General features: G+C 69.7%; 57 protein-coding genes (2 of these 57 cut by a window edge). 30 read left to right on the forward strand and 27 right to left on the reverse strand.

Features of this window, described 5'->3' with window-relative positions; translation table 11 throughout:
* Positions 1-294 carry the 3' portion of a lysophospholipid acyltransferase family protein gene (locus A5691_RS24915; RefSeq protein WP_068016414.1) on the forward strand. It extends 642 nt beyond the left edge of the window, so 294 of the gene's 936 nt are visible here — the last part of the coding sequence; its start codon lies beyond the left edge, outside the window; it ends in the stop codon at positions 292-294.
* 27 nt (positions 295-321) lie between these two features.
* Here A5691_RS24915 and A5691_RS24920 read toward each other — a convergent pair whose 3' ends face one another.
* Together A5691_RS24920 and A5691_RS24925 are read right to left on the reverse strand one after the other, a co-directional pair.
* The gene (locus tag A5691_RS24920) at positions 322-1,044 is read right to left on the reverse strand and encodes a response regulator transcription factor (RefSeq protein WP_067784618.1); all 723 of its coding nucleotides are present in this window, start codon (positions 1,042-1,044) and stop codon (positions 322-324) included.
* Positions 1,045-1,260: 216 nt separating this feature from the next.
* The gene (locus A5691_RS24925) at positions 1,261-1,497 is read right to left on the reverse strand and encodes a CsbD family protein (RefSeq protein ID WP_067212426.1); all 237 of its coding nucleotides are present in this window, start codon (positions 1,495-1,497) and stop codon (positions 1,261-1,263) included.
* 355 nt (positions 1,498-1,852) lie between these two features.
* Between A5691_RS24925 and pyrH the strand changes: the two genes are divergently transcribed.
* From pyrH to A5691_RS24955, 6 genes are all read left to right on the forward strand, one after another.
* Positions 1,853-2,623: a UMP kinase gene (gene pyrH / locus A5691_RS24930; RefSeq protein ID WP_067748738.1), complete on the forward strand. Its 771-nt coding sequence runs from the start codon at positions 1,853-1,855 to the stop codon at positions 2,621-2,623.
* A gap of 91 nt (positions 2,624-2,714) precedes the next feature.
* On the forward strand, positions 2,715-3,272 hold the full coding sequence (frr, locus tag A5691_RS24935) for a ribosome recycling factor (RefSeq protein WP_067784615.1): 558 nt from the start codon (positions 2,715-2,717) through the stop codon (positions 3,270-3,272).
* A gap of 32 nt (positions 3,273-3,304) precedes the next feature.
* Positions 3,305-4,225 carry a phosphatidate cytidylyltransferase gene (locus tag A5691_RS24940; protein WP_067748732.1) on the forward strand — a complete coding sequence of 307 codons (921 nt, stop codon included), beginning with the start codon at positions 3,305-3,307 and terminating at the stop codon, positions 4,223-4,225.
* Positions 4,226-4,248: 23 nt separating this feature from the next.
* Entirely contained in the window at positions 4,249-5,343 is a 1,095-nt protein-coding gene (gene rlmN, locus A5691_RS24945; RefSeq protein ID WP_067748729.1) for a 23S rRNA (adenine(2503)-C(2))-methyltransferase RlmN, read from the forward strand.
* Between the two features lie 169 nt (positions 5,344-5,512).
* Complete coding sequence (locus tag A5691_RS24950; protein WP_068016411.1) at positions 5,513-6,022, forward strand: protein disulfide oxidoreductase; 510 nt, start codon at positions 5,513-5,515, stop codon at positions 6,020-6,022.
* Entirely contained in the window at positions 6,022-6,867 is an 846-nt protein-coding gene (locus A5691_RS24955) for a cytochrome c biogenesis CcdA family protein (RefSeq protein ID WP_067748723.1), read from the forward strand. The genes A5691_RS24950 and A5691_RS24955 overlap by 1 nt, the downstream gene beginning before the upstream one ends.
* 8 nt (positions 6,868-6,875) lie before the next feature.
* On the opposite strand, the gene A5691_RS24960 is transcribed toward A5691_RS24955, so the two are convergent.
* Complete coding sequence (locus tag A5691_RS24960) at positions 6,876-7,130, reverse strand: DUF2631 domain-containing protein (RefSeq protein WP_067748720.1); 255 nt, start codon at positions 7,128-7,130, stop codon at positions 6,876-6,878.
* A gap of 77 nt (positions 7,131-7,207) precedes the next feature.
* Here A5691_RS24960 and dxr point away from each other — a divergent pair, with 77 nt between their 5' ends.
* The 10 genes from dxr to A5691_RS25010 all read left to right on the forward strand — a co-directional run bounded on the left by dxr (position 7,208) and on the right by A5691_RS25010 (position 18,539).
* On the forward strand, positions 7,208-8,404 hold the full coding sequence (gene dxr / locus A5691_RS24965; RefSeq protein ID WP_067891797.1) for a 1-deoxy-D-xylulose-5-phosphate reductoisomerase: 1,197 nt from the start codon (positions 7,208-7,210) through the stop codon (positions 8,402-8,404).
* A gap of 19 nt (positions 8,405-8,423) precedes the next feature.
* Positions 8,424-9,647 (forward strand): RIP metalloprotease, encoded by a 1,224-nt coding sequence (locus tag A5691_RS24970; protein WP_067748714.1) that lies wholly within the window; start codon positions 8,424-8,426, stop codon positions 9,645-9,647.
* 17 nt (positions 9,648-9,664) lie between these two features.
* Complete coding sequence (gene ispG / locus A5691_RS24975; RefSeq protein ID WP_067748711.1) at positions 9,665-10,831, forward strand: flavodoxin-dependent (E)-4-hydroxy-3-methylbut-2-enyl-diphosphate synthase; 1,167 nt, start codon at positions 9,665-9,667, stop codon at positions 10,829-10,831.
* Between the two features lie 50 nt (positions 10,832-10,881).
* The gene (locus tag A5691_RS24980; protein WP_068016408.1) at positions 10,882-11,736 is read left to right on the forward strand and encodes a GNAT family N-acetyltransferase; all 855 of its coding nucleotides are present in this window, start codon (positions 10,882-10,884) and stop codon (positions 11,734-11,736) included.
* Between the two features lie 188 nt (positions 11,737-11,924).
* On the forward strand, positions 11,925-13,739 hold the full coding sequence (locus A5691_RS24985; RefSeq protein ID WP_068016405.1) for a penicillin-binding transpeptidase domain-containing protein: 1,815 nt from the start codon (positions 11,925-11,927) through the stop codon (positions 13,737-13,739).
* Positions 13,740-13,853: 114 nt separating this feature from the next.
* Positions 13,854-14,453 (forward strand): DUF1707 domain-containing protein, encoded by a 600-nt coding sequence (locus tag A5691_RS24990; protein WP_067748699.1) that lies wholly within the window; start codon positions 13,854-13,856, stop codon positions 14,451-14,453.
* A gap of 125 nt (positions 14,454-14,578) precedes the next feature.
* Positions 14,579-15,436 carry a type I methionyl aminopeptidase gene (gene map / locus A5691_RS24995; RefSeq protein ID WP_067748696.1) on the forward strand — a complete coding sequence of 286 codons (858 nt, stop codon included), beginning with the start codon at positions 14,579-14,581 and terminating at the stop codon, positions 15,434-15,436.
* 15 nt (positions 15,437-15,451) lie between these two features.
* Positions 15,452-16,963: a cobyric acid synthase gene (locus A5691_RS25000; RefSeq protein WP_068016402.1), complete on the forward strand. Its 1,512-nt coding sequence runs from the start codon at positions 15,452-15,454 to the stop codon at positions 16,961-16,963.
* Between the two features lie 120 nt (positions 16,964-17,083).
* Entirely contained in the window at positions 17,084-17,644 is a 561-nt protein-coding gene (locus A5691_RS25005) for an alpha/beta hydrolase (protein ID WP_197499190.1), read from the forward strand.
* Positions 17,645-17,777: 133 nt separating this feature from the next.
* Entirely contained in the window at positions 17,778-18,539 is a 762-nt protein-coding gene (locus A5691_RS25010) for a gamma-glutamyl-gamma-aminobutyrate hydrolase family protein (protein ID WP_067784591.1), read from the forward strand.
* 6 nt (positions 18,540-18,545) lie between these two features.
* Here the strand turns inward: A5691_RS25010 and A5691_RS25015 are convergent, their stop codons facing one another.
* The 20 genes from A5691_RS25015 to A5691_RS25110 all read right to left on the reverse strand — a co-directional run bounded on the left by A5691_RS25015 (position 18,546) and on the right by A5691_RS25110 (position 38,330).
* Positions 18,546-19,436 (reverse strand): PPE family protein, encoded by an 891-nt coding sequence (locus A5691_RS25015; protein WP_068016399.1) that lies wholly within the window; start codon positions 19,434-19,436, stop codon positions 18,546-18,548.
* A 761-nt stretch (positions 19,437-20,197) separates the two neighbouring features.
* The gene (locus tag A5691_RS25020) at positions 20,198-21,337 is read right to left on the reverse strand and encodes an alkaline phosphatase family protein (protein WP_067784584.1); all 1,140 of its coding nucleotides are present in this window, start codon (positions 21,335-21,337) and stop codon (positions 20,198-20,200) included.
* A 20-nt stretch (positions 21,338-21,357) separates the two neighbouring features.
* A complete protein-coding gene (locus A5691_RS25025) occupies positions 21,358-22,107 on the reverse strand; it encodes a DUF6390 family protein (RefSeq protein WP_255392550.1) in 750 nt (249 codons plus the stop codon).
* Positions 22,104-23,234, reverse strand: a complete 1,131-nt coding sequence (hypD, locus tag A5691_RS25030) for a hydrogenase formation protein HypD (protein ID WP_067748675.1) — start codon at positions 23,232-23,234, stop codon at positions 22,104-22,106. Before hypD ends, A5691_RS25025 begins: the two co-directional genes overlap by 4 nt.
* Positions 23,235-23,249: 15 nt before the next feature.
* Entirely contained in the window at positions 23,250-23,522 is a 273-nt protein-coding gene (locus A5691_RS25035) for a HypC/HybG/HupF family hydrogenase formation chaperone (RefSeq protein ID WP_067748673.1), read from the reverse strand.
* A 67-nt stretch (positions 23,523-23,589) separates the two neighbouring features.
* The gene (gene hypE / locus A5691_RS25040; protein WP_067748671.1) at positions 23,590-24,702 is read right to left on the reverse strand and encodes a hydrogenase expression/formation protein HypE; all 1,113 of its coding nucleotides are present in this window, start codon (positions 24,700-24,702) and stop codon (positions 23,590-23,592) included.
* Positions 24,699-25,373 (reverse strand): SIS domain-containing protein, encoded by a 675-nt coding sequence (locus A5691_RS25045; RefSeq protein WP_067748668.1) that lies wholly within the window; start codon positions 25,371-25,373, stop codon positions 24,699-24,701. The genes hypE and A5691_RS25045 overlap by 4 nt, the downstream gene beginning before the upstream one ends.
* Positions 25,370-26,089: a HypC/HybG/HupF family hydrogenase formation chaperone gene (locus A5691_RS25050; protein WP_067748665.1), complete on the reverse strand. Its 720-nt coding sequence runs from the start codon at positions 26,087-26,089 to the stop codon at positions 25,370-25,372. The genes A5691_RS25045 and A5691_RS25050 overlap by 4 nt, the downstream gene beginning before the upstream one ends.
* Before the next feature lie 3 nt (positions 26,090-26,092).
* Positions 26,093-28,426 (reverse strand): carbamoyltransferase HypF, encoded by a 2,334-nt coding sequence (gene hypF / locus A5691_RS25055; protein ID WP_067748663.1) that lies wholly within the window; start codon positions 28,424-28,426, stop codon positions 26,093-26,095.
* A 1-nt stretch (position 28,427) separates the two neighbouring features.
* Positions 28,428-28,694 (reverse strand): HypC/HybG/HupF family hydrogenase formation chaperone, encoded by a 267-nt coding sequence (locus A5691_RS25060; protein WP_067748661.1) that lies wholly within the window; start codon positions 28,692-28,694, stop codon positions 28,428-28,430.
* Positions 28,695-28,697: 3 nt separating this feature from the next.
* On the reverse strand, positions 28,698-29,195 hold the full coding sequence (locus A5691_RS25065) for a hydrogenase maturation protease (RefSeq protein WP_067748658.1): 498 nt from the start codon (positions 29,193-29,195) through the stop codon (positions 28,698-28,700).
* 145 nt (positions 29,196-29,340) lie between these two features.
* The gene (locus A5691_RS25070; protein ID WP_067748655.1) at positions 29,341-30,660 is read right to left on the reverse strand and encodes a hypothetical protein; all 1,320 of its coding nucleotides are present in this window, start codon (positions 30,658-30,660) and stop codon (positions 29,341-29,343) included.
* Positions 30,657-31,295: a DUF6084 family protein gene (locus tag A5691_RS25075; RefSeq protein ID WP_068016396.1), complete on the reverse strand. Its 639-nt coding sequence runs from the start codon at positions 31,293-31,295 to the stop codon at positions 30,657-30,659. The genes A5691_RS25070 and A5691_RS25075 overlap by 4 nt, the downstream gene beginning before the upstream one ends.
* The gene (locus tag A5691_RS25080) at positions 31,292-31,942 is read right to left on the reverse strand and encodes a DUF5947 family protein (protein ID WP_068016393.1); all 651 of its coding nucleotides are present in this window, start codon (positions 31,940-31,942) and stop codon (positions 31,292-31,294) included. Before A5691_RS25080 ends, A5691_RS25075 begins: the two co-directional genes overlap by 4 nt.
* Complete coding sequence (locus A5691_RS25085; RefSeq protein WP_067779301.1) at positions 31,939-32,841, reverse strand: NifU family protein; 903 nt, start codon at positions 32,839-32,841, stop codon at positions 31,939-31,941. The genes A5691_RS25080 and A5691_RS25085 overlap by 4 nt, the downstream gene beginning before the upstream one ends.
* Before the next feature lie 6 nt (positions 32,842-32,847).
* Positions 32,848-34,647 (reverse strand): nickel-dependent hydrogenase large subunit, encoded by a 1,800-nt coding sequence (locus A5691_RS25090; protein WP_067779299.1) that lies wholly within the window; start codon positions 34,645-34,647, stop codon positions 32,848-32,850.
* 73 nt (positions 34,648-34,720) lie between these two features.
* Positions 34,721-35,776: a hydrogenase expression protein HypE gene (locus tag A5691_RS25095; RefSeq protein ID WP_067749089.1), complete on the reverse strand. Its 1,056-nt coding sequence runs from the start codon at positions 35,774-35,776 to the stop codon at positions 34,721-34,723.
* 228 nt (positions 35,777-36,004) lie between these two features.
* Entirely contained in the window at positions 36,005-36,775 is a 771-nt protein-coding gene (hypB, locus tag A5691_RS25100; protein ID WP_067749093.1) for a hydrogenase nickel incorporation protein HypB, read from the reverse strand.
* 28 nt (positions 36,776-36,803) lie between these two features.
* Positions 36,804-37,139, reverse strand: coding sequence for a hydrogenase maturation nickel metallochaperone HypA (locus A5691_RS25105; RefSeq protein WP_067749096.1), 336 nt, complete (start codon positions 37,137-37,139; stop codon positions 36,804-36,806).
* 72 nt (positions 37,140-37,211) lie between these two features.
* Positions 37,212-38,330, reverse strand: coding sequence for a HoxN/HupN/NixA family nickel/cobalt transporter (locus tag A5691_RS25110; protein WP_067749099.1), 1,119 nt, complete (start codon positions 38,328-38,330; stop codon positions 37,212-37,214).
* A 153-nt stretch (positions 38,331-38,483) separates the two neighbouring features.
* Between A5691_RS25110 and A5691_RS25115 the strand changes: the two genes are divergently transcribed.
* Positions 38,484-38,975, forward strand: a complete 492-nt coding sequence (locus tag A5691_RS25115; protein WP_067749102.1) for a Fur family transcriptional regulator — start codon at positions 38,484-38,486, stop codon at positions 38,973-38,975.
* A gap of 169 nt (positions 38,976-39,144) precedes the next feature.
* Here the strand turns inward: A5691_RS25115 and mtr are convergent, their stop codons facing one another.
* Both mtr and A5691_RS25125 read right to left on the reverse strand, forming a co-directional pair.
* On the reverse strand, positions 39,145-40,524 hold the full coding sequence (gene mtr / locus A5691_RS25120; protein ID WP_067779291.1) for a mycothione reductase: 1,380 nt from the start codon (positions 40,522-40,524) through the stop codon (positions 39,145-39,147).
* Positions 40,525-40,528: 4 nt separating this feature from the next.
* Positions 40,529-41,539, reverse strand: coding sequence for an alpha/beta hydrolase (locus A5691_RS25125; RefSeq protein ID WP_067749108.1), 1,011 nt, complete (start codon positions 41,537-41,539; stop codon positions 40,529-40,531).
* 110 nt (positions 41,540-41,649) lie between these two features.
* On the opposite strand from A5691_RS25125, the gene mqo reads away from it, so the two are divergent.
* From mqo to A5691_RS25165, 8 genes are all read left to right on the forward strand, one after another.
* Complete coding sequence (gene mqo, locus A5691_RS25130; RefSeq protein WP_082950488.1) at positions 41,650-43,152, forward strand: malate dehydrogenase (quinone); 1,503 nt, start codon at positions 41,650-41,652, stop codon at positions 43,150-43,152.
* Positions 43,149-43,676 carry a GNAT family N-acetyltransferase gene (locus A5691_RS25135; protein ID WP_067749111.1) on the forward strand — a complete coding sequence of 176 codons (528 nt, stop codon included), beginning with the start codon at positions 43,149-43,151 and terminating at the stop codon, positions 43,674-43,676. The genes mqo and A5691_RS25135 overlap by 4 nt, the downstream gene beginning before the upstream one ends.
* A complete protein-coding gene (locus A5691_RS25140; protein WP_068016390.1) occupies positions 43,673-45,508 on the forward strand; it encodes a magnesium chelatase subunit D family protein in 1,836 nt (611 codons plus the stop codon). Before A5691_RS25135 ends, A5691_RS25140 begins: the two co-directional genes overlap by 4 nt.
* Before the next feature lie 15 nt (positions 45,509-45,523).
* Complete coding sequence (gene cobO / locus A5691_RS25145; RefSeq protein WP_067749117.1) at positions 45,524-46,138, forward strand: cob(I)yrinic acid a,c-diamide adenosyltransferase; 615 nt, start codon at positions 45,524-45,526, stop codon at positions 46,136-46,138.
* Complete coding sequence (locus A5691_RS25150) at positions 46,132-47,520, forward strand: cobyrinate a,c-diamide synthase (protein ID WP_082950489.1); 1,389 nt, start codon at positions 46,132-46,134, stop codon at positions 47,518-47,520. Before cobO ends, A5691_RS25150 begins: the two co-directional genes overlap by 7 nt.
* A 9-nt stretch (positions 47,521-47,529) precedes the next feature.
* Positions 47,530-48,735: a uroporphyrinogen-III C-methyltransferase gene (gene cobA, locus A5691_RS25155; RefSeq protein WP_067779285.1), complete on the forward strand. Its 1,206-nt coding sequence runs from the start codon at positions 47,530-47,532 to the stop codon at positions 48,733-48,735.
* A gap of 33 nt (positions 48,736-48,768) precedes the next feature.
* The gene (locus A5691_RS25160) at positions 48,769-50,361 is read left to right on the forward strand and encodes an MFS transporter (RefSeq protein ID WP_067749134.1); all 1,593 of its coding nucleotides are present in this window, start codon (positions 48,769-48,771) and stop codon (positions 50,359-50,361) included.
* A 138-nt stretch (positions 50,362-50,499) separates the two neighbouring features.
* Positions 50,500-52,248 carry a proline--tRNA ligase gene (locus A5691_RS25165; RefSeq protein ID WP_068016382.1) on the forward strand — a complete coding sequence of 583 codons (1,749 nt, stop codon included), beginning with the start codon at positions 50,500-50,502 and terminating at the stop codon, positions 52,246-52,248.
* 21 nt (positions 52,249-52,269) lie between these two features.
* On the opposite strand, the gene A5691_RS25170 is transcribed toward A5691_RS25165, so the two are convergent.
* Both A5691_RS25170 and A5691_RS25175 read right to left on the reverse strand, forming a co-directional pair.
* Positions 52,270-52,716: a ferritin-like domain-containing protein gene (locus tag A5691_RS25170; RefSeq protein ID WP_067749147.1), complete on the reverse strand. Its 447-nt coding sequence runs from the start codon at positions 52,714-52,716 to the stop codon at positions 52,270-52,272.
* Positions 52,713-53,249: a hypothetical protein gene (locus A5691_RS25175; RefSeq protein ID WP_067749150.1), complete on the reverse strand. Its 537-nt coding sequence runs from the start codon at positions 53,247-53,249 to the stop codon at positions 52,713-52,715. The genes A5691_RS25170 and A5691_RS25175 overlap by 4 nt, the downstream gene beginning before the upstream one ends.
* 202 nt (positions 53,250-53,451) lie before the next feature.
* Here A5691_RS25175 and rimP point away from each other — a divergent pair, with 202 nt between their 5' ends.
* The 4 genes from rimP to infB form a co-directional block, all read left to right on the forward strand.
* Entirely contained in the window at positions 53,452-53,976 is a 525-nt protein-coding gene (gene rimP, locus A5691_RS25180; RefSeq protein WP_067759954.1) for a ribosome maturation factor RimP, read from the forward strand.
* On the forward strand, positions 53,976-55,031 hold the full coding sequence (nusA, locus tag A5691_RS25185) for a transcription termination factor NusA (RefSeq protein WP_067759949.1): 1,056 nt from the start codon (positions 53,976-53,978) through the stop codon (positions 55,029-55,031). The genes rimP and nusA overlap by 1 nt, the downstream gene beginning before the upstream one ends.
* 208 nt (positions 55,032-55,239) lie before the next feature.
* Positions 55,240-55,500, forward strand: coding sequence for a YlxR family protein (locus tag A5691_RS27660; RefSeq protein ID WP_369830460.1), 261 nt, complete (start codon positions 55,240-55,242; stop codon positions 55,498-55,500).
* A gap of 64 nt (positions 55,501-55,564) precedes the next feature.
* Positions 55,565-57,229: the 5' portion of a translation initiation factor IF-2 gene (gene infB / locus A5691_RS25190; RefSeq protein WP_068266834.1), read on the forward strand. 1,098 nt of this gene lie beyond the right edge of the window; the window shows 1,665 of its 2,763 coding nt (coding positions 1-1,665); it begins with the start codon at positions 55,565-55,567; its stop codon lies off the right edge, out of view.

A 57,229-nucleotide genomic window follows, 5' to 3' on the forward strand; every position in this document is an offset into this window, starting at 1 on the left:
CTGATCCGCGGCGACAAGCTGTCCAAGGCGTTACAGCTGGACCGCCTGCTGCGCCTCAAGGTGTTCCCGCTGGCGATCTCACTGCCGTGGGGGATCGCGCCGGCGGCGCTGCCGCAGCTGCCGCTGCCGGCCAAGATCAGGACCCGGTTCATGCCGGCCGTGGAACTCGACCACGACCCCGAGCGTGCCGAAGACGACGCCTATGTCGAGCGCAAGTACGGCGAGGTCCAGGACGCCATCCAGGAAGGGATGGACGCACTCGCGCGCAAGCGCGCGTTTCCGCTCTTCGGCTGACGCGAACCGCCTCGGGCGCAGGGGTTTTCACTGCGCCGGTGTGGCCTCCGTCAGCGTCGTCGGCTCGTCGCTGATGATCCATTCCGGGTGCGGGGGAGTCGTCGCCATGTACCCCACGCCGCGGACCGTGTCGACCATCGATTGATGCCGGGACCCAAGCTTGGCGCGCAGGCGCCGGATATGGACATCGACCGAACGGACTCGGCCGTTGCAGTCGTAGCCCCACGCCTCGTGCATCAGCCGCGTGCGGGTAAACGGCCGACCGGCATGCTGCACAAGGAAACTCAGCAATTTGAACTCGGTCAGCGTCAAACCCAGGTCCTTGCCTTCCAGCGACCCGGCGAGGCTGGTCGGGTGCAATAGCAGGGCACCGAACTTCAGGCTGCCGTTGATTGCGCTGCGCCGGTGAGCGATCGCCCGTCCCAGCCGTTCCTGTAGTTCACCGGCGTCAGTACCGGGTGGCATGACGTCGTCAACGTTCCACTCGCCGTCGACCGTCACCTCGTCTGCTCGCGACACCACTGCCACCACCGCGGTGGCGGGAGTGTCCGTCGTCAGGCGGCGGCAGGCGGTCTGGGCCGCCGCAAGGTCGCCACGAGCATCGACAATGGCGACGTCGCCGGAATGGCGAGGGCTGTGGCCGTCACCGGTGAGGGGCGCTCGCCGCATGATTCGCGCAAACGAATTCAGCGGCGGCAGAGCGCGATCGAAGTCATCCGCGTCGGTCAGCACTAGTACGTCCAAGGACATCTCCCCCAAACTTCGTGTGGGTTCCCCGGCCCGTAGGCACCTCAGGGAGATGTCTGCAAGCGCAGCGGTGATTACCCGCTCGCCGCGAAATTATGCAAAGTGTGTTGAATTAGCCGGCGACCACACCGGCCTGGCTAACCGGATCCGCCCGTCCCATCCCGAAAAAGCCGATGGGCCCGGTCCGTTTTCACAGACCGGACCCATCCTCCCAGCAAGCTACTGATTGGCCTTCTGGCGCTGCTCAGCGGCCTCGGCGCCGCCGCGGGCCGCCTCGGCCTCGGCTTCCTTCTTCGCCGCGTCGCGCTGGGCTTCAGCCTTGTCCTGCTGGGCCTGGCCCTCGCGGGTGAGGTCGTCTTGACCCGTCACCGCGCCAACGGCCTCCTTAGCCTTGCCCTTGACGTCCTCAACGACGCCCTTGACGGCTTCAGCAGGTCCCGAGTTGTTGTCCGCCATGGATCAGTTCCTCCTCGTAGGCGTACCTGAGCGTTCCGCGCTCACTGCCGATCGCCAAGGCGACCGGCCCGGTCATGCGATGAGGCTGGCCCTTGCTTCTCAAGACCGTGAAATCCCCACCGCGATGGTGCGGATTCCCCCTGCCGGGTACCGCTCAAACATTCGCGGCCCGGCGGTGGTGAAGCCGCCGGATCGGGCGGCCTCACCTGGGCCGACAGCCGCGAAAAGCCGTCGCAATCGCCAACTCTGCGCATAACGCACCCCGCCGACGCCGCGTTGTGCTGCGATGAGGCAGGATGTGAAATGCCGTTCCGGAGACGTCACCCCGGGATGGCACTCTCATGCGAGGAGCCTGATGACGGAGTCCGGGGAGCCCACGGCGACGGAGAATGGATCAGCTGCCGGGCAGCCGCGACCCCGGCCCAAATACTCCCGAGTCCTGCTCAAACTCGGCGGCGAAATGTTCGGCGGCGGCCAGGTCGGCCTCGACCCCGACGTCGTGGCGCGGGTGGCCCGCCAGATCGCCGAGGTGGTGCGCGACGGTGTCCAGGTCGCCGTCGTCATCGGCGGCGGCAACTTCTTCCGGGGCGCGCAACTGCAGCAGCGCGGCATGGAACGCACGCGCTCGGACTACATGGGCATGCTCGGCACGGTCATGAACAGCCTCGCGCTGCAGGACTTCCTGGAAAAGGAGGGCATCGTCACCCGTGTCCAAACCGCGATCACCATGGGGCAGGTCGCCGAGCCCTACCTGCCGCTGCGCGCCGTCCGCCACCTGGAGAAGGGTCGTGTGGTGATCTTCGGGGCCGGCATGGGGCTGCCGTACTTCTCCACCGACACCACGGCCGCGCAGCGCGCGCTGGAGATCCGCGCGGACGTCGTCCTGATGGCCAAGGCGGTCGACGGGGTGTTCACCGAGGACCCGCGGGTGAACCCCGAAGCCGAGCTGATCGCCGCGATCAGTCACCGCGAGGTCATCGACCGGGGGCTGCGGGTGGCCGATGCCACCGCGTTCAGCCTGTGCATGGACAATGGCATGCCGATCCTGGTGTTCAACCTGCTGACCAATGGGAATATCGCCCGCGCGGTCGCCGGTGAGAAAATCGGGACACTGGTCACCACCTGAGGGGAAGCGCGAACGATGATTCGCCCTGGCGACGATGGAGAACGCAGTGATGTGGGGGCACCTCCCGCTTGCGGGGGAAAGGAGCGGCGCAATGATTGACGAGGCTCTATTCGACGCGGAAGAGAAAATGGAGAAGGCCGTAGCGGTCGCCCGTGACGACTTGTCAACCATTCGAACCGGCCGCGCCAATCCGGGCATGTTCTCCCGGATCGCCATCGATTACTACGGCGCCACCACCCCCATCACGCAGCTGGCCAGCATCAACGTCCCGGAGGCCCGGCTGGTCGTGATCAAGCCCTACGAAGCCGGTCAGCTGGGCGCGATCGAGACCGCGATCCGCAACTCCGATCTGGGCGTCAATCCCACCAACGACGGCACCCTGATCCGGGTGGCGGTGCCCCAGCTCACCGAGGAGCGTCGCCGCGAGCTGGTCAAGCAGGCCAAGGGCAAGGGCGAGGACGCCAAGGTGTCGGTGCGCAACATCCGCCGCAAGGCGATGGAGGAGTTGCACCGCATCCGCAAGGACGGCGAGGCCGGCGAGGACGAGGTCGGTCGCGCCGAGAAGGACCTGGACAAGACGACGCACCAGTACATCACCCAGATCGAAGACCTGGTCAAGCACAAAGAAGGCGAGCTGCTGGAGGTCTAGCGGCCGCTCAGCAGCTAAGTTCACCCGGGTCCGTGGCAACCACCGGCGCAGCCAGCACGCCCGACGAGCCGGCGCGTGAGGGCAAGAAGACCGCGCAGCCGGCCAAGACGACCTCGCGCGCGGGACGCGACCTGCGCGCGGCCATCGCGGTCGGCGCCGGGATCGGTGGCGTGCTCATCGTGACGCTGGTCTTCGCCCCCCGCTTCTGGGTCGCGATCGTCGCGATCGCCATCCCCGTCGCCACCCATGAGGTGGTGCGACGGCTGCGCGAGGCCGGATACGTCATCCCGCTGATCCCGTTGCTGATCGGCGGTCAGGCCACCGTCTGGCTGACGTGGCCGTTCCACGCCGCCGGCGCCCTGGCCGGCTTCGGCGGCACGGTGGTGGTGTGCAACGTCTGGCGCCTGTTCATGCAGGACAACAGCAAGCGACCCGAGCCGTTCGCCGGGTCCCCGTCGGCCAACTACCTGCGCGACGCCTCCGCGACGGTGTTCCTGGCCGCGTGGGTGCCGCTGTTCGCCTCCTTCGGCGCCATGCTCGTCTACCCCAAGGACGGCGCCGGCCGGGTGTTCTGCCTGATGGTCACCGTCGTCGCCTCCGACGTGGGCGGCTACGCCGTCGGGGTCCTGTTCGGCAAGCACCCGATGGTGCCCGCGATCAGCCCGAAGAAATCGTGGGAGGGTTTCGCCGGTTCGCTCGTCTTCGGAATCACCGCGGCGATCCTGACCGCGACCTTCCTGGCGCGCAAGCCGCTGTGGATCGGGGCGGTGCTGGGCGTGATCCTGGTGCTGACCTGCACGCTTGGCGATCTGGTCGAGTCGCAGATCAAGCGCGACCTGGGCATCAAGGACATGGGCCGACTACTGCCCGGCCACGGCGGCCTGATGGACCGGCTGGACGGCGTGCTCCCGTCGGCGGTCGCCGCGTGGACGGTGCTGACACTCGTGCCCTGAGAAGGGCCGATACTGGACTGGACATGGTCCAACAACTGGTCTTCACCGAACCCCGCCCCAGCAAGCCGCCGCGGCACCTGGCCGACCTCGACGCGGACGGGCGCGCCTCGGCCGTGGCCGAACTCGGACTGCCGGCGTTCCGCGCCAAGCAGCTCGCGCATCAGTACTACGGCCGCCTGATCGCCGACCCGCGCGAGATGACCGACCTGCCCGCGGCCGTGCGGAACCGGATCGCCGATGCGATGTTCCCGCACCTGCTCACCTCGGCCGCCGAGGTCACCTGCGATGCCGGGCAGACCCGAAAGACGTTGTGGCGCGGCACCGACGGGACCACGTTCGAGTCGGTGCTGATGCGCTACCCGCAGCGCAACACCGTGTGCATCTCCTCACAGGCCGGCTGCGGCATGGCCTGCCCGTTCTGCGCGACGGGGCAGGGGGGGCTGACCCGCAACCTGTCCACCGCGGAGATCCTGGAGCAGGTCCGCTCCGCCGCGGTGGCCCTGCGGGACGATTTCGGCGACCGGCTCTCCAACGTCGTGTTCATGGGCATGGGGGAGCCGCTGGCCAACTACGCGCGGGTGGTGGCCGCGGTGCGTCGCATCACCGAAGCGCCGCCGCACGGCTTCGGCATCTCGGCCCGCTCGGTCACGGTATCCACCGTCGGCCTGGCCCCGGCCATCCGCAAACTCGCCGACGAGCGGCTCGGGGTGACGCTGGCGCTGTCGTTGCACGCGCCCGACGACGAATTACGCGACACGCTGGTGCCGGTCAACAACCGGTGGAAGATAGCCGAGGCGCTCGACGCCGCCCGCTATTACGCCGACGTCACCGGCCGCCGGGTGTCGGTGGAGTATGCGCTGATCCGCGACGTCAACGACCAGCCGTGGCGCGCCGACCTGCTGGGCAAACGCCTGCATCGGGTGCTCGGCCCGCTGGTGCATGTGAACCTGATCCCACTCAACCCGACCCCCGGCAGCGAGTGGGACGCCAGCCCCAAGGCGGCGGAGCGGGAGTTCGTCCGCCGGGTCCGGGCGCACGGGGTGTCGTGCACGGTGCGGGACACCCGCGGCCGCGAGATCAGCGCCGCCTGCGGACAGCTGGCCGCCGAAGGCGGGTAGCTGGAGCGCGGGCGGTTTGGCCGGGGCCTGCGGACAGCTGGCCGCCGAAGGCGGGTAGCTGGAGCGCGGCGGTTTGGCCGGGGCCTGCGGACAGCTGGCCGCCGAAGGGTGAACCCGGGCGGCGCGCCTCACGTCTATCAGGCATAACACCAGCAAACGAGGTGACGCCATGATTGTTCGGTTCTTGACCCCGCTCAGGCTGTTGGCCGCGGCCCTTTTCGGCTCCGCTCTGATATTCGGACTCACCGACGCACCGCGCTCGGCGGCCGCCGACGACCGCCTGCAATTCACCGGGACGACCCTGAGCGGTGCGCCGTTCAACGGCGCCAGCCTGCAGGGCAGGCCCGCGGTGCTGTGGTTCTGGACGCCGTGGTGCCCGTTCTGCAACGCCGAGGCCCCGGGCGTGAGCCAGGTCGCGGCCGCCAACCCCGGCGTCACCTTCGTAGGCGTCGCGGCCCACTCGGACGTCGCGGCGATGCAGAACTTCGTCGCCAAGTACAACCTGAACTTCACCAACCTCAACGACACCGATGGCGCGATCTGGGCTCGCTACAACGTCCCTTGGCAGCCTGCCTACGTGTTCTACCGCGCGGACGGCAGCTCGACGTTCGTGAACAACCCGACTTCGGCGATGCCACAGCAGGAGTTGTCTGACCGGGTTGCCGCGCTGAGGTCCTGATGGATCAGGGTCTCGTCGGCCTGGCCTTCGCCGCCGGGCTGGTGGCGGCCCTGAACCCGTGTGGGTTTGCCATGCTGCCCGCGTACCTCCTGCTGGTGGTGCGGGGCCAGCGGAAGGGGTTGGCCGCGGCCGGACGGGCGCTGGCGGCCACCGCAGGCATGGCGCTCGGCTTCCTGACGGTGTTCGGCTCGTTCGGCGTGCTGACGGTGTCGGCCGCGAGCACCGTGCAGCGGTACGTGCCGTACGCCACGGTGATCGTCGGCGTGATTCTCGTAGCGCTCGGCGGTTGGCTGCTGTCCGGCCGGGGGCTGTCGGCGCTCACCCCGCGGCCGGTGGGCCCGCGGTGGGCGCCCACGGTTCGGCTCGGCTCCATGTACTCCTACGGCGTCAGCTACGCGATCGCCTCGCTCTCCTGCACCGTCGGACCGTTTCTGGCGGTCACCGCGGCGGGCCTGCGGGGCGGATCGATCGTCACGGCCGTAGCGATCTACCTCGCCTACATCGGCGGCCTGACGCTGGTCGTCGGCGTCCTCGCGGTGGCCGCGGCCACCGCGAGCTCGGCGATGGTCGACCACCTGCGGCGCATCCTGCCGATCGTCGACCGAATCAGCGGCGCGCTGCTGGTGCTGGTCGGTGTGTACGTCTGCTACTACGGCGCTTACGAGGTGCGCCTGTTGGGCGCCAACGCGGACCCGCGGGATGCGGTTATCACGGCCGCCGGGCGCGTTCAGGGGGCGTTGGCCGGCTGGGTGCATCAACACGGGGTTTGGCCGTGGGCGGTGGCCGCGCTCGCGCTGACGGCCCTCGTGGTCGGCGGCGCCCGGTATCGCCGGGCGAAACGTTAGGGCGGCGACTACCTGATCCAGCCGCGCCGGCGGCCCCACAGGTCGCGGACGAGGACGACGAGCACCAACGCGGCGAAGCCGATCAGGAACCAGTTCTCGACGTGGCCCACGTGGTTGCCGCGCAGCATCGCCAGCAGGAACCCGAAGATGACCAGGCCGGTGATGTGCCAGGTGCGGTGATTGATCCGGCTCCAGCCCCACGCCGCCGAAGGCACCTCAACGGTGTCGACGCCGGTGAACTGTTCCACCTCGGTACTGGCCACGGTGAGTCCCTTTCGTGATCGGCTGGTAGGGAGATTCTGGCACACCCGTCGCTGGACCGAGCAGGCACAATGAGTGGGTGACAATCGCGACGCCCGAGGGCCGCCTGCGCGTGCTGGTGCTGGGCAGCACCGGCTCGATCGGCACCCAGGCGCTGGAGGTGATGGCGGCCAATCCGGACCGCTTCGAGGTGGTCGGCCTGGCCGCGGGCGGCGCGAATCTGGACATTCTGCAGCGGCAGCGCGCCGAAACCGGCGTCACCAACGTCGCCGTCGCCGACGAACGCGCGGCGCAGATCGCCGACGTTCCCTACCGCGGCCCTGAGGCGGTGACCCGCCTGATCCAGGACACCGAGGCCGACGTCGTGCTCAACGCGCTGGTGGGCGCGCTGGGCCTGCGGCCGACGCTGGCGGCGCTGGAATCGGGCGCCCGGCTGGCGCTGGCCAACAAGGAATCCCTGGTGGCAGGTGGGCCGCTGGTCCTCGAGGCGGCGCGTCCGGGTCAGATCGTGCCCGTCGACTCCGAACACTCCGCGCTGGCGCAGTGCCTGCGCGGCGGCGCCCCCGAGGAGGTCGCGAAGCTGGTGCTGACGGCCTCCGGCGGGCCGTTCCGCGGCTGGACCGCCGCCCAGCTCGAGGGCGTCACCCCGGAGCAGGCCGGAGCGCACCCGACGTGGTCGATGGGCCCGATGAACACCCTGAACTCGGCGTCGCTGGTCAACAAAGGCCTCGAACTCATCGAAACGCACCTGCTGTTCGGCATCGCCTACGACCGCATCGAGGTCGTCGTGCACCCCCAATCGATTGTTCATTCGATGGTCACCTTCGTGGACGGGTCGACCATCGCCCAGGCCAGCCCCCCGGACATGAAGCTGCCCATCTCGCTGGCCCTGGGCTGGCCGGCCCGGGTTCCGGGGGCGGCGGCCGCCTGCGACTTCCGCACCGCCTCTAGCTGGGAATTCGAGCCGTTGGACAGCGAAGTTTTCCCCGCCGTCGAGCTGGCCCGGTACGCCGGCCAGACGGGCGGCTGCATGACCGCCGTGTACAACGCGGCCAACGAGGAAGCCGCCGAGGCGTTCCTGCAAGGCCGCATCGGGTTCCCCGCCATCGTCAAAACCATCGCGGACGTGCTGCACGCCGCGGACCAATGGGCGGTTTCACCCGCTAACGTGGATGAGGTACTAGACGCGCAGCGCTGGGCGCGGGAGCGGGCGCAACGCGCCGTCGCACACGCACGGCCCACCGAGGCGTCCGTCAACGCCTCCGGAATGGTGTGAGAAAGGTCCTGCAGCGAAGATGATGTTCGTTATCGGCATTGTGCTGTTCGCCCTCGCCATCCTGATCTCGGTGGCCCTGCACGAGTGCGGCCACATGTGGGTCGCCCGCGCCACCGGCATGAAGGTGCGCCGCTATTTCGTCGGGTTCGGCCCCACGCTGTGGTCGACGCGGCGCGGCGAGACCGAGTACGGCCTCAAGGCCGTGCCGCTGGGCGGCTTCTGCGACATCGCCGGGATGACCTCGGTCGAGGAGCTGGCGCCCGACGAAACCGACCGCGCGATGTTCAAGCAGGACACGTGGAAGCGCGTCGCGGTGCTGTTCGCCGGGCCGGGCATGAACTTCGTCATCTGCCTGGTGCTGATCTACGGCATCGCCCTGATCTGGGGCTTGCCGAACCTGCATCCGCCGACCAGGGCGGTCGTCGGCGAAACCGCTTGTGTCGCACCGGAAGTGGCCCCCGGCAAGATCGCGGACTGCACCGGCCCCGGTCCGGCCGCGCTGGCCGGGATCCGCGCGGGCGACGTCGTGGTCAAGGTCGGCGACACCCAGGTGTCCACCTTCGAGGACATGGCCGCCGCGATCCGCAAGATGCACGGCACCGTCCCGGTCGTCGTCGAGCGTGGCGGCAACACGATCACCACCTACGTCGACGTCACGCCCACCCAGCGCTTCTTGACGAACGGGCCCACCGGGCAGGGCGGTCAGGCGGCGCCGTCGACGGTCGGCGCCATCGGCGTCGCCGCCGTCAAGCTCGCACCCACGCACTACGGGGTGTTCTCCGCCGTGCCGGCGACGTTCGCGTTCACCTGGGACCTGACCGGCGAGGTGGGCAAGGCGCTCGTCACCATCCCCACCAAGGTGGGCGCCCTGGTGCACGCCATCGGCGGTGGACAGCGCGACCCGCAGACCCCGATGAGCGTGGTCGGCGCCAGCATCATCGGCGGCGACACCGTCGACCATGGGCTCTGGGTGGCGTTCTGGTTCTTCCTGGCCCAGCTGAACCTCATCCTGGGCGCGATCAACCTGGTGCCGTTGCTGCCGTTCGACGGCGGCCACATCGCCATCGCGACGTTCGAAAAGATCCGCAACCTCGTCCGGTCGGCGCGCGGCATGGTCGCGGCCGCACCGGTGAACTACCTCAAGCTGATGCCCGCCACCTACGTGGTGCTGGTGTTCGTGGTCGGGTACATGTTGCTGACCGTGACCGCTGATCTGGTCAACCCGATCAGGCTCTTCCAGTAACGAGAGAAGGAAAACAAGTGTCCGTTGGCCTGGGCATGCCGGACGCCCCGGCGCCCACGCTCGCCCCCCGCCGCAAGACGCGCCAACTCATGGTGCGCGATGTCGGCGTCGGCAGCGACCATCCGATTTCGGTGCAGTCCATGTGCACCACCAAGACCCACGACGTCAACACGACGCTGCAGCAGATCGCCGAGCTGACCGCCGCCGGCTGCGACATCGTGCGGGTGGCCTGCCCGCGTCAGGAGGACGCCGACGCGCTCGCCGAGATCGCGCGGCACAGCCAGATCCCGGTGATCGCCGACATCCACTTCCAGCCGAAGTACATCTTCGCCGCCATCGACGCCGGCTGCGCCGCGGTGCGGGTTAACCCCGGCAACATCAAGGAATTCGACGGCCGGGTCGGCGAGGTCGCCAAGGCGGCGGCCGCGGCCGGCATCCCGATCCGCATCGGCGTCAACGCCGGCTCGCTGGACAAGCGGTTCATGGAGAAGTACGGCAAGGCCACCCCCGAGGCGCTGGTCGAATCCGCGCTGTGGGAGGCCTCGCTGTTCGAGGAGCACGGCTTCGGTGACATCAAGATCAGCGTCAAGCACAACGACCCGGTCGTGATGGTCGCCGCCTACGAGCAGCTGGCCGCGCAGTGCGACTACCCGCTGCACCTGGGCGTGACCGAGGCCGGTCCGGCGTTCCAGGGCACCATCAAGTCCGCGGTCGCCTTCGGTGCGCTGCTGTCGCGGGGGATCGGCGACACCATTCGCGTGTCGCTCTCCGCGCCGCCGGTCGAAGAGGTCAAGGTCGGCATCCAGATCCTCGAGTCGCTGAACCTGCGGCCGCGCGGTCTGGAGATCGTGTCCTGCCCGTCCTGCGGGCGCGCCCAGGTCGACGTCTACACCCTGGCCAACGCGGTCACCGCCGGGCTGGACGGCCTCGACGTCCCGCTGCGGGTCGCCGTGATGGGCTGCGTGGTGAACGGCCCCGGCGAGGCGCGCGAGGCCGACCTGGGCGTCGCGTCGGGAAATGGCAAGGGACAGATCTTCGTTCGCGGCGAGGTGATCAAGACCGTGCCCGAAGCGCAGATCGTCGAGACGCTCATCGAGGAGGCCATGCGGCTGGCATCGGAGATGGGAACCGATCACGGTCCTGACACAACATCAAGCGGTTCGCCGATCGTGACCGTAAGCTGATGGGGTCCGATTTCCCGGTCCTTTAGTTCGCAGCACAGAGAGTTCGCCAGATGTCGGCTCCGCCCCTCTTCCGCCTTGTCGGCGAGCGACGGGTGTCGGTGGTGCGTGACGCCGCCGCCGTCTGGCGGGTGTTCGACGAGGATCCGGTCGGGTCGTGCATGGTCGCGGCCCGGGTGGCGGATCACGGCATCGACCCCAACTCCATCGGCGGGGAACTGTGGACCCTGCGCGGCGCGGACGAGTCGCTGTGCTTCGCCGGCGCCAACCTGATTCCGTTGCGGGGCACTCCGGCGGACATGGACGCCTTCGCCGACGAGGCGATGAGCGGAGCCCGCCGTTGTTCCTCCCTGGTCGGCCGGGCCGATCTGGTGATGCGGATGTGGGAACGGCTCGAGTCGGCGTGGGGCCCGGCCCGGGACGTGCGCGATCGCCAGCCGTTGCTGGCGCTGTCCCGCCACCCCAACTGCGACATCGACACCGGGGTGCGGCAGGTCCGGCCGGACGAGCTGGACGCCTACCTGGTGGCCGCGGTGGACATGTTCATCGGCGAGGTGGGCGTCGACCCCCGCATCGGCGACGGCGGCCGGGGATACCGGCGCCGGGTGGCCAGCCTCATCGCGGCGGGCCGCGCGTGGGCCCGCTTCGAACAGGGCCAGGTCGTCTTCAAGGCCGAGGTGGGCTCGCAGTCGCCGGGCGTCGGGCAGATCCAGGGCGTATGGGTGCACCCCGAGTGGCGGGGCCTTGGCCTCGGCACCGCAGGGACCGCGACGGTGGCCGCGGTGATCGTCGGCAGCGGGCGCACCGCCAGCCTCTACGTCAACAGCTTCAACACGGTGGCTCGCGCCGCGTACGCCCGGGTCGGCTTCGCCGAGGTGGGCACCTTCGCGACGGTGTTGCTGGACTGACCCGCTTGCCGCCGAACGCCCGGGGTCCCGGGCGCTGGGCGGTCGCCGCGCGAGGGTGCGGCCAGCCGCACACCCGGCACCGAATTCGCGGCTCGCCGCGCACTCGGCGGAACGCCCGCGTTACATCACGGTCCGATCTCGGTGTGTCGACCCCGGTGCCGCAGCCGAGCTTCATAACATCTGTACCAATGGTCACAAAAACCCCACTGGTAATCGTGGCGGCCGGGTTGCTCCTCGCGGCCGTCGCGACGTCCGGGTGCACCCCGCGACCCGACGGCCCCGGCCCGGCGGCCGAAAAGTTCTTCGCCGCCCTGGCGATCGGCGACACCGCCACGGCCGCCCAACTCAGCGACAACCCCAACGAGGCCCGCGAAGCGCTCAACGCCGCGTGGGCGGGGCTGCAGGCGAGCCACCTCGACACGCAGATCCTCAACGCCAAGTACGCCGAGGACACCGGCACGGTCGGCTACCGCTTCACCTGGCACCTGCCCAAGAACCGGACCTGGACCTATGACGGCCAGCTGAAGATGGCGCGCGACGAAGGCCGCTGGGAGGTCCGGTGGACCACCACCGGCCTGCACCCCAAACTTGGCGAGCACCAGACGTTCGCCTTGCGCGCCGACGCGCCGCGGCGCGCCTCGGTCAACGAGCTCGGCGGCACCGACGTGCTGGTGCCCGGCTACCTGTACCACTACACGCTGGACGCCACCCAGGCCGGATCCGGAGCCGCCCTGATCGGCACGGCGCACGCGATCGTGGACGTCCTGCGCCCGTTCAACGGCACGCTGGCCGACCCGCAGTTGCTCGCCGAGCAGGCCAGCTCGGCGACTCAGCCGGTGGACCTGGTGACGTTGCACCCCGACGACAACGACAAGGTCTTCCCGGCCATCGGCCGGCTGCCCGGCGTCGTCGTCACGCCTCAGCCCGAGATCCTGCCCACCGACCCGCATTTCGCCCCGGCGGTCATGGCCGAGGTGAAGAAGGCCGTGGTCGACCAGCTCGACGGCGAGGCGGGCTGGCGGGTGGTCAGCGTCAACCAGAACGGCGTCGAAGTCGAGGTGCTGCACGAGGTGGCGGGTTCGCCGGCGCCGTCGATCTCGATCACGCTGGACCGGGTGGTGCAGAACGCCGCGCAGCGCGCGGTGGACACCCGCGGCGGCAAGGCGATGATGGTCGTGATCAAGCCGTCGACCGGGGAGATCCTGGCGATCGCGCAGAACGGCGGGGCCGACGCCGACGGCCTGGTGGCCACCACCGGCCTGTTCCCACCGGGTTCGACGTTCAAGATGGTCACCGCTGGCGCCGCCGTCGACCGCGACATGGCCACCCCCAACACCATGCTGGGCTGCCCGGGCCACCTCGACATCGGGCACCGCACCATCCCCAACTACGGCGGCTTCGACCTCGGCGTGGTGCCGATGTCGCGGGCGTTCGCCAGTTCCTGCAACACCACCTTCGCCGAGCTCAGCAGCAAGATGCCGCCCCGGGGCCTGACGCAGGCGGCCAGCCGGTACGGCATCGGGCTGGACTATCAGGTGGACGGCATCACTACGGTGACCGGGTCGGTGCCCCCGACAGTCGACCTCGCCGAGCGCACCGAAGACGGTTTCGGCCAGGGCAAGGTGCTGGCCAGCCCGTTCGGCATGGCCCTCGTGGCGGCCACCGTCGCGGCAGGCAAGACGCCGACGCCGCAGCTCATCGCGGGCCGACCGACCGCGGTGCAGGGCGACACCACCCCGATCAGCCCGAAGATGGTGGACGCCCTGCGGCCGATGATGCGGCTGGTGGTGACCAATGGCACCGCGAAGGAGATCGCCGGCTGCGGGGCCGTCTACGGGAAGACCGGTGAGGCCGAATTCCCGGGCGGATCGCACTCCTGGTTCGCCGGGTACCGCGGCGACCTGGCGTTCGCGTCGCTGATCGTCGGGGGCGGCAGCTCGGAATACGCGGTCCGGATGACGAAGGTGATGTTCGAGTCGCTGCCGCCCGACTTCCTGGCCTAGCGCCCAGCCCGGTAGCCCCTGCTGGGCGAGGGTGCGCAGAATGCCGCCCGCAGCGGCGTGTCGTCGTACAAACACGCACGCTCGCGACGGTCCCGGGGGCGGTAAATTGCGAACATGACGGATCCCGGCGGCGATATGGTGGCATTGCGGGTCTCCGACGCCGACCGCAACGGCACCATGCGGCGACTGCACAACGCCGTCGCGCTCGGGCTGATCGACATCGACGAGTTCGAGCAGCGCTCGTCCCAGGTGTCGTATGCCCGGACCCGGGGCGAGCTGGACGGGCTGGTCGGCGACCTGCCCGGGCCGGGCGCCATCGTCACCTCCGCCGCCGACCGGGTGGAGCTGCGCGGCTGGGCCGGCTCGCTGAAACGCCACGGCGAGTGGACGGTGCCCACCCGCCTGGCCCTCGTCCGCCGGCTGGGCTCGATCGAACTCGACCTCACCAAGGCGCGGTTCGCGGGCCCGGTGGTGGTGATCGAACTCGACATGAGGGGCGGCTCGGTGGACATCCGGCTGCCCGACGGGGCGAGCGCGTCGATCGACGACGTCCAGGTCTATGTGGGCAGCGCCCGCGACCGCCGCAGGGACGCCCCCGGCGAGGGAAGGCCGCATGTGATCCTGACCGGGCGGGTGGTGTGCGGCTCGGTGACCATCCGGGGACCGCGGCGTTCGCTGATCCGCGGCCGGCTGGACGGTTTGCGTCGCGCATGACTCGGCCCGGGAGGTTGGCGTGTCGCCGCCCTCGGTGCGCGCCTCGACGCCGAGGATGCACACGCAACGGCGCCGACGCACCCGCACCGACGGCGCCGCGGAGTGAGCGTCGCTAAGCTGGCCCCATGCCTGCTCGCACCGCGCTTTCCCCGGGAGAGTTGTCCCCGACTCTGCCGGTGCCCGTCCGCATCCCGCGCCCGGAGTACGCCTGGAAATCCAGCGTGCGCGAGGGCAGCGAGCCGTGGGTGCAGACGCCGGAGGTGATCGAGAAGATGCGCGTCGCCGGCAGGATCGCGGCCGGCGCGCTGCAGGAGGCGGGCAAGGCCGTGGCGCCAGGGGTGACGACCGACGAACTGGACCGGATCGCCCACGAGTACATGATCGACCACGGCGCCTATCCATCGACCCTGGGCTACAAGGGCTTCCCGAAGTCGTGCTGCACGTCGCTCAACGAGGTCATCTGCCACGGCATCCCCGACTCGACGGTGATCGCCGACGGGGACATCGTCAACATCGACGTCACGGCCTACATCGACGGGGTGCACGGCGACACCAACGCGACGTTCCTCGCCGGCGACGTGTCCGAGGAGCACCGGCTGCTCGTGGAGCGCACCCGGGAGGCGACGATGCGCGCGATCAATGCCGTCAAGCCGGGACGGGCGCTCTCGGTCGTCGGCCGCGTCATCGAGGCCTACGCGAATCGGTTCGGCTACAACGTGGTTCGCGACTTCACCGGCCACGGCATCGGCACCACGTTTCACAACGGCCTGGTGGTGCTGCACTACGACCAGCCGTCGGTGGCGACGATCATGCAGCCTGGCATGACGTTCACCATCGAACCGATGATCAACCTCGGAAGCCTGGACTACGAGATCTGGGACGACGGCTGGACCGTGGTCACCAAGGACCGCAAGTGGACCGCGCAGTTCGAGCACACCCTCCTGGTGACCGACACCGGCGTCGAAATCCTCACCTCCGTTTGAGGAAGCCGTGAACCCTTGAACGGGGCGCTGCTGGTCGCCGGCACCAGCTCCGACGCCGGGAAATCGGTGGTGGCGGCGGGCCTGTGCCGGTTGCTGGCACGCCGCGGCGTTCGGGTGGCGCCGTTCAAGGCGCAGAACATGTCCAACAACTCCGTGGTCACCGTCGAAGGTGGCGAGATCGGCCGGGCGCAGGCGCTGCAGGCGCGGGCGGCGGGGCTGGAGCCCAGCGTGCGGTTCAATCCCATCCTGCTCAAACCGGGCAGCGATCGGACGTCGCAGCTGGTGATCCGGGGCCAGGTCGCCGATTCGGTCACGGCGGCAAGCTATGTGAAGCATCGCGACCGCCTCGCGGGGATCGTCGCAGACGAATTGTCCGCCCTGCGTGCCGAGTTCGACGCCGTCATCTGCGAAGGCGCCGGCTCGCCGGCCGAAATCAATTTGCGCGCCACGGATCTGGCCAACATGGGCCTGGCCAGGGCGGCGGACCTGCCGGTGATCCTGGTCGGTGACATCGACCGCGGCGGGCTGCTGGCCCACCTCTTCGGGACGGTCGCCGTGCTCGATCCCGACGACCAGGCGCTGATCGCGGGCTTCGTGGTCAACAAGTTCCGCGGTGACCCCGCTCTGCTGGAACCCGGGCTGCGCCAGCTGCGGGCGATGACCGGGCGCCCGACCTACGGGGTGTTGCCGTACACCGACGAGCTCTGGCTGGACGCCGAGGACTCCTTATCGGTGGTCGCGCACCGCGTCGTCGGCAGCCCCGCGCCGCCGCGCGGGCGCGAGTGGCTGCGGGTGGCCGCGATCCGGCTGCCCCGGATCTCCAACTCCACCGACGTCGAGGCGCTGGCCTGCGAACCGGGAGTCATGGTGCGCTGGACTACCGATCCCGCCGACCTGGCCGACACCGACCTGATCGTGCTGCCCGGGAGCAAATCCACCGTCGCCGATTTGGCCTGGCTGCGCGAGCTCGGGCTGGCCGACGCGGTCACCGCGCACGCCGCGACCGGCAAGCCGGTGCTGGGCATCTGCGGGGGCTTCCAAATGCTGTGCCGGCGCATCGACGACACCGTGGAATCGGGGGCGGGCGAGGTCGCCGGTCTGGGCTTGTTGAACGCGGACATCGTCTTCGGCGAGCCCAAGGTTCTGCGTCGCTGGCCGCCGCCGCTCGCCGGCTACGAAATCCACCACGGCCGCGTCTCGCGTTGCGCCGAGGAGAGCTGGTTCGGCGCGGAGGGCGGGCGCGACTGCGAACCACACGGCCTCGCGCGGGGCGCGGTCTTCGGCACCCACTGGCACGGGCTGCTCGACAACGACGACTTCCGACGCGCGTGGCTTACCCGCGTCGCGGCCGCGGCGGGCCGTGGCGGGTTCGTCGTCGCCCACACCGACGTCTCCGCGCGACGCGACGCTCAGCTGGACACAATCGCCGATTTGCTGGCCGCCCATCTCGACGTCGACGCGGTTCTGGGCCTGCTCGACGATGTGCCGCCACGACGACCGCATATCGCAACTCGGTTGCGGCCGTAGGGCGTTCACGCGCATGTGCGCACACGGCAATCGAATTTACGGCGACGCAAAACCCGTTGGGCGCGCACGGAATTCGACAAATCCTCGCGCGCGCAGGCCGATCCGCTGTAGCGTGCGTGAATGCCCTCCATGATGACCACGCTCGACGGGTTCCCCGTCCCGGTAGCGGTGGCTGGTCCCGAGCAGGGCGTCGTGGTGGCCATCCTGGGGGACGAGGAACGAGTTCCCGCCGCGTATGACGCGGTCTGCGAGCGTCTGCACACGGCATCGCTTCGGACCGTCGTCATCGGCCTCGACCCGCGCCTGACCCCCAAATCGGTGATCGGCATCCTCGACGCACTGGGAATCGGCTGGGCCGTCGTGGTGGGCGACCGCGCCGGCGGCGACCTGGCCTGGGAATTGGCGGCGACGAAGCTGGGCCGGTTCGTCGGACTGGTCGTTATCGACCGTGGGCACCCGCGGGCCGCCGACCGCGACGGCGTGGTTCGCGACGACCACTGCCCGCCGGTGGAGATCGGCACCACCGTGCTGGTCAGCTCCCCGGCGGCGCGCGCGGTGGCCCGCGCCAGCCAGCAGTACGTCTACGCGGAATACCGTGTGGTGCACCTGGGGCGGCGCACGGTGCAGGAGTCGACGGCACAGTTGGCCGCCGAGATCGTGTTGCGCACCAGTACCTGGTAGCCACCCCTTCACGCCGAAGATCCACTCGCACAAGCGCTTTGCCCGGTCCTCCGCGCGCGGGCGGCGCCGGTCGGTGCGGGGCGGTACCGTGTCGAACGGAGCCCGGAGCGCCCGCGCTGAGCGGTCGCTCGACATGAAATCGGGGAAAGGACGCTCGGTTGTGAACGCCCGTGGGCGCCCGGTGGTGGGCCTGACCTCATACCTGGAGCGGGTCCGGACCGGCATCTGGGAGATGCCCGCGGGCTACCTGCCGGCTGATTACTTCCAGGGCGTCGTCATGGCCGGCGGGGCCGCGGTGTTGCTGCCACCCCAACCGGCGGAACCGCAGACAGTCGGCTCGGTCTTGGACGGCCTGCACGCGCTCGTGATCACCGGGGGCTACGACTTGGACCCCGCCGGGTACGGCCAGCGCCCGCATCCGAGCACCGATCGGCCGCGCGTGGACCGCGACGCCTGGGAGTTCGCGTTGCTGCGCGGCGCGTTGGACCGGGGTTTGCCGGTGCTGGGCATCTGTCGTGGCGCGCAGGTGCTCAACGTGGCGCTCGGCGGCACCCTGCATCAACACCTGCCCGACGTGCTCGGACACGACGGGCACCGGGCGGGCAACGGGGTGTTCACCAAATTGCCGGTGCGCACGGTCGCGGGCAGCCGGCTGGCCGCCCTGGTGGGGGAGTCCACCACCGCGCAGTGCTATCACCACCAGGCGATCGACCAAGTCGGCGAGGGTCTCGTGGTCAGCGCCTGGGACCCCGACGGTGTGGTCGAGGCGCTGGAGCTGCCCGGGGACAGCTTTGTCCTTGCGGTGCAATGGCATCCGGAACAGTCCCTGGACGACATGCGCCTCTTCGCCGCGATCGTGGACGCCGCGCGGTCGTATGCGACGCGCGCGAGCTGAGCGCGGCTAAGCGACCGTTCCCCGGCAGACCGCCAGCGGCGCCGTGGCCGCCGCCCACGCCTGTGGTACCGACAACCCGCCGACCGGCGTCGCGCGGCCGACCGCCACGGTGATCGTCGCGTCGGCCGCCGCACGCCGATTGGGCAGCAGGCATTGCAGGGCCGCCGCCTTGTTGAGCGAATTCAGGTGGGCGATCGCGACCCCCGACGGCGCCGTCAGGGAGCTCAGTTTCGACAGGGGAGAGGTCACCGACGCGAGGGAGACGTCGAACGTGGCCAGCGGGGACGAGGACAGCGTCCGCAGCGCGCCGGGTGCGGCGGAGATCAGCTGCCGGCCCGTGGCGACGACCTCCGGCGCCGACTCCAGCGCCCACGTGCCTTGGGCCGGGCCGCCGGGCGGCAAGGTGAACGGGGTGATGGCCGCGGCATCGGCCGCGGCCTCGGCGTAGGCGTACATGGCCGCGGTGTCCTGGGCCCACATCCGTTCGTATTCGGCCTCGGTGTCGGCGATCGCGGGACCGGCCAGCCCCAGGGGGTTCGCCAGGATCAGCGACCTGCGCAGCACGCGGTTGGCGCCGATCGTCGGCGGCGGCACCGTCGCCGCCAGCGCCGTCTCGTGCGCGCTCGCGGCCGCGGCGGCCTGGGTGGCCGTCTGCTCGGCCCGTATCGCCGTGGCGTCGAGCCATTCGACGTAGGGGAACGCGCCTCCCGGCGCGGGTGCTGGCCCATCCCAGTCGGCCACCAGCTTCGCGGTCACCGCCCGGTAATCCGCGACCGCGGTGTGCAGCCGAACGGCCAGCCGGGCCCAGGCGGCCGCGGCTTCGGTCATCGGCCCCGAGCCGGGGCCGTCATGGAGTTGGCCGGAAACGATTTCCGGCGGAAGCGAGGTGAAGTTCATTGCTATCTCTGCCTAACGACGGCGCTCTAAGCCCGGAAATTGGACTCTTCTGTTGGGACGTAGGCACGGGGGTTACAGGCCTACTTCAACGGCGGCAGTGCAACGACGGCGGCTGCCGCGGCTTGTCGAGCGCTCAGCAACGAGCGACACAGAGCTGCGTCAACAGATCCCGGTGAAGTGGTGGTGCCGCGGGAGCACGCGACGGCGGGCGCGGTAGCCGAAACACCGCGGCCGCGAACGAGGCCGGTAACGGCGACCCCACCGACGGTGGTGACGAGCGGGCCCACGTCGGCGGCCGATCCCGCGTCATCCATGCGTTCTTGGTGGTGCTGTGATGCATCGGCGCTGAGCCGGTTGAAAAGTGTTGTGCCGCAAGGCTTATGTCGCCCGCACGCCCGAGTGCCTGGCCGACCCCGGGGCGCACGGCTTCGTGGGACACACCCGGGTGCGGCGACCCGACGCCGGCGACCGCGGCCCCGCGCGATGCCCAGCCCGAGGTCACGGCGCAGAACACGCAAAGCGCCGCAACGATGGCGATGGCTGACCGCCATCGCCGGTCTCTAGGTGCGCCTCCGACTGCCACAGTGGCCCGAATTTACAACACGAGGCTTGGCGGCCAAGGCGTGCGAGCTGTGAAAACGATCAAAGTCCGGTGTGGGTTTCACGATCGCCCGACCTTTGCGGCGCCGGGGTGATATTGGCCACTGGCCCATCGGGCAATCGCGGTGCCGCGCTCGGCGGGCGGCTGACGGTGGCAGCGACTAGCGGTCGGCGGCAGGGGATTTGAAGGCGATGAGCGGGATGGCTATCTCGGCGGGTGTCGCCGCGCCGTGAAATCCTATGAGGCGGGCCGATTCCGGCGGCTCGTGGCCCGTTGCCAGCACGGCGGCATCGCCGGTGCAGACGGCGACGACATCGCCGATTCGTGCCAGGTGGGCCGGGTTGACCGGGCCGAACATCCCGGCGGCCACGGCCTGCTCGCGGCTGTAGATGTCCGCCCTGCCGTCGAGTACTGCGCTCCAGGCCGCCTGCACGTCCGCCGCCGCCCCGGGCTCGGTGTGCAGGTAACGCACCCGCGGCTCGCCGGCGACCACGCGGATCCCCGCGCCCAGCCGTGGGTCGGTGTCGAGGTCGACCCGGGCGCCGGGTGGAACGTTGAATCCGCCGTGGTCGGCGGTCACCAGTAGCGCCGCGGTCGGGGGGAGCGCGTCGACCAGCCGGGTCAGCAGCGTGTCGACCTGGACGGCCGCGTCGTGCCATTGGGACGATCCGACGCCGAAGGCATGCGCGGCGGTGTCCAGGGCGGCGGTGTAGCCGTAGACCAGGCCGGGTCCCGCACACAGCTCGTCGACGACCCGCTGCGCGTTGTCGTCGCCCGGCTGGATGGGGCGGAATTCGGCGCCCCGGTACGCCGCGTCGGTCAGCCCGCTACCCATGAACGCGGCCGGCAACACAGCCCGCGCGCTGATGCCGGCCCGGTTGAGCCGCCCGAACCAGGTCGGTAACGGCTGCCACTCGGTGTGCGGTGGGTCGTCGCGCCACAGGATGTGGTTGATCACGCGATCCGAGCCGGGGACGTTGAGCGTGAAGCCCAGGATCCCATGCTCGCCCGGTTGCGCCCCGGTGCCCATCGACACCAGGCTGGTCGGGGTGGTCGACGGAAAGGTGCAGGTCAGCTCCGTGAGGCGGCCCAGCTGGCCCGCCGCCACGGCGGCGAGCAGCGGCGCGCTGCCGGCCAGCTCGCCGAGCAGGTGCCAGCCCAGCCCGTCGACCAGCACGACCGCGACGCGATCGATCTGTTCGGAGCCGGCCCAATCGGACAGGCCCAGCTTGTCGACGGCGCCCGGCGCGCCGAGCAGCGCGGCGGCGGCGGGCAGCACGTCGCAGAGGGAACCGGGCACCGGGCCAGTCTGGCACGAAATTAGACGTGCGCCAGTCGCCGGCTTGTCACGCGCAGCTGCCGATCGGTCGCGTCGGCGAGGGAACGGGCCTGCCGCGGGGAGAGCCGGCCGCACAGCCGCCCCCAGTGCAGCGCGACCTCGTCACCGGGGGCCACGTCGGGCACGGCGCTGTAGCCGTCCGCCCAGACGTCGAAGGTCCGGGGCGACGGTTCGGACAGCGCGAGCGCCTCACCGTCGAGCACCAGTTGCCGGCACCGCACCTGGATCCGGTCGTGGTCGCGGCTGAGCACGGTCCCCCAGGTGATGCGGCAGTTGTCGAGCACGTTGAGCGGATGCTCGTCCATGCCCCGGCCCAGAAACCGCGTCCACGGGTACACGCCGAACACGTGAAAGCTGTGATTGGCGGCGGCCTCGCCCGCGAGGTCCGGTGTCAGGTGTGACCAGTAGCGGCCCGCCTGCGGGCCGATGATCGCGAGCAACGCGTCAAAGAAGCCCTGCGGGTCCAGGTCGGCCCCGACGCCGCCGCCCAGCCAGTACGACTCGACGAGCCGGTGGTCCAGCGGGTCGGCGATCCCGGTCAGCGCCGACAGCACCCGCAGGTATGGCCATGCCCCGGAGAACCTGGCCGCCGCCCGGCGCACCTCGTCCTCGGAACCGTCGCGCAGGGTGGCGCCCAGCGGGGGGCCGCAATAGCCCAGCGCGTTGGGCGCGTGGGCGTAGCGGGCGAACATCTCCACGCCGCTTTGCGAACCGCCGGCGTCCCGGGTCAAGCGCGCCCCACCAGCTTGACGGCGTCACGGTGCATCCGGCCGAAGTTGTAGTAGGCCGCGCAGGCCCCCTCGGGGGACACCATGCACGTGCCGATCGGGGTCTCCGGGGTGCACGCGGTCCCGAACACCTTGCATTCCCACGGCTTCAGCACGCCCTTGAGCACCTCGCCGCACTGGCATGCCTTGGGGTCGGCGACCCGCACGCCCGGCATCGAGAATCGCAACTCGGCGTCGAATTCCGCGAAGTCGTCGTGCAGCCGCAGCGCGCTCTGGGAGATGAAGCCCAGCCCGCGCCATTCGAAGTGGGGACGGAGCGCAAAAACCTTGCCCATCAACGCCAAAGCGGCCGGGTTGCCGCGTTCGGGCACCACGCGTGTGTACTGGTTCTCCACCTCGCAGCGGCCCTCGCGGATCTGGGTCAGCAGCATCGCGACCGCGGCCAGGATGTCCAGTGGCTCAAAACCGGCCACTACCAGGGGCTTTCGGTACACCTCGGGAACGAATCGGTAGGGCCGGTTGCCCACCACCGTCGACACGTGCCCGGGGCCGATGAACCCCGACAGTCGCAGGTCCGGCGATTCCAGGATGGCCTTGATCGGCGGGACGATCATCACGTGGTTGCAGAACACGCTGAAATTGGTCAGCCCCTGTTCGCGCGCCCGTACCAGGGTCACGGCCGTCGACGGCGCGGTCGTCTCGAAACCGATGGCGAAGAACACCACATGCTTGTCCGGGTTGTCGAGCGCGATCTTCAGCGCGTCCAGCGGCGAGTAGACGAACCGCACGTCGGCACCGCGCGCCTTGGCGTCCAGCAGGCTGCCGTTGGAGCCGGGGACGCGCATCATGTCGCCGAAGCAGGTGAAGATCACGTCGGGCTGGCCGGCCAGCCACATCGCGTCGTCGATGCGGCCCATCGGGATCACGCAGACCGGGCACCCGGGGCCATGCACGAGTTCGACGTTCTCGGGCAGCAGGTGCTCGATGCCATGCCGGTAGATGGTGTGCGTGTGACCGCCGCACACCTCCATGAACTTGAACTGCGCACCGTCGGTGCCGGCAAGTCGCCCGATGGCGCCCAGCAGCTTTCGCGCCGCGGCCGGGTCGCGGAACTCGTCAACGAATTTCATGACGGTCCTTCCTTCTCAGACGATCGACGACGAGTCGAAGGCTTGAATCTCGGTGTCGTAGGCGTCGCCGAGTTTCTGGACGGCCGCGAGGGTGAGCAATGCCTCGGTCTCGTCGATTTTGGCCATCGCGAACCCGACGTGGACCAGTACCCAGTCGTCGGGCTCGGGCATGTCGTCCTCCAGCAGCCGCACGCTGATGGTGCGCTGCACCCCGCTCACGTCCACCTTGGCCAAATAGTTTGCGGGATCGGTGATCTCGACGATCCGACCCGGAATGCCCAGGCACATCTTTTGTACTCCTCTCTGGTGGCGACCCGCTGCGCCCGGCTCCGCCGCGCTTGCGATCGCCACGCTCTCAACAGATCCGCGGCAGGGGATCTCCGACGAGCATGTCGACGATTCGCGTGCCGCCGAATCCGGTTCGCAGCACCACGCTTTCGGCTGGCTCGGCGACGATTTCGCCGACCTCGGCCGCGCCGGTGCCCAGCGGGTGCGACCGCAGCGCGGCCAGCCCGGCGTCCGCCTCCTGCGGCGCCACGACGGCGATGAACTTGCCCTCGTTGGCGACGTACAGCGGGTCGATACCGAGCAGCTCGCAGGCGCCGTTCACCATGGGCGCCACCGGAAGCCGCTCCTCTTCGAGCAGCACGCCGAGGCCGCAGGCCTGGGCCAGTTCGTTGCACACGGTGCCCACCCCGCCCCGCGTCGCGTCGCGCATCCACCGGGTGGACGGCGCGGCCGCCATCAGCAGCTCCACCAGGGGGCTGACCGACGCGGTGTCGGAGGCGATGTCGGCCTCGATGGCCAGGTCGCCGCGCGCGAGCATGACCGCCATGCCGTGGTCGCCCATCGACCCCGACAGCAGCAGCTTGTCACCGGGCCGCACCGCCGCCGCAGACAGCGCGCGCCCCGCGGGAATGACACCGGCCCCGGCGGTGGTGACGAACACCCCGTCGGCGGCGCCCTTCGGCACCACCTTGGTGTCGCCGGTGACGATTCGCACGCCCGCCGTGGCGGCCGCCGCCGCCATGTCGGCGACGATCTCCTTCAACTCGGCGATGGGAAAACCCTCTTCGAGCACGAACGCCGCCGAGATCCACGACGGCACGGCGCCGGCCATCGCGAGGTCGTTGCAGGTGCCGTGCACGGCGAGCGCGCCGATGGAGCCGCCGGGAAAGCGCCTGGGCTGCACCACGAACGAGTCCGTGGACATCGCCACGCGCTCGCCGCCGGGCAGGGTCAGGACCGCGCTGTCACCGAGTGACTCCAGCAGCGGGTTGCGAAACGCCTCCATGAACACGGCGTCCACCAGCGCCGCGGAGGCCTTGCCGCCCGCGCCGTGCGCGAGCGTCACGTGGTCGTCGAGGAGGCGGGGGCGGCGCCTGCGGAACGATTCGATCCGCTCGATCACCTCGCCCTCGGCGAAGCGTGGCCCCGACGAAAGGTATTCACCCGCCGACTTGTTCATGCCGCCCCCAGACCGTGCTCGCCGCGGAGATGTTGATGCACGCTCAGCCACAGCTGGTAGCCCAGCAGCGCCTGCGATTCCTGGATCCGGTGCACGCTTTGCGAACGGACGATGAAGCAGGCGTCCACATCCGGGTTGTTCGCGAAGGCGCCGCCGTCGTAGCCGGCGAATCCGATGGTGTACAGGCCGCGCTGACGCGCTTCGGCCAGCGCGGCGAGCAGGTTGGGCGAGCCGCCGCTGGTCGACATGGCGATCGCGATGTCACCGGCGGTCGCGCGGGCGATCAACTGCCGGGCGAACACCAACTCGAATCCGACGTCGTTGCCCAGCGCGGTCAGGATGGCCTGGTCGGTGGTCAGCGGCCACGCGGGTAACGGCTTGCCGACCGGGGGCCGGGCGAACAGCCTTGCCAGCGTGGTGGAATCGGTGCAGCTGCCGCCGTTGCCGAAGGTGAACATCCGCCCGCCCGCGGTGAAACGGCGCGCCAGCTCGGCGGCCGCCTGACCGAGCAGTGCGGCGTTGGCCTCCAGCGTCGATCGCCGCAGTGCCAGGCTCTCGGCGGCCTTGGCCTGCGCCGACGCGGCCAGGTCGGCCAGCAGGGAGGCGGGATCGTCTTCCTGGGCGTCGATGAACGGGTACAGGAAGTTGGTGGGTTCGTCCGCGGGACTCATCGGCCCTCCTCGTCTTCCAGTCTGCCGATCGCCATGCCCGCGTGCACGAGGATCAGCTCGCCGGCTTCGACCGGCTCGATCAGCGTGGTCACCACGGTCTCCACGCCCCGCGCGGTGCGCACGACGGCGTGCCCGTCGGCCGACGCGGTCACCGCCTCGCCGGGGCGTCCCTCGTCGCTGCACGTGACGCAAACCGACTCGGAGTGTTCGGGTTTGAGCAGGCCGGGGTGTTCGAAACATACGTGGGTCAGCTCCCACAGCAGGTGGTAGAACAGCACGAAGCCACCGGTCGCGGGCACGCGCGGGTCGGGGTCGTCGAGCCACAGCACGTGGTCGGCCATCCCCGCAGGGGGCCGTTCGCCGCTGCCGATCCAGATCGTCGTGGCCCCCCACGCGGGTGCGCGCCGCATCACGGAGCGGACCTGCGCCTCGTCGGCGCCGGCAACCGCGACCACGATGTCGCCGGGGCGTACCGAGACCCGCACCAGGTCCACGAGGTCGGGCCCGGTCAACGCCACCGCGGGCAGCGCTCTTTTGCCCATGATGACCGGGTGGACGAATTCGACCGCGATGTGCAGCGCGTGCGGTTCCCACGACGGCGCGATGGACCACATGGTGGCGCCGGCGGCGAAGCGCCTGGCCAGCGTGAAGGCGGTGGCGGCGAGGTCTTCGGCCAACTCGGCGCCCAGCCCGCGATCGATGGCCGTGGTGGTCATGGGTCAGCCCTCCTCCTGCGCGGTCAGCATGGCGATCGCGGCCTGGCCCAGGGCGAGTCCGCCGTCGTTCGGCGGCACGGCGTGGTGGGTCAGCACCTCGAACCCGGCCAGCCGCAACCGTTCTCGACATGCTCTCAGCAACAACACGTTCTGGAACACCCCGCCGGTAAGCCCCACCAGCCGGGTGGTGCCGGCCACCTGGGCGACCGCCTCGGCGACGGCGACCGCGACGGCCCGGTGAAACGCCGCGGCCAGCGGCGCGGGTCGCGCGCCGGCGCCGAGCGCGGACACCAACGCCCGCACCAGGGGGGCGGGGTCGATCACCCCGTCGGCGCGCACGGTGAGCGGCAGCGGCGGCCCGTCCTGCGCGTCCGCCGATTCCGCCAGTGCCTCCAGCTCGATGGCGGCCTGGCCTTCGTAGTCGATGCGGTGCCGCACCCCGAGCAGCGAGGCGACCGCGTCGAAGAGGCGGCCCATGCTCGAACAGGGCACGCATCCGGTTCCCGTCTCCAATTGTGAACGGGTGATGCGTAATTCGTCTCGATTCGCGGCGGCGACGGGCGCCAGGTCGGGGGTCCAGCCGATGCCGGCGGACCACAATTGGGACAGCGCCATCCGCCATGGGTTGCGCACCGCGGTGTCACCGCCGGGCAGCGGGACCGGCAGCAGGTGGCCCGCCCGGACGAATCGGTGGCTGTCGGTGCCGAGCCGCAGAATTTCGCCGCCCCAGATGGTCTCGTCGCATCCGTAGCCGGTGCCGTCGAAGGAGACGCCGATGACGGGTTCGCCGAGGCGTCGGTGCTCGGCCAGCAGCGACACGACGTGCGCGTGGTGGTGCTGAACGAGGTCCAGCGGTCGGACGTCCGCGCGACGCTCAGCCCAGCTTCGGGTGTGGTACCCGGGATGCAGATCGGCGGCCAACCGCGCCGGCTCGCCGCGTATTTCGCTGAGCTGGGTCACCGCCCGCTCGAACGCGCGCAGCGTCTCCCAGGTGCCCATGTCGCCGATGTGCCCGGATAGGTACGCCCGCGGGCCGTCGGTGAGGCAGAACGTGTTCTTCAATTCCCCGCCGACGGCCAGCACGGGCGGGCCGGGGATATTCAGGTCGACCGGCAGCGGCGCGTAGCCACGGGAGCGGCGGATCGGCAGTTCGCGACCGTCGACCACACGGACCACCGAGTCGTCGCACGGGACATGGATCGGGCGGTCGTGGTCCAGGGTCGCATCGCAGAGCGCCGGAAGGCGCTGTGCCGCATCGTCGTCGGTGAAGCAGATGGGTTCGTCGGAGCGGTTGGCGCTGGTGAGCACGAGTGCGTCGGGCACCGGCGCGGGGGCGCCCGGGACGGGTGCGAGGAGCAGGTGATGCAGGGGGGAGTACGGCAGCATCAGGCCGAGCAATGGGCTACCGGGGGCGACCCCGTCGGCGACCGGGGCGTCCGGCCGGCGCTTGAGCAACACGATCGGGCGGGCGGGGCCGAGCAGCACCGCCGCCTCGGTGTCATCGACGTGGGCGTAGCGGCGCGCGACGTCAAGGTCGCGAACCATCACGGCAAAAGGCTTGGCGCCGCGAGCTTTTCGTATGCGCAGCGCGGCGACCGCCGTGTCGTCGGCGGCGGCGCAGGCCAGGTGGTAGCCGCCGATGCCCTTGATGGCGACCACGGCGCCCGAGGCCAGCGCGCGTTGGCCGGCCGCCAGCGCGGCGTCCGCCCCTTCGACGGGCCCCGCCGCCGACCGGAACCGCAGGGACGGCCCGCAATCGGGGCAGGCGATGGGCTGCGCGTGGAACCGGCGATCCGCCGGGTCGTGGTATTCGGCGGCGCAGCGTTCACACATGGCGAACCCCGCCATGGTGGTGGCCGGCCGGTCGTAGGGCAACTCGCGGATGATGGTGAATCGCGGTCCGCAGTTGGTGCAGGTGACGAACGGGTGGCGGTAGCGCCGGTCGCGCGGGTCGAACAACTCGGCTACGCAGTCCTCACACACCGCGACGTCGGGCGGAATCGGAGTCGTTCCACCGGGGGCGGCCCGGCTGGCCACGATCCGGAACCCCCGCCCGCAGCCGGCATCGGCGGCAACCTCGCGGACCGTAACGTCGCTGATTCGGGCCAGCGGCGGCGCCTCTGCGCGCAGGCGCCGGCCGAATTCGGCCAGGCGTGCCCGCTCGCCCTGCACCTCGACGAAGACGGCGCCGGAATCGTTCCCGACGAAACCGGACAAGCCGAGCTCGGTCGCGATGCGGTGGACGAAAGGCCGGAAGCCAACCCCCTGCACGACACCGGTCACGGTGAAGCGCTGCCGAATGTCGTCGTGCCGCAGCAGCAGGGGGGACGCGGTCATTTCAGCCGTCCTCCGGAAGGTCGAACGGATCGGTGCGGCCCCTGCCCATCAGCTCGAGGCCGGCCATCGCCTGCTCGGCGCCCTCGCGGTCCGTCTTCTCGACGGCGAAGCCCATGTGGATGATTATCCAGTCGCCGGGCGCGAACGTCTCTTCCGGCAGCATGCCGACGTTGACCTTGCGCTGTTCGCCGGTGACGTCGACCAGCGCGAGCTGGCCCTCGTAGCCGTCCAGCATCCGGATAACTTGGCCGGGGATCCCCAAACACATGGCTCAGCGGTCCTCTCGGCCGGCGGCAACCGGGTGTGACTGCAGCGCCGCGACGATCTCCTCGACGGCGCGCGCGGCGCGGGGAACCGCCCTGGCCACCGGTTCGGTGAGGCCGATGCCTTCCTCGACGCTGCCCGCCTCGCACCCGACGACGACCGTGTACGGGGGACTGCCGCCGAGCGCCCGCAGGCTGGCGAACACCGCGGCCGGATCCATGCTGTGACCGTCGAAACCGGTTGTGGCCGAATCCGATTCATGGTCGGCCTGGAAGACGTGCAACGTGCCCGGGTTGCCGCGGCTGGGCACGGCGTCGACGAGGACGAGCGTGTCCCAGTCCTCGAGCAGGTCGTAGGCCAGGTGCATGCCACTGATGCCGTAGTCGGTGACGCGGACACTCGGATCGTCCCGGGAGATCTCGGCGGTGCGGATCACTTCGGACCCGAAGCCGTCGTCGCCCAGGAAGATGTTGCCGATGCCGGCTACCAGGATGCGCGCTGTCATTCCCCGGGCCGGTTACATCCGCCTGAGCTTGAGGTACCGGCGAGCATCGGGCAGGGATACCACCCCAAGCACCAATCCGGCCGCGAGCACCAAAGCGATGATCGCGACGAATATCCAACCGAGGATCTCCATCTGAAAACTCCTTTCACGAGTTTGCCGGGCTGCGTTGACCTTCCACAGGCTCGATTTCGTCGGGGGAGAAGTACAGGTATCGGCCGTACCAGTCGTGCAGGTCGGCGGCCGGGTCGTCCTCGACGACGACGCCGACGTGCTTGTTGCCCTCGACGTCGGAGTGCACGGAGGTGACGCGGGCCGTCTTGCCGGCGACGAAGATGTCCTGCGCGTCGGCGTTTCGCCTCGGCCGCAACCGAACCTGGCTACCGCGCGCCACCCGGATCCCGTTCACCAACACCGCGTCGATTTCGGGACGAACCGCGTTGTCGGCCAGTGGGTCCCACCAATCGACCCCCTCGGGAACCTCCGGGACGAGACCCGGGACCGGGTCGCGCAACACACCGTGCAGGCGAGCCATCGCCTCGGGAGACATGGCCTCGCACTGATCGATGATCCGCGCCGCCCGCGGATCGGTGGCCCGGGCCTGGGCCTTCTCCTCGTCCGTCATCGTCATCACGCGCAGGGTGAGGATCTCGTCGATCTCCGTGCAGTCATACAGCGCGGTATCGCTCTGTTCGGCGACCTCCGGGTGGTCGTAGAGGATGATCGGCGAGATCAGCAGCGAGTCGTGTGCGCCGGGCGGGCCGGACAGCACCGGGAAGCAGCGATGCTGAACGCACCGGGACACCGCGTCGACCGCCGCCGGTGGTGGCTCGAGTAGCGAAACGAACTGCCCGCGCCCGAGTTCGGCGATGAGGTGCGTGCCGATCATGGACCGCGCGATCGCGTCGTTCTTGTCCACAGCGGCGGCGCCGACGTTGCGGACCCGCACGGATACCCGGCACAGGCCGCCGTCCGCCTCGCTGGCGACCGTCAACACGCCACGCACCTCCCGTCGTTGGCGCACCAGGCGCCCGCCATCAAGCGTCTCGACGTCCGTGCCCGCGTCCGCCGTCACCGACAGTGTCCAGGTTTGCCCGTCCAAGGCGACAGGGCCGAAGGACCTTTCGCACTCGACCGCCTCGTCCCAGGTGAGCCACGCACCACCCGGGGTCGTCAGCTCGTCGACGGGTTGGTATTCGCCGTGGGCGACTTCCCGCTCGGCCCGGCGGTGTTGGAGCTGCAGGAATCGCACCACCAGGTTCAGCTCCCCGGCCCCGTCGACCAGGAACTGCGCGGCCAGGCTGTCGTCCTCGCCCAGGCCCGCGTCCGCCGCCCCGGGCGGTCCCAGGACGCCGAATTGCCAGCGAGATTGGTTCTTGGTCGACGTCCCGCGGTAGGGATAGAGCAGGTAGCCCTCGTAGAGGACCGCGTCGGCGACGGCGCGGGCCCGGTCCCGATCCTCGGTCACCGCGCCGTCTCCCGGTCCGCGTCCAACAGTGAGGTGACCGCGTGGTCGAGGTCGAGCAGCCCGCGTGCGGACTTGTAGGCGGCCAGCGCGCTGATTGTTTCGTGACTCAGCCGCAGCCAGCCGGCGTTCGGATAGTGCTGGGCCATCAGCTGCCGCCAGACCGTGACCGGCATGTCGTAGCGGTATTCGCAGTCCCACGGGACCTGCTGGACCGAGAAGCCGCGTTCGGACTTAACGAAAACCGTTCCGCTGAAGAGGAATTGGAGCGGCAGCGCACCGTCGCGCAGCGCGTGCAGGTATTTGGCGGCGGCGACCTCGAAGTCGTAGGTGCAATCCAGGGGAAGCGCCGCCGTCGTGGTGCCGGTGAACCCGGGCACCATCGCGGTGCAGTGCTGCCAGAGGAAGGTGCGCTGGGTGCACGCCCAGCGTTCGCGCGGACCGAACAGGTCGGTCAGCCCCGCGGCCTCGTCGTCGGAGTAGGACCGCCGCAACGGCTCGATGCGGACCTGGCAGCGCAGGGCGATCGCGTGCACCGGGTCGTCGCCGGTGGTCACCGCGATGCGGGCGGTCAGCACCGGGCTGACGGTGTACGGCTCGGGCGCCACGTCGAGGACCGTGAAGTCGATGTCCATCATGGTGGTGTTTCAGAAGGTGTGTCGGAAGGTGTTTCCAGCGCGTGGGCTTGCAGGTGGGAGAAGAAGCCGTCGATGAACTCGCGCGCCTCCTGCCCGCCGTCGAACCCACGCCACAGGATCCGCAGTCGCCCGACGAATTCGTAACAGGCGTCGATGGGGACCAGATAGGTCTGCGGCGGACCGGTGTCGGGGACCCGCACCAACAACGCCTCCACGTCGTCGGCCAGCAGTCCCACCCGTGCGTCGGCGCCGCCGAGGGTGTCCCAAACATCAAGCGCGAGTTCGGATTCGCAGGCGCCGACCGGCCCGGGGTAGAAGGCGACGGTGCGCCCGAGCGCGGAGTTGGTGAAGAAGAAGGCCACCCCCACAGGGATCTGCAATGCCTCCCACGCGCGTCGGTCCAGCGCGAAGTCCGGGAAGGACAGATACCGGTCGGGCACCGCGCGGTAGCGCAGTTCGGCCTGGGTGTCGGTGAACAGCAGATAGCAGGCCCGGCAGACACACATGAGCTGCCGGTCGGCCACGTTGACCACGTGCTGGTGCTCGTCGGCGATCGATTCCGAGCACATCTCGCACCGCTCGCCGGCCGGTTCGGGGGCCGGCCGGTTGCTGCGGATGCGGGTCAGGACGTCGTACGGGGTGGTCATGCCGGGGCGCCCATCGCGTGCACCGGTTCGTGGGCCGGCAAGGCCACCGACAGCACGCCATCGCGGGTCAAGAGCGGGAGCGGGTCCAGATGCGCGCCGTTCGCCCCGGCCCCGGCGTGTACCGCGTCGAAGTCCGTCCGGCAGTTGGGGCAGCGCAGTTGCGCCCCATGTAATTTCGCACCGGCCAGGGTGGCGTTGCACACCGGGCAATGGTCGCGGTACGCAAAGGTCTGGTCGCCGACCCGGCACGCCAGCACGGTGGTTGCGGCGACCCGATAGCCGGCCACCTCACCTGGCGCCAGCTCGGCCAGCTCCGGCGCCGGGTGCCAGCTGTGGGACCCGTTGGAATGTACGCGCGCCAGCAGCGATTCGGCCGGGATTACCGATGTGGTTCCGGGCTGGGCCGTGACGACCTCGATGGCCGAGATCTCGGGTGCCGCGGCGCGCACCGCGTCCTCGACGGCCAACTCCAGCGTCACCGCCGACGACGGACAGCTCTTGCAGCTCCCTTTGAACGCCAGCCGCACGGTATCGCCGTCGACGCCGACGAGGTCGACGTCCCCGCCGTGCGAGCCCAGGTACGGCCGCACCCGGTCGAGCGCGTCGGACACCCGCCGGTGTACATCGTGCGGGTGCAGACCGTGGACAAGGAGCAGGCTGGCCACCAGGTCGTCGGTGGCCAGCCGCTCGGCTATGCCCGGGTCCCCGGCCTGCCCCAGGCACTGCATGATCCGTTGCAGCCCGGCCCCGTAGAGGCCGACCACCTCGCGGACCAACTCAGTCGCGCGGTCCCGGGCGGCCGGCCCACTCGCCGCGCAGGAATCCAGGAGGTTCTGGATCCGATCGCCCGCTGTGCGCCACCGTGCCTCGCTTTCGTCAATGGTGTCCGGGCGATCCACCTTCGATCACTCCCCGGCGGGCGACTGTGTCGGTGTGTGCAGTCTGTCGAGGGTCTTGCCCTTTCCCAGATACATGTGCACGCCGCAGGGCAGGCAGGGATCGAAGCTGCGCACCGTGCGCATCACGTCGATGCCCTTGAAGTCGTCCCGGCCGTTCTCCTCGAAGATCGGCTGGCCTTGCACCGCGTCCTCGTACGGCCCCGGCGTGCCGTAGCTGTCGCGGGGGTTGGCGTTCCACGGGGTGGGCGGGTACGGGTGGTAGTTGGCGATCTTGCCGTCCCGGATCACCAGGTGGTGGCTGAGCACACCGCGGACCGCCTCGGTGAACCCGCAGCCGATGGCCTCGTCGGGCACCTCGAACCGCTCCCAGGTCTTGGTGCGCCCGGCGCGGATCTCCTCGAGCGCCTTCTCGGCGAAGTACAGCCCGCACGCGGCCGCATAGGCCTGGAAGTAGGTGCGCGCGCGGTCGCGTTCGATCGTGTTGCTGCCGTACTGGGGGATCTTCCATTCCAGCTCCACCGGACCCTTGAGCGCCGTCTTCGGCAGGTTGATCTTGACGCTGTTCCCGGTCGCCTTGACATAGCCGATGTCGACCAGCCCCGCCAGCGCCGTCGCCCACAACCGGGCCAGCGGGCCGCCGCCGGTGTCCAGCGCCAGGTGGTCCTTGCCGTCGAACCAGCGCGGCGACATCACCCAGCTGTACTTGCCGCCCTCCATGTCCCGCTTCTGGGGGTGGGGGTTGGTGTGCTGGTTCCACGGGTGCCGCCGGTCCACGGCGTTGCCCAGCGGATCGGTCTTGACGAACATCTCCTGGTCGGTCCAGTCGTCGTAATACGAACTGCCCAACAGGATCCGGATGCCAAGGTTGATGTCGACCAGCGAGTGGGTGACCAGCTTGCCGTCAACCACCACGCCCGGAGTCACGAACATCGCGTTGCCCCAGCGCTCCATGTCCTTGTACGCGAAGTTGCACACCTCGGGGTCCTGGAAAGAGCCCCAGCAGCCGAGCAGCGTGCGGCGCAGCCCGACCTTCTCGTAACCGGGCAGCGCGGTGTAGAAGAAGTCGAACAGGTCGTCGTGCATGGGCACGACCTTCTTCATGAACTCCACGTAGCGCATCAGCCGGGTCATGTAGTCGGTCATCAGCTGGATGGTCGCGACGGTGCCGACCCCGCCTGGGTAGAGCGTCGACGGGTGCACGTGGCGGCCCTCCATGAGGCAGAACATCTCTCGCGTCCAGCGGCTGACCGCCAGCGCCTCGCGGTAGAACTCGCCGGTGAACGGGTTGAGCGAGCGCATGATGTCGGCGATCGTCCGGTACCCGTGCGCCCCGGCCTGCGGCGCCGCCGTCTTCTCCGCCAGGGCGAGAACGCTCGGGTTGGTCTCGGAGACCATCTTTTCGCAGAAGTCCACGCCGACCAGGTTCTCCTGGAAGATGTTGTGGTCGAACATGTATTCCGCGGCCTCGCCCAGGTTGACGATCCACTCGCCCAGGTGCGGCGGCTTGACGCCGTAGGCCATGTTCTGCGCGTAGCACGAGCAGGTGGCGTGGTTGTCGCCGCAGATCCCGCAGATGCGGCTGGTGATGAAGTGCGCGTCGCGAGGATCCTTGCCCTTCATGAAGATCGAGTAGCCGCGGAAAATCGACGAGGTGCTGTGGCACTCGACGACCTCTCGGTTCTCGAAGTCGATCTTGGTGTAGATACCCAGGCTGCCGACGATTCTGGTGATGGGGTCCCAGGCCATGTCGACGAGTTGGCCGGGTTCCCGCTTGGCGTGCATGGGTTCAGGGGTGATGGTTGCCATTGCAGTACCGCTCTCCGCCCCCAGGGGCTCCAGTGATGAGAACGAAGCGCGCCGACCCGGTAGCCGAGGTGGCCTACCAGGTGCGGCGCGCCCCGGTGGTTAGTTGATCGCCGTTGTGGCGCCAGCGCGGCTCCTTGTCGACGGTGCGTCCCGTGATACCCCTCAGGTTGCGAATCACGGTGCCGTACAGTCCCGACGCGGTGCTCGATAACTTGCCGCCCGGCGGTTCGTCCATGAAGGGCATGAACTTGTCGGGGAACCCCGGCATGGTGCATCCGATGCAGATGCCACCCACGTTGGGGCAGCCGCCGACACCGTTGATCCATCCGCGCTTGGGCACGTTGCACTTGACGACCGGGCCCCAACAGCCCAGTTTCACAATGCATTTCGGTGATCCGTATTCGGTGGCGAAGTCGCCCTGCTCGTAGTACCCAGCCCGGTCACAACCCTCGTGGACGGTGTTGCCGAACAACCACTTGGGCCGCAGCGCATCGTCGAGCGGAATCATCGGCGCCTGACCGGTCGCCATGTAGAGCAAATAGGTCAGCGTCTCGGACAGGTTGTCGGGATGGATCGGGCAGCCCGGCACGCACACGATCGGGATGCCGGCCTTGCTCTTCCACTCCCACCCGAGATAGTCGGGTACGCCCATCGCCCCCGTCGGATTGCCGGCCATGGCGTGGATGCCGCCGTAGGTGGCGCACGTGCCGACCGCGACGATCGCGGTGGCCTTGGGCGCCAGCCGGTCGAGCCATTCGCTGGTGGTCATCGGCTGGCCGGTCGCGGGGTCGTTGCCGAACCCGCACCAGTAGCCCTCGTCCTTGAGCTTCTCGTTGGGGATGGATCCTTCGACGACGAGCACGAAGGGTTCCAGCTCGCCGCGATCGGCCTTGAAGAACCACGACAGGAAGTCGTCTGCCCCGCCATTGGGGCCGCACTCGAAATCGATTAGGGGCCAGTGCACAGCGACTTTCGGAAGCCCCGGTAGAGCCCCCAGGGCGATCTCCTCGACCGAGGGTTGGGTGGCGGCAGTCAACGCCACCGAATCGCCGTCACAACTGAGCCCCGCATTAATCCAGAGAACGTGGATCAACGTTTCTTCTGCTTTGACTGCTGCTTCTGTTGGCATGCTGCAGCTTTCCGGGGCCGGGCTGAGACCCCTGCGCCGCCGGAGTCGACCGTCGGCCCACTTGCGCAGCGCTAATTTTTGGGTCTACTCCTCGCCGCCGAGCGTGTCAACGGTTCTGCGGCACCAACTAGTTAGACAACCGTTGCATAATTTTTCGGTCTGCGGCGCGGGGGGTGACGACCGGGCCCGCGGCCGGAAAATCATGCGAATCGCTTGCAGAAGGGGCGGTCAGGCCGCCGGCCCCGCGGCGAATCGCCGCAGCCAGCCGAACCATGCGGCCATCCCGGCTCCGGTGCGCGCACTCAGCGGCAGGATTGCCGCGGTCGCATTGACCTTGCGCACGTGGGCGATGTATTCGTCGACGTCCACGTCGAGGTAGGGAACCAAGTCAATCTTGTTGAGCAGCACCACATCCACGGAACGGAACATCACCGGATACTTCAGCGGCTTGTCCTCGCCCTCGGTCACCGAGTACACCATGGCCTTGGCGTGCTCGCCGACGTCGAACTCCGCCGGGCAGACCAGGTTGCCGACGTTCTCGATGATCACCAGGTCCAGCGCGGGAAGGTCGAGACCGGGCAGGGCGCGATTCACCATCGGCGCGTCGAGATGGCATTCGCCGCCAAAACCGTTGCTGGTGTTGAGCAGTGAGATCTGGGCGCCACGCCCCCGGAGCTTGGCCGCGTCGAGATCGGTGGCGATGTCGCCTTCGATCACCCCGATGGCAAGCTCGCCGGCGAGCTCGTCGAGCGTGGCCTGCAGGATGGTCGTCTTGCCCGATCCCGGCGAACTCATCAGGTTCAGCGTGCGCACCCCGTTGTCTTCGAACGCCGCCCGGTTGGCGTCGGCGAGGAGGTCGTTCTCGGCGAAGATCGCCTCCAGCACGTCGACCCGCTGCTTGCCGGTCCGGTATTGGCCGTGGTCGCCGTGCCGGTGATCCGGATCGTCGTGCTCGTGGGAGTGCACCGTTCCGTCGTCATGCCGATGAAATCTGCCCATGGTCAAATCCGTTCGGAAAAGGCGCTTTTCATGAGACGTCCAGCGACGTAACCAAGAACTCGTTGCCGTGCAGCACCTCGACGTCGGAACTGTCGCACCGCGGGCACCAGATCGACCAGGCGGATGTGATCTCCGATCGCCGGCCGCAGGCGCGGCAGCTCACCTCGGCGCCGACGCACTCGAGTTCCAGCTCGGCCTCCGGCATGTTCTCGGCGTCGCGCACCAGCGTCCAGCAGAACGAGAGCGATTCGGGCACCACCTGGCGCAGTGCGCCGATCCGCACCCGCACCACGTCGACGTGCCGGCCGTCGGCATGGGTCTTGGCCACATCGGCGATCGCTTCACAGAGCGACAGCTCATGCACCGCCGATCACCGGCGTCCGCCGCGGTCTCATGAGCACTGTTCTACACCGAACGCCCCGCGTGCGCAGCAGTGTCAGGGGGAGGGCGTCCACTTCTGTTCCAGCCGGCCGTAGCGCCAGAACAGCACGGCGGCCGCCCAGGTGATGACGAACGCGCCCACGACGAAATAGCCGACGGTGTTGAGGTCCAAGCCGCCGATCCAGTTCCAGAACGGGCCGCGCCAGCCGAATTGCTCGGCGAACAGCGCGAGGAGTTCGACGCTGCCGATCAGCAGCGCGACCACTACCGACAGAGCGGTGATGGTGATGTTGTAGTAGATCTTGCGGACCGGGTTGGAAAAGGCCCAGCCATAGGCGAAGTTCATGAACGAGCCGTCGATGGTGTCCAGCAGGCACATCCCGGCGGTGAAGAGCACCGGCAGACACAGGATGGCGTACCAGGGCAGCCCGGCGGCGGCACTGGTGCCGGCGAGGACCAGCAGCGCGATCTCGGTCGCCGTGTCGAAGCCGAGTCCGAACAGCACCCCGACGGGGTAGGAGTGCCACGACTTGGTGATCGATCTGGTGAAGCGGCTGAGAAACCGGTTCATCAGGCCGCGGCTGTCCAGCTGCCGTTCCAGTTCGGCGCCGTCGGTTTCGTGGTCGTAGTCGCCACGGCGCAGCCGGGCGAACACCCGCAGGATGCCCACCAGCACGACGACGTTGAGGAGGGCGATCGCATAGAGGAACACACCGGAGACGCCGGTGCCGATCAGCCCCGTGTAGTGGTGCAGCGCCGACGAGTCGTCCCGGACCGGCCCGACGATCGTCTTGACTCCGGAGGCCAGTAGGACCGCCAGCGCGAAGACCACCGTGGAATGTCCGAGCGAGAAGAAGAACCCGACCGCGAGCGGTCGCTGTCCGTCGTTCATCAGCTTGCGGGTGGTGTTGTCGATGGCGGCGATGTGGTCGGCGTCGAACGCGTGCCGCATACCCAGGGTGTACGCCGTCAGCCCGATGCCCACACCAAATGCCTTGCCGCCGAGGCTCAGTTGCGCCGGGGCCACCAGGGCCACCAAGGTGAGCCAGCCGATCAGATGGAGCGCGACGATGACCGCCAGCATCGAGGCGAGACGCCACCACTCCGCCGCCGTCAAGGCGGTGCGAAGCTTGGTCGTCCATGACGGCCACCAGTCGGGCTCAGTACCGGCCACTGTGGTCCTTCCGGCATGAGGGAACAACCGGGTCGACTGTATGTGCGTTCGCCGACTAGATGCAAGTCGCTCGCAGGAAACCCGGCGCCCGGTGCGGGAGGTGAATTCGGCCGAAAACTGGCGCGCCCCGCCGGGCGGCGCGACACTGGGCGGGTGACGCCGAAGCCGTCGGCTCTGGACCCTTCCGTCGCCGCGCGGATCGGTGATCTGCTGCGCGCCCGGGGGCTGCGGCGGATGTCCTCGCGTATTCAGGTGCTGGCGGTGCTCGAGCCCGTCGACGGGCACCTGCCGGTCGCGGAAATCCACGAGCGGGTGCGCGCCGCGTTGCCGCACGGCGCCCATGCCCCCGACGTGGCGACCATCTATCGCACGGTGACCACCCTGGTCGGGCAGGGGATGCTGCACGCGCTGACCCTCGACGGCGGTGTCACCACCTACGGGATGGCCACCGCGCCACACCACCACGCCGTGTGTACGTCGTGCGGCTCGATCATCGAGGTGCCCGCCCGGCAGCTCAGCTCGGCCCTCGAGCACGCGATGGCGGGCAGCTCCTTCGCGCTCTCGGAGGCGGCGGGGCTGACGCTGCACGGGCTGTGCCCCGAGTGCCAGGACGGCAAGGGGCCACTCAAACGTTCGGGGCGCTGACCACGAGCCCGATGGTGGCGACCCGCTGCGCCCGGCTGCGCCGCGCTGGCGATCGCCACTAGGCCGAATGGTGGCGACCCGCTGCGCCCGGCTGCGCCGCGCTGGCGATCGCCACGAGCCCGATGGTGGCGACCCGCTGCGCCCGGCTGCGCCGCGCTGGCGATCGCCACTAGTACAGATCCAGCAGAGCGTTCTCGACCACTTCCGGCAGCCCGGGATGAATCCAGTACTGCCCGCGGGCCATCTGCGGGGCGGTCAGCCCGAAGCTCATCGCCTGGATCAGCGGCTGGATGATCGATGACGCCTGGGGACCCATGATGTGCGCGCCCAGCAGCCGCCCGGTTCTTCGCTCGGCGATTAGCTTGACAATCCCGGTGGTGTCCTCCATGGCCCAACCGTAGGCGACGTCACCGTAGTCGTGTATAGCGACGGATACGTCGAATCCCTTTGCCATTGCCTGATTTTCGGTCAGGCCGACGGCCGCCAGCTGGGGATCGGTGAATACCGCCGACGGCACGTAGCGGTGATCCGTGGTGACCATCGCATCGGTGTCGTCCCAGTCGCGGAGGATGTTGTGCCCCGCGACACGGGCCTCGTGATTGGCGACGTGCTTGAGCTGGTACGGCGAGGAGACATCGCCGAGAGCGAAAACCCCACGGGCGGAGGTGCGTTGGTATTCGTCGACCACCACCCGGCCATTCTCGACGTCGACGCCGGCCTGTTCGGCATCCAGCAGGTCGGCGTTGGGCACGCGCCCGGTCGCGACCAGGAGCAGGTCCGCGTTAAGGGTCGATCCGTCGTCCAGTTGCAGGGCGACGCCGGAATCGTGGCTGGTGCCGCCCACGACGTTGCGGTGGGTGCGAAGTTCCCATTTGGCCGCCGCGATGCGGGTGAAGCGTTTGCAGAGGGTGTCGTCACAGTGTCGAAGCATCGAGCTGCCGCGGATGACCAACGTCACGCGCACGCCGAGGGCGGAGAAGACATGCGCGAATTCCGCTGCCACGAAGCCACTCCCGACGATCACCAGGTGTTCGGGCAACTCCGGGATCCGCATGATCGTGTCGCTGGTGTGGTAGGCGACGCCGCAGTCGAGGATCGCCGGCGGGATGACCGGCCGCGACCCCGCCGCGATCACCACCTGGTCGGCGGTGAACTCCTCACCGGCGTCGGTGCGCAACAGGTAGCGTCCGTCGGGCTGGACCGGCCCGAATCGGGCGTGCCGGCTGTACAAGTCGACGTTGGGCGACGCGCGGCGATAGTCTTCCCCGCTCATCGAGATCGGATCGATGCGCCCGAAGATGCGCGAGACGATGTCGTCCCAGCGCACCCGGTCGACGTGCGCGTCGACCCCGTAGCGCGCGGCGTCCCGGATCGTCGTGGCGACCTCGGCGGCGTAGACGAACATCTTGGTCGGGATGCAGCCGACGTTGAGGCAGGTGCCGCCGAACGTGCCGTGCTCGCAGAGCGCAACTCGTTTACCGTTGAAGCGATCGTCGAGAAGGCTGTTGCCCGAGCCGCTTCCGATGATCGCGATGTCGTAGGTCTCCACCCCGTCACCCCTTCTTCGAAGACGTGCGGTCGGCGTTGAGGTAGTGGTCCAGCCAGCGGTCGAGCTGGCGATAGGCCGCCTGCCGCGGCTGCGGCAGCGACAGGAAAACGTCGTGTTTGGCGTCGTCGATCGGAACGATGGTGCTGTGGTTCCCGATGCAGCCGGCCCGTCGGGCGATCTGGGTGACGTCGAGAACCGCATCGCCGCGTTGCATGGACGCCGCGTCGCTGGTTTCTCGCACAGTGTGATCCGAACGCAGGATCAGGTTGGGCACCCCGACGTCCAGTCCGCGGTGCAGCCGGGCGTGGCCGCGGCGAATGGCGTGCAGCCAGCCGAGGGTGATGGGGAAGCCGCCCACCGGTTTCCACTGCAGGTTGTAGTCGAACTCGCCGTGGTAGTCGCGGTGCAGCGTGGTGCCGTAGCCGCCCTCGGTCGGCGTCCGGACCACCCCCTTGGACCGAACCCGGGACAGGCCCGCGATCAGCGTCGAGGTCACGGAGTGGCGCAGGACCGCCGGGCCGTGCAGATCCAGGAACGGGCTGTTGAGCACCAAACCCCCGATGCCGGCGTGCGCCGCCGCATCGCGCCGGCGAAGCCGGTCCAGCCACAACGACACGATGAGCCCGCCGGAGGAATGGCCGTACACCAGGACCTTGGCGGGCCGGTCTTGGTCGCGAATGGCCGCCAGCGCGTGTTCCAGCTCGGCGTCGTAGTCGTCGAGGTTGGTGATGAAGTGGGGCGTCTGACCGTCGCGGCGTGAACGGCCGCACTTCTGGAGGTCCAGCGCGTAGAAGGCGAAGCCGCGATCGGCGAAGTGATCGGCCAGCGCGGTGTTGAAGAAGTAGTCGGTGTAGCCGTGCACGGCGAGCACCGCGTGGCCGGTCCCCGAGGGGCCGGTGGGCTCGCCGCGCCGGATCAGCGTCGCGACGATCTCGCCCTCGCCGACCGGGTCGGGCCCGAGGGGGATGGTGCGCTGCCAATAACCGGGCAGGACGTCGGGCACCCAGCCAGTCACGAGGCCAGCTTAGAGGTTTTGCTGGTCGCCGGGAGCCGCACGCCGTTCGCGCCCGGTTGTCCTCGGGATAGCCTGGGGACCGGCGCAGTCGAGGGAAGGACCAGGAGCAGTTGTCGTCGCTAGCCCGAACCGCACGGACTGACGTCGTGCTGGTGGGCGCGGGCATCATGAGCGCGACGCTCGGTGCGTTGCTGCGCCGGCTGCAGCCGGACTGGTCGATGACCATTGTCGAACGGCTGGACGCCGTCGCCGCGGAGAGCAGCAGTCCCTGGAACAACGCCGGCACGGGGCACTCGGCGCTGTGCGAGCTCAACTACACGCCGCAAAATCCCGATGGCTCGATCGACATCACCAAAGCGGTGCGGATCAACGAGCAGTTCCAGGTGACCCGGCAATTCTGGGCCTACGCCGTAGAAAACGGGATCCTGACCGATACCGGCTTCTGCAACCCGATCCCTCACGTGAGTTTCGTGCGCGGGGCGCAGCGCGTCGAGTTCTTACGCCGTCGGCAACGGGCGTTGGCTGCCAACCCGCTGTTCGCGGGCACCGAATTCATCGACGACGCCGACGAGTTCGCCCGCCGGCTGCCGTTCATGGCCGCCAAGCGCGGCTTCGCCGAACCGACCGCGCTCAACTGGGCCCCCCACGGCACCGACGTCGACTTCGGCGCGCTGGCCCGCCAGCTCATCGGCTACTGCGTGCAGGACGGGGCGAGCGCGCTGTTCGGCCACGAGGTCCGCGATCTGACCCGGCAATCGGACGGCAGCTGGACGCTGCTGGTTCGCAATCGCCGCACCGGCGAAAAGCACCGGCTGAACGCCAAATTCGTCTTCGTCGGCGCCGGTGGCGACACGCTGCCGTTGCTGCAGAAGTCCGGCATCAAGGAGGTCAGGGGCTTCGCCGGGTTCCCGATCGGCGGCCGGTTCCTGCGCACCGACAATCCGGCGCTCACCGCCGCCCACCGGGCCAAGGTGTACGGGGTTCCGGCGCCGGGGGCCCCACCGCTCGGCGCGCTGCACCTGGACCTGCGGTTCGTCAACGGGAAGTCATGGTTGGTGTTCGGGCCGTACGCGGGGTGGTCACCGAAGTTCTTGAAACACGGCCGCCTGTCCGACCTGCCGCGCTCGGTGAAACCGGACAACGCTCTGTCCATGCTCGGGGTCGGCCTCACCCAGCTGACGCTGGTCAACTACCTGCTCGGCCAACTGCGGCTGTCCGAACCCGACCGCATCGCCACCCTGCGCGAATTCGCTGCCAGCGCAGTCGATTCCGACTGGGAGCTGACGGTCGCCGGTCAGCGGGTACAAGTGATCCGGCGGGACAGACGCAAGGGGGGCGTGCTGGACTTCAGCACCACCGTGCTGGCCGCCGCCGACGGCAGCATCGCGGGACTGCTGGGAGGTTCGCCTGGGGCGTCGACGGCCGTGTCCGCCATGCTCGAGGTGCTCGCGCGGTGCTTCGCCGGCCGCTACGGCTCCTGGCTGCCGAGGCTCAAGGAGATGGTGCCGTCGCTGGGCGTCGAGCTTTCCCGCGAGCCGGCGTTGTACGACGAGGTGTGGTGCTGGAGCACCGAGGTGCTGCGGTTGAGGTCCGATTCGGGGGTCCGGTCATGAGTGAAGCGTTGCGTCGGTCCTGGGCCAAAGACCTTGGCGCCCGTACCCTTTACGAGCTGCTGAAGCTGCGAGTCGAGGTGTTCGTGGTGGAGCAGGCCTGCCCGTACCCGGAGCTGGACGGGCGCGACCTGCTCGCCGAAACCCGGCACTTCTGGCTGGAGACCCCCGAGGGCGAGGTGATCTGCACGCTGCGGTTGATGGAGGAACATGCCGGCGGCCAGAAGTCGTTCCGGATCGGCCGGTTGTGCACCAAACGCAGCGCGCGCGGGCAGGGCCACACCACCCGGCTGCTGCGCGCCGCCCTGGCCGAGGTGGGCGACTACCCGTGCCGGATCGACGCGCAGACATACCTGGCCGACATGTACGCCCAACACGGATTCGTCCGCGCGGGTGAGGATTTCGTCGACGACGGCATTCCCCACGTGCCGATGCTCAAGCCTTCGCGACCAGCTCCGCCCCAGGCGGACATCCCGCCCGCGACGTCGTCGGGCGGGCCCGGCTCGGGCCTCACGGAGCTAGCGTGAAGCCGTATCCGTTCAGCGCGATCGTCGGGCACGAGCAGCTGCGCCTCGCGCTGCTGCTGTGCGCCGTGCGCCCGGAGATCGGCGGTGCGCTGATCCGGGGCGAGAAGGGCACGGCGAAGTCGACGGCCGTGCGTGGCCTGGCCGCGCTGCTGTCGGCCGCGACCAACGGCGACGGGGCCGGCCTCGTCGAAATGCCCCTCGGCGCAACCGAAGACCGGGTGGTCGGCTCGCTGGACCTGCAGCGGGTGCTGCGCGACGGCGAGCACGCATTTTCACCGGGGCTGCTGGCTCGCGCGCACGGCGGCGTGCTCTACGTCGACGAGGTCAACCTGCTCCACGACCATCTGGTGGACGTGCTGCTCGACGCCGCGGCGATGGGCCGGGTGCACATCGAACGCGACGGCATCTCCCATTCGCACGAGGCCCGGTTCGTGCTCATCGGCACCATGAACCCGGAGGAGGGCGAACTGCGTCCGCAGCTGCTGGACCGGTTCGGTCTCACCGTCGACGTGCACGCGTCGCGCGATGTCGACGTCCGCGTGGAGGTGGTCCGGCAGCGCATGGCCTACGAGGCGGACCCCGACGCGTTCGTCGAGCGATACGCCGACGCCGAGGCGGAACTGGCCCGGCGCATCGCGGACGCGCGCGCGCTGGTCGGCGAGGTGGTGCTGCCGGACAACGAATTACGGCGCATCGCAGCGGTGTGCGCCGCGTTCGACGTCGACGGGATGCGCGCCGATCTGGTGGTGGCCCGCACCGCCGCCGCACACGCCGCGTGGCGGGGAGCCAAGGCCGTCGAGGAGCAGGACGTCCGGGTGGCCGCCGAGCTGGCGTTGCCGCATCGGCGCCGCCGCGACCCGTTCGACGATCCGGGCATCGACCGCGACCAGCTCGATCAGGCGCTGGCGCAAGCCGGTGACGATGAGCCCGAGCCGGACCCCGACCCGCCGGGCGGCGGGCAGTCCGCGGAAGGCGCTGCGGAGCAACCAAATTCATCGGCGGCCCAGAAGCCGCAACCGCCGCGCCCCAGCGCGCCGCCGTCGAAAACCTTTCGCGCCCGGGCGTTGACGGTGCCCGGGGTTGGCGACGGCGCGCCCGGGCGCCGGTCGCGGGCGCGCAACGCCACCGGCAGCGTGATCGCGGCCGCCGACGGCGGCGACACGAACTCCGGCGCGCACGGCCTACACCTCTTCGCCACCCTGCTCTCGGCCGCCGAGCGGGCCGGCGCCGGGCCGTTGCGCCCGGGCCCGGACGACGTGCGACGGGCGATCCGCGAGGGGCGCGAAGGCAACCTGGTCATCTTCGTCGTGGACGCCTCGGGTTCGATGGCGGCGCGCGACCGCATGGCCGCGGTCAGCGGGGCGACGTTGTCGCTGCTGCGCGATGCCTACCAGCGCCGCGACAAGGTCGCCGTGATCACGTTTCGCCAGCACGAGGCGCGGCTGCTGCTGCCGCCCACCTCGTCGGCGCACATCGCCGGCCGGCGGCTGGCCCGATTCGACACCGGCGGCAAGACCCCGTTGGCCGAAGGCCTGCTCGCGGCGCGCGAATTGATCGTTCGGGAGAAGGCGCGTGATCGGGCCCGGCGGTCCCTGGTGGTGGTGCTCACGGACGGCCGGGCCACGGCCGGACCGGACCCGTTGGGCCGCAGCCGGGCGGCGGCCGCCCGCCTGGTGGCCGAGGGCGCCGCCGCGGTGGTCGTGGACTGCGAAACGTCTTATGTGCGACTGGGCTTGGCCGAGCGGCTGGCCCGCCAGCTGGGCGCGCCGGCCGTGCGCCTCGAACAGCTGCACGCGGACTCCCTGACGCGCGCCGTGCGAAACGCGGCCTGAGAAAGGTAACCGCTGATGCCACAAGGCCGACCGGTCCAGGTGCCCGACGACGGGCTGAGCACCAGGGCCCGGCGCAACACCCCGGTCTTGGCGGTGCACACCGGCCCGGGCAAGGGCAAGTCGACCGCGGCGTTCGGAATGGCGTTGCGCGCGTGGAACGCCGGGCTCTCCGTGGCCGTGTTCCAGTTCGTCAAGAGCGCCAAGTGGAAGGTGGGCGAGGAGGCCGCGTTCGCCCAACTCGGTCAGGTGCACCAGCAGCACAACGTCGGTGGGCCCGTCGAATGGCACAAGATGGGCGCGGGGTGGTCGTGGTCCCGCAAGGCGGGCAGCGAGCTCGATCACGCGGCGGCCGCCGCCGACGGGTGGGCGGAGATCGCGCGCCGCCTCGCCGGGCAGCGCCACGACTTCTACGTGCTGGACGAGTTCACCTACCCGCTGAAATGGGGCTGGGTGGACGTCGACGAGGTGGTGGACACGCTGCTGGCGCGCCCCGGCCATCAGCACGTCGTCATCACCGGTCGCGATGCCCCGGAGCGGTTGATCGAGGCCGCCGACCTCGTCACCGAGATGACCAAGGTCAAGCACCCGATGGACGCGGGGCGCAAGGGGCAGAAGGGCGTCGAGTGGTGAGTGTCCCCGCCGTCGTCGTCGCCGCTCCGGCGTCGGGCAGCGGAAAGACAACGGTCGCAACGGGTTTGATCGGCGCCCTGCGGCGCGCGGGTCATGTCGTGGCGCCGTTCAAGGTCGGCCCCGACTTCATCGACCCCGGCTATCACGGCCTGGCCGCCGGACGTCCCGGCCGCAACCTGGACCCGGTGCTCGTCGGCGAGAACCTCGTCGGCGCGCTGTACGCGCACGGCGCGGGCGGCGCGGACATCGCGGTTATCGAGGGGGTGATGGGGCTCTTCGACGGGCGGATCGGCCCGGTCTCGACCGGCCCCGCCGAGGGTTCCACCGCGCACGTGGCCGGCCTGTTGGGCGCGCCGGTGATCCTGGTCGTCGACGCCCGCGGGCAGAGCCACAGCATCGCGGCACTGCTGCACGGGTTTTCGACCTTCGATGTCGCGACGCGGGTCCGCGGCGTGATCCTCAACCGGGTCGGTTCGGCCCGGCACGAACACGTGCTACGGCAGGCCTGCGAGCAGACCGGCGTCGCGGTGCTGGGGGCCATCCCGCGGGCCGCCGAATTGGAGCTGCCCACAAGGTATCTGGGCCTCGTCACCGCGGTGGAGTACGGGCGGCGTGCGCGGCTTGCGGTCGAGGCGATGACCGACCTGGTCGCGCGCCACGTCGACCTGGCGGCCGTGGCGGCGGTCGCCGCCGGCCGCGGGGCTTCGGCGTGGGACCCGGCGACGGCGGTGGGGGAGGCACCCGGCGGGCGCGCCACCGTGGCGATGGCCGCGGGGAAGGCGTTCACCTTCGCCTACGCCGAGCACGCCGAGCTGCTTTCCGCCGCCGGCGCCGACGTGGCCGAATTCGATCCGCTCGCTGACCCATTGCCCGACGGCACCGACGCGGTGGTGCTGCCCGGCGGCTTCCCGGAACAGTTCACCGCCGAACTCTCGGCCAACGAGGTGGTGCGCCGCCAGATCAACGAGCTGGCCGCCGCGGGCGCGCCGATCCACGCCGAATGCGCCGGCCTGATCTACCTGGCCAGCGAACTCGACGGCCATCCGATGTGCGGCGTGCTGGCGGGGTCGGCGCGGTTCACCCCGCACCTGACGCTGGCCTATCGCGACGCCGTCGCGGTGGCCGACTCGCCGCTCTACGCCGCCGGACAGCGGGCGGTTGGGCACGAATTTCACCGCACCGCAGTCACTTTCAGCGACAGCTACCAGCCGGCGTGGGTGTACCGGGGCAACGACGTGGACGCCGTGCGCGACGGCGTCGTGCACGCCGGCGTGCACGCGTCGTACCTGCACACCCATCCGGCCGCGGCGCCGCAAGCCGTCGCGCGATTCGTCGCGCACGCGGCCGCCCGCCGCGCCGGGCCCAAAAACAACAGCCACTAGGCTTGCCCGGTGACCGAGAACGCCTACCTCGCCGGACTGCGCCTGGCCGGCAAGAAGGTCGTCGTCGTCGGCGGCGGCTCGGTCGCCCAGCGCCGGCTGCCCCTGCTCATCGCGAGCGGCGCCGACGTCCACGTCATCTCCCGCAGCGCCACCAGGTCGGTCGAGGCGATGACCGGAATCACGTTGTCCCTGCGGGAATACCGCGACGGTGACCTCGAGGGCGCCTGGTACGCCATCGCCGCCACCAACGACCCGCACGTGAACGCGGCCGTCGTCGCCGAGGCCGAACGCCGCCACCTGTTCTGCGTTCGCGCCGACATCGCCGTGGAGGGGACAGCGGTGACGCCGGCGTCCTTTCGTTACGAAGGGTTATCGGTCGGCGTGCTGGCCGGCGGCGAGCACCGCCGCTCCGCCGCGATCCGGTCGGCCATCCGGGAGGCGCTGCAAACCGGGCTCATCGCCCAGGACAGCGCGGTGAGCTCCGACGTCGTGCGCGGCGGGGTGGCACTCGTCGGCGGCGGCCCGGGTGACCCCGAACTGATCACAGTGCGCGGGCGCCGGCTGCTGGCACACGCCGACGTCGTCGTGGCCGATCGGCTGGCGCCGCCGGAGCTGCTGGCCGAGCTGCCGCCCCATGTGGAGGTCATCGACGCCGCCAAGATCCCGTACGGGCGGGCGATGGCGCAGGACGCCATCAACGACGTCATGATCGAGCGCGCCCGCTCCGGGAAGTTCGTCGTCCGCCTCAAGGGCGGGGACCCGTTCGTCTTCGCCCGCGGCTACGAGGAAGTGCTGGCGTGCGTCGACGCCGGGATCCCGGTCACCGTCGTGCCAGGTGTGACCAGCGCCATAGGAGTGCCGGCCCTCGCCGGCGTTCCGGTCACCCACCGGGCCACAAATCACGAATTCGTGGTGGTCAGCGGCCATCTGGCGCCCGATCATCCCGAATCGTTAGTGAATTGGAATGCGTTGGCCGCGATGTCGGGGACCATCGTTTTGCTGATGGCCGTGGAACGCATCGAACTTTTCGCCGACGTGCTGATTAAGGGCGGTCGACCTGCGGATACCCCGGTGCTGGTGGTCCAGCATGGGACGACGGCCGATCAGCAGACTTTGCGGGCGACTCTCGCCGACACGCCCGAAAAGATCCGCGCCGAGGGCATCCGACCTCCCGCGATCATCGTGATCGGGCCGGTGGCCGCTTTCGGGCTTTAAACGATTCTTAAGATTACTGTAAGGTAACCCTTTATGACGGCCCTCAACGAAACCGAGCGCGCGATGCGGAACTTCACGTCCGCGCGCCCCGATCGTCCGGCCCCGGCGCGCTCCTCGCGCCCGGCGGAGACCGCCTCCACGCGCATCAGCAAGTATTACCCGGCCTGGCTGCCTTCCCGCCGCTTCATCGCGGCCGTGATCGCCATCGGCGGTATGCAGCTGCTGGCGACCATGGACAGCACCGTCGCGATCGTCGCGCTGCCCAGGATCCAGAACGAACTGAGCTTGTCCGACGCGGGCCGCAGCTGGGTGATCACCGCGTACGTGCTGACGTTCGGTGGGCTGATGCTGCTGGGCGGCCGGCTGGGCGACACCATCGGGCGCAAGCGCACCTTCATCGTCGGCGTCGCGCTGTTCACCATCTCCTCGGTTTTGTGTGCGGTCGCCTGGGACGAGGCGACCATGGTCATCGCGCGGCTCTCACAGGGCGTGGGGTCCGCCATCGCTTCGCCGACCGGGCTGGCGCTGGTGGCGACCACGTTCCCGAAGGGTCCGGCCCGTAACTTCGCGACGGCGGTGTTCGCCGCGATGACCGCCATCGGTTCGGTGATGGGCCTGGTGGTCGGCGGGGCGCTGACCGAGGTGTCGTGGCGGCTGGCTTTCCTGGTGAACGTGCCGATCGGGCTGGTGATGATCTACCTGGCCCGCACCGCGCTGCGCGAGACCAACCGCGAGCGGATGAAACTCGACGCGACGGGGGCCATGCTGGCCACGCTGGCGTGCACCGCGGCCGTCTACGCCTTCTCGATGGGGCCGGAGAAGGGCTGGGTGTCGATCACCACCATCGGCTCGGGCGTAGTGGCGATGGGCGCGGCGCTGGCATTCATCATCGTGGAGCGCACCGCCGAAAACCCCGTCGTCCCCTTCAGCCTGTTCCGCGACCGCAACCGGCTGGTCACCTTCGCCGCGATCTTCCTCGCCGGCGGCCTGATGTTCAGCCTGACCGTGTGCATCGGCCTGTACGTGCAGGACATCCTCGGCTACAGCGCGCTGCGCGCCGGCGTCGGCTTCATCCCGTTCGTCATCGCGATGGGGATCGGCCTGGGAGTGTCTTCACAACTGGTGTCGCGGTTCTCGCCGCGGGTGCTGACCATCGGCGGCGGCATCCTGCTGTTCTGGGCGATGCTCTACGGCTGGGGCTTCATGCACCGCGGGGTGCCCTACTTCCCCAACCTGGTGTTGCCCATCATCGTCGGCGGCATCGGCATCGGCATCTGCGTCGTCCCGCTGACGCTGTCGGCCATCGCCGGGGTCGGTTTCGACCAGATCGGCCCGGTGTCGGCGATCGCGTTGATGCTGCAGAGCCTCGGCGGCCCGCTGGTGCTCGCGGTCATCCAGGCCGTCATCACCTCCCGCACGCTGTACCTGGGCGGCACGACCGGCCCGGTGAAGGTCATGAACGACCTCCAGCTGCACGCGCTCGACCAGGGCTATACCTACGGCCTGCTATGGGTGGCGGGGGTGGCGGTCGTCGTCGGCGGTGCGGCGCTGCTGATCGGCTACACGCCGGCGCAGGTGGCCCACGCGCAAGAGGTCAAGGAAGCGATCGACGCCGGCGAGCTGTAAGGCGGCAGGCCGCCCCTGGCGGCCAACTCCAATGTCCTTGCGCCGGATTCGATAGCGCGGGCGATATCAAATCCGCGGATCCTGGCATGGGTCCTCGGCTGCCAGGCGCCCACCCCTGACAAGTTAGGCTGGCCCGCTGTGATCACCCGGATGTCCGAGCTCTTTGTGCGCACGTTGCGCGACGATCCCGCCGACGCCGAAGTGCCCAGCCACAAGCTACTGATCCGGGCCGGCTACATACGGCCCGTCGCGCCCGGGCTGTACAGCTGGCTGCCGCTCGGCCTGCGGGTGCTGCGCCGGATCGAGCGGGTCGTCCGCGAGGAGATGAACGCGATCGGCGGGCAGGAGATCCTGTTTCCCGCCCTGCTGCCGCGCGCGCCGTACGAGACGACGAACCGGTGGACCGAATACGGCGACGGCGTGTTCCGGCTCAAGGACCGCCGCGGCAACGACTACCTGCTCGGGCCGACGCACGAAGAGGTGTTCACCCTGACCGTCAAGGGCGAATACAGCTCCTACAAAGACTTTCCGGTGCTGCTCTACCAAATCCAGAACAAGTACCGCGACGAGGCGCGCCCGCGGGCGGGGATCCTGCGGGTGCGCGAGTTCGTGATGAAGGACTCCTACTCGTTCGACATCGACGACGCCGGGCTCAAGGCCGCCTACCACGCGCACCGGGAGGCCTACCAGCGCATCCTCAATCGGCTCCAGGTGCGCTACGTGATCGTGTCCGCGGTCTCGGGAGCGATGGGCGGCAGTGCCTCCGAGGAGTTCCTGGCCGAAAGCCCGGTCGGCGAAGACACCTTCGTGCGCTGCCTGGAATCCGGGTATGCGGCCAACGTCGAGGCCGTCGTCACCGCCCGCCCGGAGGCCAAGCCCGTCGATGGCCTGCCCGAGGCGGTGGTCCACGACACCGGTGACACCCCGACCATCGCCACGCTGGTGGACTGGGCCAACACCGCCGACCTCGGCCGCACCGTCACCGCCGCGGACACGCTGAAGAACGTCTTGCTCAAGGTGCGGCAGCCCGGCGGGGAGTGGGAGCTGCTGGCCATCGGGCTGCCGGGCGATCGCGAGGTCGACGACAAGAGGCTGGGCGCGGCGCTGGAGCCGGCCGAATACGCGTTGCTCGACGACAGCGACTTCGCCAGGTATCCGTTCCTGGTGAAGGGCTATATCGGCCCGAAAGCGCTGCGGGACAACGGAGTTCGCTACCTGGTCGACCCGCGGGTGGTGGACGGCACCAGTTGGATCACCGGGGCGGACGAGCCCGGCCGACACGTCGTCGGCCTGGTGGCGGGACGCGATTTCACAGCCGACGGCACCATCGAGGCCGCCGAGGTGCGCGACGGTGATCCGTCCCCCGACGGCGCCGGCCCGCTGGTGTCGGCCCGGGGGATCGAGGTCGCGCACATCTTCCAGCTCGGCCGCAAGTACACCGACGCCTTCACCGCCGACGTGCTCGGTGAGGACGGCAAGCCGGTGCGGCTGACCATGGGGTCCTACGGCTTCGGGGTGTCGCGGATGGTGGCGGTGATCGCCGAACAACACCACGACGAGCTGGGCCTGCGCTGGCCCCCGTCCGTCTCGCCGTTCGACGTGCACCTGGTGATCGCCAACAAGGACGCGGACGCGCGGGCCGGAGCCACCGAGCTCGCCGCCGACCTGGACCGGTTGGGCGTCGAGGTGCTTCTCGACGACCGGCAGGCGTCGCCGGGGGTGAAGTTCAAGGACGCCGAGTTGCTGGGCGTGCCCTGGATCCTGGTGGTGGGCCGCGGCTGGGGCAACGGCGTGGTCGAGCTGCGTGACCGCTTCGCCGGCCAGACGCGCGAGCTGGCCACCGGGCCGTCGCTGGCCACCGACGTCACGGCCGCGCTGAGCGGGTAATGCGCGAAACCCCTTGCGGCGCTAGTCGTTTCCGCCCGGGAAGCTCGTCGTGATGGGCCACGCGCCCAGCACGCGGTTCCAGCGGGCGGCCATTACGGCGCTCTGCGTCAAAGCCGTCGAGGAGAAGGCGCGGTCGTCGGCCGTCTCGGCGTGCTCGATCACCACCCGCCACGCCGACGCGCAGTCGTTCTCCATCCGGGCGGCCAGCCGCGCCGCGTCCGCGGCACTGCCGATCAGCATCGGCAGCTGGTAGCCCGGGGCGGCGACCGGGGCGTTGACCTTGCGGGCGGTCAGCATCGCGATCACGTCGTCGCGGCGCTGCCGGTGCTGCAACAGGGCCTCCACCACCATGCCGTTCACGCTGGGCGGCGACAGCGCCGAGACCATGCCGTAGCCGTAGATCGTCGAGTGTTCGATGGCCAGCGCGTCGCACAGCGCCGCGTTGTCGGCGTCCTTGCCGGAGCTCATATCGAGGGGCCCCCGGGCACCAGGGCGACCGTGTACGAGGCCGTGCAGGACGCGATGATCGACGCCAGCAGCCCGGCCCGGTAGCCCGATTCCCCCGCCACCAGGCGGCTGGCGCTGTCCGCCGACGCCCGCAACGCGTTGATCACGTCGGACACCGGGGGTGGGGGCGGCGGCGGTCCCGGCGGCTCGGCCGCGCTCGGGCTGGGGCTCGTCGTCTCGCTGGTCGACGAGCTGGTGATCTTGCCGGCTGCCCGCGAGATCTCCGTCGACAGCGCGCGGGCATGCGCGGCGCGTTGATTCGCCACCACCGCCAGCGCGGCGGCGATCTGCGGTGGATTGCCGACGGCCGCTGCGGCGGCACCGGCCAGCGCGCTGTCCTTGCGGGCCTGATCCAACGGCCCCAGCAGCTCTTCGACGGCCGGGGGCTTCGGCGGGGATTCGCCGCAGGCGGAGGTGACCACCCCGAGCGCCGCCAGAGCCACGCCGCCGGCGAGCACACCACGCCGGTTGACGGGGGGAACTGCGCTAGCCACAACCACATCCTGCCATCGGCGCGGCGGCGGTTACGAAGCCAGGCGCGATCGGGTCGTCAGAGGCGATTCCTGGCGTATCGTTGATAGCTGGCTCTCGCGGAACGGCAGCCCTCGCGTTCCGCCAGGACACTGGAGCCGCCCCCAAACCACGGGGCGGCGACACCCTCCAGCTGACCGGACAACTCAAGATGAGGAGCTCGCCGTGACCACCGGGCTACCTTCGCAGACGCAGGTGATCGAGCTACTCGGTGATGAGTTCGCGCGCGCCGGATACGAGATCGAAGACGTGGTCATCGACGCCCGGACGCGCCCCCCGCGGATCATGGTGGTCGCCGACGGTGACGACGCGCTCGACCTGGACACCATCGCGACGCTGTCGCGCTCAGCGTCGACTTTGCTGGACGGCATGGACGGCATCCGGGACCGGTATGTGCTCGAGGTGAGCTCGCCGGGCGTGGACCGCCCGCTGACCAGTGCCAAACACTTCCGCCGCGCCCGTGGCAGGAAGGTCGACGTGGACCTGTCGGACGGTTCGCGGCTGACGGGGCGCGTCGGCGAGACCCACGATCACGCGGTCGCCCTGGTGGTCCGCGAAGGCCGTGACTACCGGGTGCGCGACATTCCGCTCGCCGATATCGCCAAAGCCGTTGTCCAGGTGGAGTTTTCGCCCCCCGCCCAGGCGGAGCTGGACTTGGCGGGCCAGGCCGACAGGAAGGAGCGGCGCTGATGAACATCGACATGGCGGCGCTGCATGCCATCGAGGTGGATCGGGGCATCTCGGTCACCGAGCTACTCGAGACGATCAAGTCGGCGCTGCTCACCGCCTACCGGCACACCGAGGGCCACCAGAACGACGCCCGCATCGAGATCGACCGCAAGACCGGTGTCGTGAAGGTCGTCGCCCGCGAGACCGATGAGGACGGCAACGTCATCAGCGAATGGGACGACACCCCCGAGGGTTTCGGCCGCATCGCGGCGACCACCGCGCGGCAGGTCATGCTGCAGCGGTTCCGGGACGCGGAGAACGAGCGCACCTATGGCGAGTTCTCCACCCGCGAGGGGGAGATCGTCGCGGGCGTCATCCAGCGGGACAGCCGCGCCAACGCCCGCGGTCTGGTGGTGGTGCGGATGGGCACCGAAACCAAGGCCTCCGAGGGCGTGATCCCGGCGGCCGAACAGGTCCCCGGCGAAAGCTACGAACACGGCAACCGGGTGCGGTGCTACGTGATCGGTGTGACCCGCGGCGCCCGTGAGCCGATGATCACGCTGTCGCGGACGCATCCGAACCTGGTGCGCAAGCTGTTCTCCCTGGAGGTTCCCGAGATCGCCGACGGCTCGGTCGAGATCGTCGCGGTCGCGCGCGAGGCCGGCCATCGCTCCAAGATCGCGGTGAAATCCAATGTTCCCGGCCTGAACGCGAAGGGGGCCTGCATCGGCCCGATGGGACAGCGGGTCCGCAACGTGATGAGCGAGCTGTCCGGGGAGAAGATCGACATCATCGACTACGACGACGACCCGTCGCGCTTCGTCGCCAACGCCCTGTCACCGGCCAAGGTGGTCTCCGTGTCGATCATCGACCAGAGCGCGCGGGCCGCCCGCGTGGTGGTGCCCGATTTCCAGCTGTCGCTGGCCATCGGCAAGGAGGGCCAGAACGCGCGGTTGGCCGCCCGCCTCACCGGGTGGCGCATCGACATCCGCGGCGATACGCCGGGTGGTTCCGAGGCGCATTCGCAAGCTCACCCCGAACACGGCGCCACCCATCCGATGGCGCACGAGCGTTAGCGCAGCAACCCCGCCCGCCAGGGCGGCCGCGGGGGAGAGCGCCCAGCACCGTCGGGCGGTTCTGACGATCGGGTAAGTGACGCTAGACTGAGCCGTGATCCAGCGTGAGCCTTCGGTCTCGGCGCACAGGCGTGTGGACGGACCCGTCCGGACGTGTGTCGGGTGCCGGAAGCGAGAGTTGGTCGTCGAACTGCTTCGCGTAGTGGCTGTGTCGCGCGGGAACGGCGAATATGCCGTGATCGTTGACACCAGGAGTAGCCTGCCGGGGCGGGGTGCGTGGCTGCATCCCGCATCGCAGTGCGTGCAACAGGCGATTCGGCGGCGGGCTTTCACCAGAGCGCTGCGCATCGCCGGTTCCCCGGACGTGTCCGCGGTGGTCGAGCACCTAGAGTCTCTAGGCGCGCCCGATCGTCTCGGCACCAACAGAAGAGGCAGCAAAGAACATGAGCACACCGTGAAGTCCCGATGACCATGCGTCATAGCTAAACCCGAGGCGCGGCCCCACGACTGTCGCCTCATAGACAGGAGATGTAGTGGCAGGTAAGGCCCGCGTACACGAGTTGGCTAAGGAACTCGGTGTCACCAGCAAGGAAGTCCTCGCCCGGCTGAATGAACAGGGCGAATTCGTAAAATCCGCATCGTCAACGGTGGAGGCGCCGGTCGCTCGTCGACTGCGCGAATCCTTCGGGGGCGGCAAGGCGGCTCCCCAGAAGACCGCGGCCAAGGCGGCCGCCAAGGCTCCCGTCCGGGGACCGGACAAATCGCTCGACCAGGCACTCGACAAGGCCATCGGCAACGGCGAGGCCGCCGGCGCAGCGACGACGGCCACGGCGCAGGCCGCCCCGGCCGCGCCCACCGAAGCGCCGGCCCGTCCCGGGCCGGTGCCCGGCCGCCCCTCACCGGGACAGCCCGGGCAGCCGAAGCCGCCCGCGCCCGGCCAGCCGGCCGGCCAGCCCGGACCCCAACCCGGCATGACGCCGGGTCCGCGCCCCGGTCCGGCGCCGAAGCCCGGCGTGCGCACCCCGCGCGTCGGCAACAACCCGTTCTCGTCCGCGCAGCCCGTCGACCGGCCGATCCCGCGCCCGGTGCCCCGCCCCGGGGCGCCCCGGCCCGGTGCGCCGCGTCCCGGCGCTTCGCCCGGCAACATGCCGCCCCGTCCCGGCGGCGCCGCCGGTCAGGGCCGCCCGGCCGGGCCCGGTGCGCCGCGGCCCGGCGGTGGGCGCCCCGGCGGCCCCGGCGGTCGTGACGGCGGCGGTGGCAACTACCGCGGCGGTGGTGGAGTTGGGGCCCCGCCCGGGGGTGGCGGCGGTGCGGGAGGTTTTCGAGGCCGTCCCGGTGGCGGCGGTGGCGGCGGCGGCCGCCCCGGTCAGCGCGGCGGCGCGGCCGGCGCGTTCGGCCGTCCCGGGGGTGCGCCCCGACGCGGCCGCAAGTCCAAGCGGGCGAAACGCGCCGAATACGAGAACATGCAGGCGCCGGTCGTCGGCGGCGTGCGGTTGCCGCACGGCAACGGCGAGACGATCCGGCTGGCCCGCGGCGCGTCGCTCTCCGACTTCGCCGACAAGATCAACGCCAACCCGGCCTCGCTGGTGCAGGCGTTGTTCAACCTCGGCGAGATGGTGACGGCCACCCAATCGGTCGGCGACGAGACGCTCGAGCTGCTGGGCAGCGAGATGAACTACGTCGTCCAGGTCGTCAGCCCGGAGGACGAGGACCGCGAGCTGCTGGAGTCGTTCGACCTGACCTACGGCGAGGACGAGGGCGGCGAGGAAGACCTGCAGACCCGGCCGCCGGTGGTGACCGTGATGGGTCACGTCGACCACGGTAAAACGCGGCTGCTGGACACGATCCGGAACGCCAGCGTGCGTGAGGCCGAGGCCGGTGGCATCACCCAGCACATCGGTGCCTACCAGGTCTCGGTCGACCTCGACGGCAACGAGCGGCTGATCACCTTCATCGACACCCCGGGACACGAGGCGTTCACCGCCATGCGTGCCCGCGGCGCGAAGGCCACCGACATCGCCATCCTGGTGGTCGCCGCCGACGACGGCGTGATGCCGCAGACGGTGGAGGCCATCAACCACGCGCAGGCGGCCGACGTGCCGATCGTGGTGGCCGTCAACAAGATCGACAAGGAGGGCGCCGACCCGGCCAAGATCCGGGCACAGCTCACTGAATACGGTTTGGTGGCCGAGGATTTC

Source organism: Mycobacterium sp. E183 (assembly GCF_001667735.1).
In the GTDB taxonomy this organism is placed as follows: Bacteria; Actinomycetota; Actinomycetes; order Mycobacteriales; family Mycobacteriaceae; genus Mycobacterium.

Excerpts from the sequence above, each read along its gene's own strand:
- A5691_RS25060 (WP_067748661.1), bottom strand. The coding sequence starts at position 28,694 with ATGTGTTTGGGGATCCCCGGCCAAGTTATCCGGATGCTGGACGGCTAC.
- A5691_RS24970 (WP_067748714.1), top strand. The coding sequence starts at position 8,424 with ATGATGTTCGTTATCGGCATTGTGCTGTTCGCCCTCGCCATCCTGATC.
- cobO (WP_067749117.1), top strand. The coding sequence starts at position 45,524 with ATGCCACAAGGCCGACCGGTCCAGGTGCCCGACGACGGGCTGAGCACC.
- hypE (WP_067748671.1), bottom strand. The coding sequence starts at position 24,702 with ATGAACAAGTCGGCGGGTGAATACCTTTCGTCGGGGCCACGCTTCGCC.
- A5691_RS24950 (WP_068016411.1), top strand. The coding sequence starts at position 5,513 with ATGATTGTTCGGTTCTTGACCCCGCTCAGGCTGTTGGCCGCGGCCCTT.
- A5691_RS25005 (WP_197499190.1), top strand. The coding sequence starts at position 17,084 with ATGCCCTCCATGATGACCACGCTCGACGGGTTCCCCGTCCCGGTAGCG.
- A5691_RS25045 (WP_067748668.1), bottom strand. The coding sequence starts at position 25,373 with ATGAGTCCCGCGGACGAACCCACCAACTTCCTGTACCCGTTCATCGAC.
- A5691_RS24985 (WP_068016405.1), top strand. The coding sequence starts at position 11,925 with ATGGTCACAAAAACCCCACTGGTAATCGTGGCGGCCGGGTTGCTCCTC.
- rlmN (WP_067748729.1), top strand. The coding sequence starts at position 4,249 with ATGGTCCAACAACTGGTCTTCACCGAACCCCGCCCCAGCAAGCCGCCG.
- pyrH (WP_067748738.1), top strand. The coding sequence starts at position 1,853 with ATGACGGAGTCCGGGGAGCCCACGGCGACGGAGAATGGATCAGCTGCC.
- hypD (WP_067748675.1), bottom strand. The coding sequence starts at position 23,234 with ATGAAATTCGTTGACGAGTTCCGCGACCCGGCCGCGGCGCGAAAGCTG.
- A5691_RS24990 (WP_067748699.1), top strand. The coding sequence starts at position 13,854 with ATGACGGATCCCGGCGGCGATATGGTGGCATTGCGGGTCTCCGACGCC.
- A5691_RS25050 (WP_067748665.1), bottom strand. The coding sequence starts at position 26,089 with ATGACCACCACGGCCATCGATCGCGGGCTGGGCGCCGAGTTGGCCGAA.
- A5691_RS25065 (WP_067748658.1), bottom strand. The coding sequence starts at position 29,195 with ATGACAGCGCGCATCCTGGTAGCCGGCATCGGCAACATCTTCCTGGGC.
- hypF (WP_067748663.1), bottom strand. The coding sequence starts at position 28,426 with ATGACCGCGTCCCCCCTGCTGCTGCGGCACGACGACATTCGGCAGCGC.
- A5691_RS25075 (WP_068016396.1), bottom strand. The coding sequence starts at position 31,295 with ATGATGGACATCGACTTCACGGTCCTCGACGTGGCGCCCGAGCCGTAC.
- map (WP_067748696.1), top strand. The coding sequence starts at position 14,579 with ATGCCTGCTCGCACCGCGCTTTCCCCGGGAGAGTTGTCCCCGACTCTG.
- hypB (WP_067749093.1), bottom strand. The coding sequence starts at position 36,775 with ATGGGCAGATTTCATCGGCATGACGACGGAACGGTGCACTCCCACGAG.
- A5691_RS25015 (WP_068016399.1), bottom strand. The coding sequence starts at position 19,436 with ATGAACTTCACCTCGCTTCCGCCGGAAATCGTTTCCGGCCAACTCCAT.
- A5691_RS25035 (WP_067748673.1), bottom strand. The coding sequence starts at position 23,522 with ATGTGCCTGGGCATTCCGGGTCGGATCGTCGAGATCACCGATCCCGCA.
- A5691_RS24980 (WP_068016408.1), top strand. The coding sequence starts at position 10,882 with ATGTCGGCTCCGCCCCTCTTCCGCCTTGTCGGCGAGCGACGGGTGTCG.
- nusA (WP_067759949.1), top strand. The coding sequence starts at position 53,976 with ATGAACATCGACATGGCGGCGCTGCATGCCATCGAGGTGGATCGGGGC.
- A5691_RS25160 (WP_067749134.1), top strand. The coding sequence starts at position 48,769 with ATGACGGCCCTCAACGAAACCGAGCGCGCGATGCGGAACTTCACGTCC.
- A5691_RS25090 (WP_067779299.1), bottom strand. The coding sequence starts at position 34,647 with ATGGCAACCATCACCCCTGAACCCATGCACGCCAAGCGGGAACCCGGC.
- A5691_RS25080 (WP_068016393.1), bottom strand. The coding sequence starts at position 31,942 with ATGACCACCCCGTACGACGTCCTGACCCGCATCCGCAGCAACCGGCCG.
- A5691_RS25095 (WP_067749089.1), bottom strand. The coding sequence starts at position 35,776 with ATGCCAACAGAAGCAGCAGTCAAAGCAGAAGAAACGTTGATCCACGTT.
- frr (WP_067784615.1), top strand. The coding sequence starts at position 2,715 with ATGATTGACGAGGCTCTATTCGACGCGGAAGAGAAAATGGAGAAGGCC.
- A5691_RS25010 (WP_067784591.1), top strand. The coding sequence starts at position 17,778 with ATGAAATCGGGGAAAGGACGCTCGGTTGTGAACGCCCGTGGGCGCCCG.
- A5691_RS25135 (WP_067749111.1), top strand. The coding sequence starts at position 43,149 with ATGAGTGAAGCGTTGCGTCGGTCCTGGGCCAAAGACCTTGGCGCCCGT.
- A5691_RS24925 (WP_067212426.1), bottom strand. The coding sequence starts at position 1,497 with ATGGCGGACAACAACTCGGGACCTGCTGAAGCCGTCAAGGGCGTCGTT.
- A5691_RS24920 (WP_067784618.1), bottom strand. The coding sequence starts at position 1,044 with ATGTCCTTGGACGTACTAGTGCTGACCGACGCGGATGACTTCGATCGC.
- A5691_RS24955 (WP_067748723.1), top strand. The coding sequence starts at position 6,022 with ATGGATCAGGGTCTCGTCGGCCTGGCCTTCGCCGCCGGGCTGGTGGCG.
- A5691_RS25170 (WP_067749147.1), bottom strand. The coding sequence starts at position 52,716 with ATGAGCTCCGGCAAGGACGCCGACAACGCGGCGCTGTGCGACGCGCTG.